Origin of the sequence: Parvibaculum sp. (genome assembly GCF_030694575.1) — a bacterium.
GTDB lineage: Bacteria > Pseudomonadota > Alphaproteobacteria > Parvibaculales > Parvibaculaceae > Parvibaculum.
Window position 1 is genome coordinate 1 of record NZ_JAUYUS010000002.1, and the last position, 53,675, is coordinate 53,675.

63 protein-coding genes (1 of these 63 running past the window's edge) are annotated in these 53,675 nt (G+C 65.7%); 36 read left to right on the forward strand and 27 right to left on the reverse strand.

Annotated features, from left to right (window positions below; genetic code table 11):
• Together Q8S60_RS00055 and Q8S60_RS00060 are read left to right on the forward strand one after the other, a co-directional pair.
• A partial coding sequence (locus Q8S60_RS00055; protein ID WP_305668256.1) for a DUF2332 domain-containing protein occupies positions 1-1,036 on the forward strand: 1,036 nt, incomplete at its 5' end.
• A 287-nt stretch (positions 1,037-1,323) separates the two neighbouring features.
• On the forward strand, positions 1,324-2,469 hold the full coding sequence (locus Q8S60_RS00060; protein WP_305277065.1) for an alpha/beta fold hydrolase: 1,146 nt from the start codon (positions 1,324-1,326) through the stop codon (positions 2,467-2,469).
• Between the two features lie 166 nt (positions 2,470-2,635).
• Here the strand turns inward: Q8S60_RS00060 and Q8S60_RS00065 are convergent, their stop codons facing one another.
• The 3 genes from Q8S60_RS00065 to Q8S60_RS00075 all read right to left on the reverse strand — a co-directional run bounded on the left by Q8S60_RS00065 (position 2,636) and on the right by Q8S60_RS00075 (position 4,791).
• Positions 2,636-3,397 (reverse strand): ABC transporter permease, encoded by a 762-nt coding sequence (locus Q8S60_RS00065; protein WP_305278263.1) that lies wholly within the window; start codon positions 3,395-3,397, stop codon positions 2,636-2,638.
• Positions 3,398-3,399: 2 nt separating this feature from the next.
• Positions 3,400-4,326 (reverse strand): ABC transporter ATP-binding protein, encoded by a 927-nt coding sequence (locus Q8S60_RS00070; protein ID WP_305277067.1) that lies wholly within the window; start codon positions 4,324-4,326, stop codon positions 3,400-3,402.
• Between the two features lie 123 nt (positions 4,327-4,449).
• On the reverse strand, positions 4,450-4,791 hold the full coding sequence (locus Q8S60_RS00075) for a Rap1a/Tai family immunity protein (protein WP_305277069.1): 342 nt from the start codon (positions 4,789-4,791) through the stop codon (positions 4,450-4,452).
• A 157-nt stretch (positions 4,792-4,948) separates the two neighbouring features.
• On the opposite strand from Q8S60_RS00075, the gene Q8S60_RS00080 reads away from it, so the two are divergent.
• Positions 4,949-6,118 (forward strand): hypothetical protein, encoded by a 1,170-nt coding sequence (locus Q8S60_RS00080; RefSeq protein WP_305277071.1) that lies wholly within the window; start codon positions 4,949-4,951, stop codon positions 6,116-6,118.
• Between the two features lie 122 nt (positions 6,119-6,240).
• Here Q8S60_RS00080 and Q8S60_RS00085 read toward each other — a convergent pair whose 3' ends face one another.
• Both Q8S60_RS00085 and Q8S60_RS00090 read right to left on the reverse strand, forming a co-directional pair.
• Positions 6,241-6,501, reverse strand: coding sequence for a hypothetical protein (locus Q8S60_RS00085; RefSeq protein WP_305277073.1), 261 nt, complete (start codon positions 6,499-6,501; stop codon positions 6,241-6,243).
• Between the two features lie 29 nt (positions 6,502-6,530).
• Positions 6,531-6,836 carry a hypothetical protein gene (locus tag Q8S60_RS00090; protein WP_305668257.1) on the reverse strand — a complete coding sequence of 102 codons (306 nt, stop codon included), beginning with the start codon at positions 6,834-6,836 and terminating at the stop codon, positions 6,531-6,533.
• A gap of 132 nt (positions 6,837-6,968) precedes the next feature.
• Between Q8S60_RS00090 and Q8S60_RS00095 the strand changes: the two genes are divergently transcribed.
• Positions 6,969-8,057 carry a DUF2336 domain-containing protein gene (locus Q8S60_RS00095; RefSeq protein WP_305277077.1) on the forward strand — a complete coding sequence of 363 codons (1,089 nt, stop codon included), beginning with the start codon at positions 6,969-6,971 and terminating at the stop codon, positions 8,055-8,057.
• A gap of 3 nt (positions 8,058-8,060) precedes the next feature.
• Here Q8S60_RS00095 and Q8S60_RS18940 read toward each other — a convergent pair whose 3' ends face one another.
• Positions 8,061-8,852, reverse strand: coding sequence for a helix-turn-helix domain-containing protein (locus Q8S60_RS18940; RefSeq protein ID WP_370867284.1), 792 nt, complete (start codon positions 8,850-8,852; stop codon positions 8,061-8,063).
• Positions 8,849-9,118 carry a hypothetical protein gene (locus Q8S60_RS00105; protein WP_305277079.1) on the reverse strand — a complete coding sequence of 90 codons (270 nt, stop codon included), beginning with the start codon at positions 9,116-9,118 and terminating at the stop codon, positions 8,849-8,851. Before Q8S60_RS00105 ends, Q8S60_RS18940 begins: the two co-directional genes overlap by 4 nt.
• Positions 9,119-9,260: 142 nt before the next feature.
• Here Q8S60_RS00105 and Q8S60_RS00110 point away from each other — a divergent pair, with 142 nt between their 5' ends.
• From Q8S60_RS00110 to Q8S60_RS00125, 4 genes are all read left to right on the forward strand, one after another.
• On the forward strand, positions 9,261-10,187 hold the full coding sequence (locus Q8S60_RS00110; RefSeq protein ID WP_305277081.1) for an alpha/beta hydrolase: 927 nt from the start codon (positions 9,261-9,263) through the stop codon (positions 10,185-10,187).
• Between the two features lie 262 nt (positions 10,188-10,449).
• Complete coding sequence (locus tag Q8S60_RS00115) at positions 10,450-10,899, forward strand: MucR family transcriptional regulator (protein ID WP_305277084.1); 450 nt, start codon at positions 10,450-10,452, stop codon at positions 10,897-10,899.
• Positions 10,900-11,075: 176 nt separating this feature from the next.
• Complete coding sequence (locus Q8S60_RS00120; RefSeq protein WP_305277085.1) at positions 11,076-11,546, forward strand: PAS domain-containing protein; 471 nt, start codon at positions 11,076-11,078, stop codon at positions 11,544-11,546.
• Positions 11,547-11,614: 68 nt separating this feature from the next.
• Positions 11,615-12,076, forward strand: a complete 462-nt coding sequence (locus Q8S60_RS00125) for a hypothetical protein (protein ID WP_305277087.1) — start codon at positions 11,615-11,617, stop codon at positions 12,074-12,076.
• On the opposite strand, the gene Q8S60_RS00130 is transcribed toward Q8S60_RS00125, so the two are convergent.
• Complete coding sequence (locus Q8S60_RS00130; RefSeq protein WP_305277089.1) at positions 12,051-12,647, reverse strand: helix-turn-helix domain-containing protein; 597 nt, start codon at positions 12,645-12,647, stop codon at positions 12,051-12,053. The two genes, Q8S60_RS00125 and Q8S60_RS00130, sit on opposite strands and share 26 nt — an antisense overlap.
• Before the next feature lie 120 nt (positions 12,648-12,767).
• Here Q8S60_RS00130 and Q8S60_RS00135 point away from each other — a divergent pair, with 120 nt between their 5' ends.
• Entirely contained in the window at positions 12,768-13,136 is a 369-nt protein-coding gene (locus Q8S60_RS00135) for a helix-turn-helix domain-containing protein (protein ID WP_305277091.1), read from the forward strand.
• On the forward strand, positions 13,133-13,945 hold the full coding sequence (locus Q8S60_RS00140; protein WP_305277093.1) for a DUF6456 domain-containing protein: 813 nt from the start codon (positions 13,133-13,135) through the stop codon (positions 13,943-13,945). The genes Q8S60_RS00135 and Q8S60_RS00140 overlap by 4 nt, the downstream gene beginning before the upstream one ends.
• Here the strand turns inward: Q8S60_RS00140 and Q8S60_RS00145 are convergent.
• The 3 genes from Q8S60_RS00145 to Q8S60_RS00155 all read right to left on the reverse strand — a co-directional run bounded on the left by Q8S60_RS00145 (position 13,909) and on the right by Q8S60_RS00155 (position 16,308).
• On the reverse strand, positions 13,909-14,334 hold the full coding sequence (locus Q8S60_RS00145) for a SufE family protein (protein WP_305277095.1): 426 nt from the start codon (positions 14,332-14,334) through the stop codon (positions 13,909-13,911). The genes Q8S60_RS00140 and Q8S60_RS00145 overlap by 37 nt on opposite strands.
• Before the next feature lie 129 nt (positions 14,335-14,463).
• Positions 14,464-14,874, reverse strand: coding sequence for a DUF5330 domain-containing protein (locus tag Q8S60_RS00150; RefSeq protein WP_305277096.1), 411 nt, complete (start codon positions 14,872-14,874; stop codon positions 14,464-14,466).
• Positions 14,875-15,204: 330 nt separating this feature from the next.
• Entirely contained in the window at positions 15,205-16,308 is a 1,104-nt protein-coding gene (locus tag Q8S60_RS00155; protein ID WP_305277097.1) for a hypothetical protein, read from the reverse strand.
• 151 nt (positions 16,309-16,459) lie between these two features.
• Here Q8S60_RS00155 and Q8S60_RS00160 point away from each other — a divergent pair, with 151 nt between their 5' ends.
• Positions 16,460-16,837 (forward strand): DUF1491 family protein, encoded by a 378-nt coding sequence (locus Q8S60_RS00160; RefSeq protein ID WP_305277099.1) that lies wholly within the window; start codon positions 16,460-16,462, stop codon positions 16,835-16,837.
• Between the two features lie 60 nt (positions 16,838-16,897).
• On the opposite strand, the gene Q8S60_RS00165 is transcribed toward Q8S60_RS00160, so the two are convergent.
• Entirely contained in the window at positions 16,898-17,116 is a 219-nt protein-coding gene (locus Q8S60_RS00165; RefSeq protein WP_305277101.1) for a hypothetical protein, read from the reverse strand.
• 159 nt (positions 17,117-17,275) lie between these two features.
• Here Q8S60_RS00165 and Q8S60_RS00170 point away from each other — a divergent pair, with 159 nt between their 5' ends.
• Positions 17,276-18,904 (forward strand): peptide chain release factor 3, encoded by a 1,629-nt coding sequence (locus tag Q8S60_RS00170; protein WP_305277102.1) that lies wholly within the window; start codon positions 17,276-17,278, stop codon positions 18,902-18,904.
• 32 nt (positions 18,905-18,936) lie between these two features.
• The gene (locus Q8S60_RS00175; RefSeq protein WP_305277105.1) at positions 18,937-20,076 is read left to right on the forward strand and encodes a mechanosensitive ion channel family protein; all 1,140 of its coding nucleotides are present in this window, start codon (positions 18,937-18,939) and stop codon (positions 20,074-20,076) included.
• A 1-nt stretch (position 20,077) separates the two neighbouring features.
• Here Q8S60_RS00175 and Q8S60_RS00180 read toward each other — a convergent pair whose 3' ends face one another.
• Both Q8S60_RS00180 and Q8S60_RS00185 read right to left on the reverse strand, forming a co-directional pair.
• Positions 20,078-21,280, reverse strand: coding sequence for a hypothetical protein (locus Q8S60_RS00180; protein ID WP_305277106.1), 1,203 nt, complete (start codon positions 21,278-21,280; stop codon positions 20,078-20,080).
• Entirely contained in the window at positions 21,277-21,939 is a 663-nt protein-coding gene (locus Q8S60_RS00185; RefSeq protein ID WP_305277109.1) for a TetR/AcrR family transcriptional regulator, read from the reverse strand. The genes Q8S60_RS00180 and Q8S60_RS00185 overlap by 4 nt, the downstream gene beginning before the upstream one ends.
• A gap of 122 nt (positions 21,940-22,061) precedes the next feature.
• On the opposite strand from Q8S60_RS00185, the gene Q8S60_RS00190 reads away from it, so the two are divergent.
• Together Q8S60_RS00190 and Q8S60_RS00195 are read left to right on the forward strand one after the other, a co-directional pair.
• Positions 22,062-23,348, forward strand: a complete 1,287-nt coding sequence (locus tag Q8S60_RS00190) for a D-amino acid dehydrogenase (RefSeq protein ID WP_305277111.1) — start codon at positions 22,062-22,064, stop codon at positions 23,346-23,348.
• A 168-nt stretch (positions 23,349-23,516) separates the two neighbouring features.
• Entirely contained in the window at positions 23,517-23,909 is a 393-nt protein-coding gene (locus Q8S60_RS00195; protein WP_305277113.1) for a phasin family protein, read from the forward strand.
• A 113-nt stretch (positions 23,910-24,022) separates the two neighbouring features.
• On the opposite strand, the gene Q8S60_RS00200 is transcribed toward Q8S60_RS00195, so the two are convergent.
• The 10 genes from Q8S60_RS00200 to Q8S60_RS00245 all read right to left on the reverse strand — a co-directional run bounded on the left by Q8S60_RS00200 (position 24,023) and on the right by Q8S60_RS00245 (position 34,683).
• Positions 24,023-24,541, reverse strand: coding sequence for a DUF934 domain-containing protein (locus Q8S60_RS00200; protein ID WP_305277115.1), 519 nt, complete (start codon positions 24,539-24,541; stop codon positions 24,023-24,025).
• Entirely contained in the window at positions 24,528-26,186 is a 1,659-nt protein-coding gene (locus Q8S60_RS00205; protein WP_305668258.1) for a nitrite/sulfite reductase, read from the reverse strand. The genes Q8S60_RS00200 and Q8S60_RS00205 overlap by 14 nt, the downstream gene beginning before the upstream one ends.
• Before the next feature lie 34 nt (positions 26,187-26,220).
• Positions 26,221-26,556 carry a DUF2849 domain-containing protein gene (locus Q8S60_RS00210; protein ID WP_305277119.1) on the reverse strand — a complete coding sequence of 112 codons (336 nt, stop codon included), beginning with the start codon at positions 26,554-26,556 and terminating at the stop codon, positions 26,221-26,223.
• Between the two features lie 206 nt (positions 26,557-26,762).
• Positions 26,763-27,569 (reverse strand): ABC transporter permease, encoded by an 807-nt coding sequence (locus Q8S60_RS00215; RefSeq protein ID WP_305277121.1) that lies wholly within the window; start codon positions 27,567-27,569, stop codon positions 26,763-26,765.
• Complete coding sequence (locus Q8S60_RS00220; protein ID WP_305277123.1) at positions 27,566-28,345, reverse strand: ABC transporter ATP-binding protein; 780 nt, start codon at positions 28,343-28,345, stop codon at positions 27,566-27,568. The genes Q8S60_RS00215 and Q8S60_RS00220 overlap by 4 nt, the downstream gene beginning before the upstream one ends.
• Positions 28,342-29,382 (reverse strand): ABC transporter substrate-binding protein, encoded by a 1,041-nt coding sequence (locus tag Q8S60_RS00225; protein WP_305277126.1) that lies wholly within the window; start codon positions 29,380-29,382, stop codon positions 28,342-28,344. Before Q8S60_RS00225 ends, Q8S60_RS00220 begins: the two co-directional genes overlap by 4 nt.
• A gap of 87 nt (positions 29,383-29,469) precedes the next feature.
• Positions 29,470-29,991, reverse strand: coding sequence for a DUF1254 domain-containing protein (locus tag Q8S60_RS00230; protein ID WP_305277128.1), 522 nt, complete (start codon positions 29,989-29,991; stop codon positions 29,470-29,472).
• A complete protein-coding gene (locus Q8S60_RS00235; RefSeq protein WP_305277129.1) occupies positions 29,988-30,575 on the reverse strand; it encodes a DUF1214 domain-containing protein in 588 nt (195 codons plus the stop codon). Before Q8S60_RS00235 ends, Q8S60_RS00230 begins: the two co-directional genes overlap by 4 nt.
• A gap of 170 nt (positions 30,576-30,745) precedes the next feature.
• On the reverse strand, positions 30,746-32,542 hold the full coding sequence (locus Q8S60_RS00240; protein ID WP_305277130.1) for an ABC-F family ATP-binding cassette domain-containing protein: 1,797 nt from the start codon (positions 32,540-32,542) through the stop codon (positions 30,746-30,748).
• Positions 32,543-32,604: 62 nt separating this feature from the next.
• Positions 32,605-34,683 (reverse strand): transglycosylase domain-containing protein, encoded by a 2,079-nt coding sequence (locus Q8S60_RS00245; protein ID WP_305277132.1) that lies wholly within the window; start codon positions 34,681-34,683, stop codon positions 32,605-32,607.
• Between the two features lie 203 nt (positions 34,684-34,886).
• Here Q8S60_RS00245 and Q8S60_RS00250 point away from each other — a divergent pair, with 203 nt between their 5' ends.
• From Q8S60_RS00250 to Q8S60_RS00260, 3 genes are all read left to right on the forward strand, one after another.
• Entirely contained in the window at positions 34,887-35,348 is a 462-nt protein-coding gene (locus tag Q8S60_RS00250; protein ID WP_305278264.1) for a YcgN family cysteine cluster protein, read from the forward strand.
• 63 nt (positions 35,349-35,411) lie between these two features.
• Positions 35,412-35,807, forward strand: a complete 396-nt coding sequence (locus tag Q8S60_RS00255) for a DUF2177 family protein (protein ID WP_305277134.1) — start codon at positions 35,412-35,414, stop codon at positions 35,805-35,807.
• A gap of 112 nt (positions 35,808-35,919) precedes the next feature.
• A complete protein-coding gene (locus tag Q8S60_RS00260; protein ID WP_305277135.1) occupies positions 35,920-37,428 on the forward strand; it encodes an inorganic phosphate transporter in 1,509 nt (502 codons plus the stop codon).
• 208 nt (positions 37,429-37,636) lie between these two features.
• Here the strand turns inward: Q8S60_RS00260 and Q8S60_RS00265 are convergent, their stop codons facing one another.
• Positions 37,637-38,098, reverse strand: coding sequence for an NUDIX hydrolase (locus Q8S60_RS00265; RefSeq protein ID WP_305277137.1), 462 nt, complete (start codon positions 38,096-38,098; stop codon positions 37,637-37,639).
• A gap of 240 nt (positions 38,099-38,338) precedes the next feature.
• Between Q8S60_RS00265 and Q8S60_RS00270 the strand changes: the two genes are divergently transcribed.
• From Q8S60_RS00270 to Q8S60_RS00280, 3 genes are all read left to right on the forward strand, one after another.
• Entirely contained in the window at positions 38,339-39,055 is a 717-nt protein-coding gene (locus tag Q8S60_RS00270; RefSeq protein WP_305277139.1) for a hypothetical protein, read from the forward strand.
• Positions 39,000-40,250 (forward strand): DNA-packaging protein, encoded by a 1,251-nt coding sequence (locus tag Q8S60_RS00275; protein ID WP_305277141.1) that lies wholly within the window; start codon positions 39,000-39,002, stop codon positions 40,248-40,250. Before Q8S60_RS00270 ends, Q8S60_RS00275 begins: the two co-directional genes overlap by 56 nt.
• A 528-nt stretch (positions 40,251-40,778) precedes the next feature.
• A complete protein-coding gene (locus tag Q8S60_RS00280; protein ID WP_305277143.1) occupies positions 40,779-41,954 on the forward strand; it encodes a phage portal protein in 1,176 nt (391 codons plus the stop codon).
• Here Q8S60_RS00280 and Q8S60_RS00285 read toward each other — a convergent pair.
• The gene (locus Q8S60_RS00285) at positions 41,935-42,231 is read right to left on the reverse strand and encodes a hypothetical protein (protein ID WP_305277145.1); all 297 of its coding nucleotides are present in this window, start codon (positions 42,229-42,231) and stop codon (positions 41,935-41,937) included. The genes Q8S60_RS00280 and Q8S60_RS00285 overlap by 20 nt on opposite strands.
• A 45-nt stretch (positions 42,232-42,276) precedes the next feature.
• Here Q8S60_RS00285 and Q8S60_RS00290 point away from each other — a divergent pair, with 45 nt between their 5' ends.
• From Q8S60_RS00290 to Q8S60_RS00325, 8 genes are all read left to right on the forward strand, one after another.
• Positions 42,277-42,531 (forward strand): hypothetical protein, encoded by a 255-nt coding sequence (locus Q8S60_RS00290; protein ID WP_305277147.1) that lies wholly within the window; start codon positions 42,277-42,279, stop codon positions 42,529-42,531.
• 255 nt (positions 42,532-42,786) lie between these two features.
• Complete coding sequence (locus Q8S60_RS00295; RefSeq protein ID WP_305278265.1) at positions 42,787-43,437, forward strand: HK97 family phage prohead protease; 651 nt, start codon at positions 42,787-42,789, stop codon at positions 43,435-43,437.
• Positions 43,438-43,467: 30 nt separating this feature from the next.
• Positions 43,468-44,775 carry a phage major capsid protein gene (locus Q8S60_RS00300; RefSeq protein ID WP_305277148.1) on the forward strand — a complete coding sequence of 436 codons (1,308 nt, stop codon included), beginning with the start codon at positions 43,468-43,470 and terminating at the stop codon, positions 44,773-44,775.
• A 4-nt stretch (positions 44,776-44,779) separates the two neighbouring features.
• Entirely contained in the window at positions 44,780-45,211 is a 432-nt protein-coding gene (locus tag Q8S60_RS00305) for a hypothetical protein (RefSeq protein WP_305277150.1), read from the forward strand.
• Between the two features lie 55 nt (positions 45,212-45,266).
• On the forward strand, positions 45,267-45,830 hold the full coding sequence (locus Q8S60_RS00310; protein ID WP_305277152.1) for a head-tail connector protein: 564 nt from the start codon (positions 45,267-45,269) through the stop codon (positions 45,828-45,830).
• Positions 45,827-46,144, forward strand: a complete 318-nt coding sequence (locus tag Q8S60_RS00315; protein ID WP_305277154.1) for a phage head closure protein — start codon at positions 45,827-45,829, stop codon at positions 46,142-46,144. Before Q8S60_RS00310 ends, Q8S60_RS00315 begins: the two co-directional genes overlap by 4 nt.
• Positions 46,141-46,542, forward strand: a complete 402-nt coding sequence (locus Q8S60_RS00320; RefSeq protein WP_305277156.1) for a DUF3168 domain-containing protein — start codon at positions 46,141-46,143, stop codon at positions 46,540-46,542. Before Q8S60_RS00315 ends, Q8S60_RS00320 begins: the two co-directional genes overlap by 4 nt.
• Before the next feature lie 212 nt (positions 46,543-46,754).
• Complete coding sequence (locus Q8S60_RS00325) at positions 46,755-47,168, forward strand: phage major tail protein, TP901-1 family (protein WP_305277158.1); 414 nt, start codon at positions 46,755-46,757, stop codon at positions 47,166-47,168.
• 29 nt (positions 47,169-47,197) lie between these two features.
• Here the strand turns inward: Q8S60_RS00325 and Q8S60_RS00330 are convergent, their stop codons facing one another.
• Positions 47,198-48,109: a hypothetical protein gene (locus Q8S60_RS00330; protein WP_305277160.1), complete on the reverse strand. Its 912-nt coding sequence runs from the start codon at positions 48,107-48,109 to the stop codon at positions 47,198-47,200.
• Positions 48,110-48,220: 111 nt separating this feature from the next.
• Between Q8S60_RS00330 and Q8S60_RS00335 the strand changes: the two genes are divergently transcribed.
• The 7 genes in view from Q8S60_RS00335 to Q8S60_RS00365 are tightly spaced (at most 7 nt apart) and all read left to right on the forward strand, a layout consistent with a single transcriptional unit that may run on beyond the window.
• A complete protein-coding gene (locus tag Q8S60_RS00335; RefSeq protein WP_305277161.1) occupies positions 48,221-48,538 on the forward strand; it encodes a gene transfer agent family protein in 318 nt (105 codons plus the stop codon).
• Positions 48,535-48,729, forward strand: a complete 195-nt coding sequence (locus Q8S60_RS00340) for a phage tail assembly chaperone (protein ID WP_305277163.1) — start codon at positions 48,535-48,537, stop codon at positions 48,727-48,729. Before Q8S60_RS00335 ends, Q8S60_RS00340 begins: the two co-directional genes overlap by 4 nt.
• A 7-nt stretch (positions 48,730-48,736) precedes the next feature.
• A complete protein-coding gene (locus Q8S60_RS00345) occupies positions 48,737-49,354 on the forward strand; it encodes a phage tail tape measure protein (RefSeq protein WP_305277165.1) in 618 nt (205 codons plus the stop codon).
• A gap of 1 nt (position 49,355) precedes the next feature.
• Positions 49,356-49,988: a DUF2460 domain-containing protein gene (locus Q8S60_RS00350; RefSeq protein ID WP_305277167.1), complete on the forward strand. Its 633-nt coding sequence runs from the start codon at positions 49,356-49,358 to the stop codon at positions 49,986-49,988.
• A gap of 4 nt (positions 49,989-49,992) precedes the next feature.
• Positions 49,993-50,868 carry a DUF2163 domain-containing protein gene (locus Q8S60_RS00355; protein WP_305277169.1) on the forward strand — a complete coding sequence of 292 codons (876 nt, stop codon included), beginning with the start codon at positions 49,993-49,995 and terminating at the stop codon, positions 50,866-50,868.
• Between the two features lies 1 nt (position 50,869).
• Entirely contained in the window at positions 50,870-51,313 is a 444-nt protein-coding gene (locus tag Q8S60_RS00360; RefSeq protein WP_305277171.1) for an NlpC/P60 family protein, read from the forward strand.
• A gap of 3 nt (positions 51,314-51,316) precedes the next feature.
• Positions 51,317-53,675, forward strand: the 5' portion of a protein-coding gene (locus tag Q8S60_RS00365) for a glycoside hydrolase/phage tail family protein (RefSeq protein WP_305277173.1). It continues 1,502 nt past the right edge of the window; 2,359 of the gene's 3,861 nt are visible here — the first part of the coding sequence; the start codon lies at positions 51,317-51,319; the stop codon falls past the right edge of the window.

Sequence of the window (53,675 nt, forward strand, 5' to 3'; positions counted from 1 at the left end):
CGATCTCATCCGCAACGACTTCCTGCGCCAGGCATTGGCCTGCGAACATCTGGGCTCGCCGTTCACGGCACGTGTCTGCCGCGTGCTGGCGGAAGGGCTCGATGCCGGGACGCGGTTCGGACAGCGCATTCTGAATTGGGAGGGGAAGCCCGAGAGCGATGCGCTGCCGCTGCGCGCGGCGGGCGCGCTGAATGCGCTCGCGCGCTCGGGCCGGGCGCCGGAACTTGCGGCGGTCTATCCGCCGCATGAAGCGGACGAGAGGGCGCTGGCGCGCGCGATCGAAAAGGCGGTGGCGGCGCATGACGATTTTCTCGCGGGCTTCCTCGACAGCGCGCCGCAGACGAACGAGGTCGCGCGCTCCAGCGCGATCCTTGGGCTCGCGCTTCACGTCGCGAAGCGGACGGGGCTGCCATTGTCGGTTCATGAGATCGGATCGAGCGCGGGATTGAATCTCGGCTTCGACGCCTATGCCTATGAGCTGGAAACGGCGTGCTGGGGAGACCCCGATGCGGCGGTGACGATTGCCGCGCGCTGGGAGGGCAAGTTGCCGCCGCTCGACGCGAAGCTGACCGTCGCGGCGCGCAAGGGCTGCGACCTCAACCCGCTCGACGCGGGAAACGTGGCCGACCGGGAAAGGCTCCTCGCCTATATCTGGCCGGACCAGACGGCCCGCCTCGCGCGGATCGAGGCGGCGCTTGGTTTCGCGGCGCGCAAGGGCGTGAAGGTCGAGAAGGCGGATGCCGCCGAATGGGTGGAATGGCATTTCGGCGCGGCGGGAAAGACCGGCGAGGCGCGCGTGCTGATGCATACGATCGTCTGGCAATATCTGCCGAAGGAAGTGCAGGCGCGGATCGAGGCGGCGATGGCGCGCGCGGGCGCGGCCGCGACGAAGGATGCGCCGGTGGCCTGGATTTCGGTCGAGGCGGACCGGAAGGACGCGGCCTCGGCTTGCATGCGCCTGCGGCTCTGGCCGGAGGGCGAGGACGTGGAACTCGGCCGCGCGGATTTTCACGGAAGGTGGGCGAAGTGGGGATGAAGGGGATGCAGGATCGTCCGTAGGCGTTCAATTCACCCTCATATGTCATCCCGGCGGAAGCCGGGATCCATCTGGCTTTCGGCATCCAGCGGCGGATGTATGTGACGCGCCGCCCATGGGCCCCGGCTTCCGCCGGGGTGACATATGAGAGTTTGGGAGGTTCGGGAAGCATTTCTTCCCACCCTCCCCCAAGGGGAGGGTGGGAAGTGGCAGGAATGGAGACCTTGCGTTCGGTATGCAAAGCTCCGATCTTCTCTGGACGGATAAACCGGCTGGGGAGGCGGAAGATGAATGTGCGGGCCTTGGTGTTCGGGCTTGTCGCCCTGTCGCTGGCAGCTTGCGGCAAGCCGCCCGAGATTGCGGCGCCGGAGGGCGTCGAGATCACGCCGCTGAAATCCTATTCGCGGATCGAGAGCTGGTTTTTGTTGAAGGTGGCGGGAGTCGAGGGGGTTTCCGCTCCTTATGCGGTCGACACCTATCGCGTGATCTATCCGACGAGGGCGCAGGATGGCGAGGTGGTGCGGGCGAGCGGGCTCATGGCGCTGCCGCGCGGGGTGGCGCCGGAGCGGATCGTGAGCTTTCAGCACGGCACGACGACGAGCCGCGACGAGGTGCCGTCGAAGCCGGACCTGACGGGCGTCGCGGCGTCGATCCTCTTTGCGGGCAATGGCTACACGCTCATCGCGCCGGATTATCTCGGGCTTGGCGAGAGCGAGGGCGTTCATGGCTATTATGTCGCTGCCGACCATGCGCGCGCGGTGACGGGTCTTCTCGCGGCCGTGCGGCAATTGCCCGATGCGCCCGCCGCGCCGGTTTTCCTCAGCGGCTTTTCGCAAGGCGGGCATGTCTCGCTCGCGGCGATGCGGCAGCTGGAGGCGGAAGGCGAGACGGTGCTGGGCGCGGCGCCGGTCGCGACCGCTCTCGATGTGCGGAACATTTCGCTCGGGGCGGCGCTTGAAGGCGGCTCGAAATCGCATGCGCTTTATCTCGCCTATATGGCCTGGGGCTATGCGCATCATTACGGCCGCCCGCTCGACAGCGTGCTGACGGCGGACTACGCGGCGAAGGTCGAGACGCTTTACGGCACGCCGCACACGCCGCAGGAAATCGTCGAGGGCCTGCCCGCCGATCCGCGCGCGATGTTCACGCCGGAATTTCTCGCGGCTTTCGATGAGGGTGGCGAGCACTGGATGCTGGAGGCGATTGCGGCGAACGGCGTCGGCGACTGGACGCCGAAAGCGCCGGTGCGGCTCTATTACGGCGAGGCGGACAAGGACGTCGTGCCGGAAGAGGCAATTGCCGGCGCCGAACGCTTCCGCGCGCGCGGCGCGGACGCGGAGGCGGTGAATGTCGGCGAGGTGGAACACGATCCGTCGCTGATCCTCGCGGCGCCGCTTATTCTGGAATGGCTGGCGGAGCTGGAGGCGCGGTGAGGAGGAGGTGAGGGTGGAAGAGGGGGCGGCCCTTTTGGGTCTCAAATTCAAAAGTTGTCATTGCGAGCGCAAGCGAAGCAATCCAGGAGCGGCGAGCACGGGAGTTCGCCGCTCCTGGATTGCTTCGTCGCTTCGCTCCTCGCAATGACGGGAGAGGGGTGGAGAGCTAGACCTTCAGCCGGTACCCCGTCTTGAAGATCCACCAGATTGCCGCCGAGCAGAGGGCGAGGAAGGCGAGGATGGCGGCGATGCTGAGTTCGATGCCGACATCGGACGAGCCGTAGAAGCTCCAGCGGAAGCCCGAGACGAGATAGACGACCGGGTTGAAGAGCGTGACCGTCTGCCAGAAGGGCGGCAGCATGGTGATCGAATAGAAGCTGCCGCCGAGGAATGTGAGCGGCATGACGATCAGCATCGGCACGACCTGCAGGCGCTCGAAGCTGTCGGCCCAGATGCCGAGGACGAAGCCGAACATGCTGAAGGAAATCGCCGTGAGGACGAGGAAGGCAGCCATCCAGAACGGGTGCTGGATCTCGTAATCGACGAAGAAGCGCGCCGTGACGAGGATGAGGATGCCGAGCATCATCGATTTCGTGGCCGCCGCGCCGACATAGCCGATCACCGTTTCGAGGCCGGAGATGGGCGCGGAGAGGATTTCGTAGATGGTGCCGGAATATTTCGGCATGTAGATGCCGAAGGAGGCGTTCATCACGCTTTCGGTGAGGAGCGAAAGCATGATGAGGCCGGGGATGATGAAGGCGCCGTAGCTGACGCCGTCGACTTCCTGGATGCGCGAGCCGATGGCCGCGCCGAAGACGACGAAATAAAGCGAGGTCGAGATGACGGGCGAGACGATGCTTTGCAGCAGCGTGCGGAATGTGCGCGCCATTTCGAAGACATAGATCGCGCGGATGGCGTGGAGGTTCAGTGTCATGGCCGCGACCTCACAAGGCTGACGAAGATTTCCTCGAGCGAACTTTCATTCGTGCGGAGGTCCTTGAAGTCGATGCCGATTTCGCCGAGCCGCTTCAGGAATTCGGGAATGCCGGTATGTTCGGCCTGCGCGTCGAACGTGTAGACGAGGGTCTGGCCCTCGTCGGCGAGTTCGAGCGGATAGGGGCTGAGCGCGTCGGGCACGGTGGAAAGCGCGTTCTGCAACTGCACCGACAACTGCTTCTTGCCGAGCTTGCGCATGAGCGTGTGCTTTTCCTCGACCAGCACGATCTCGCCCTTGCTGATGACGCCGATGCGGTCGGCCATCTCCTCGGCTTCCTCGATGTAATGCGTGGTGAGGATGATGGTGACGCCGCTGGCGCGGAGCGCGCGCACCATTTCCCACATGTCGCGGCGCAGTTCCACGTCGACGCCGGCGGTCGGCTCGTCGAGGAAGAGGATTTTCGGCTCGTGGGAAAGCGCCTTGGCGATCATCACGCGGCGCTTCATGCCGCCCGACAGTTCCATGACGCGCGCGTCGCGCTTGTCCCAGAGGGAAAGGTCGCGCAGCACTTTTTCGACATGGGCGCGGTTCGGCGCCTTGCCGAACAAGCCGCGGCTGAAGCTGACCGTGCTGATGACGCTCTCGAAGGCTTCGACGGTGAGTTCCTGCGGCACGAGGCCGATCAGCGACCGCGCGGCGCGGAAATCGCGGATGATGTCGTGGCCCGCGGCGCGGACGGTGCCCGACGTCGGATTGACGATGCCGCAGATGACGCTGATGAGCGTCGTCTTGCCGGCGCCGTTGGGGCCGAGCAGGGCAAAGATTTCGCCGGGCCGGATTTCCAGATCGACGTTTTTCAACGCCTGAAATCCGCCGGGATAAATTTTGGAAAGATTTTTGACTTCGATGGCAGGCTGCATGACGCGAAACTAAACTATCTGGTTAAGTTTTCAAGGGGGATGTGGGGACGGGGTTGGGGCTGGGATTGGGACTTGGGGCCGGGGCGGCGTTTCTGCAAGTGGGAAGAAAAAGGAAAGGGGCGGTCAACAAGGCGGGTTATCGGAGAAGGCCTTGCGGACGAGGAGGATGGCGTCGCCGTCGAGGAGTTTCGGGTTCCAGTCGCCGGTGCGGACCACCTGGCGCGCGAGCTGGTCGTAGCTGCGCGGACCGTCGACATTGAGACAGGCGTAAGGGTCGCCCTCGGCGGGGCCGTAGATGCTTTTCGATGCCTTGTCGTCGCGCAGGTAGCGCAGCGATTCGAAGTAGCCGGCGAGGTATTTGCGGCAGTAGAGCGCCGCGGCGGGCGTCGGTTTTTGCGGGTTGAGCGCGTTTTCGGCGAGGACCGCGCAGGCGGCGTGGAGATCGTGCCCCGTTTCGATCCGCATGCGGGCCTCCGCCGGCGGGACCCCGGGGATCAGGACGCAAAAAATTAACGCTATAAAGCGCCGTTTCGACCTTCGCATTGCAGAGCCTCCTCCCTCACCGTAACAATGGACCATCCGGAGGGGCTTCGGAAGCCCGGCGGGCAAATTGGGGCGGGCGATGAAATCGCGCATTCTCGTATACGGCGTCGACAGTTTCATGGGCGCGCTGACCTCGCGCTCGGCGATGCGCGCGGGGCTCTCGCATGTCGCGGCCGGACGCAATATCGCACCCGTCGCGCAGCACGCGGCGGCGCTCGCGCGCGAGGCCGCCCCGGACGGCGGCGCCCCGGTACCGCTGGCCGAGCCGCGCACCTTCTCGCTCGGCAACACGGGCCGCATCGCCTCGCAGCTCGACGATGTCGGCGTGCTCGTGAACTGCACGACGCTCAACGGCAAGGACCTGGCGACGCTCATCGACGCCTGCATGGCGACCGGCACGCATTATCTCGACCTCGGCGCCGGCCGCGACAACGTGGCGGCGCTCGTCGCGCAGGACGAGCGTGCGAAAGAGGCGAAGGTGATGCTGATGGCGGGCGCGGGCTTCGACTTCGCGGCGGCGGACGCGGTCGCCGCGCGGCTCGCCTTCATATTGCCGGCGGCTCGCGCCGTGCGGCTCGCGGTGAAACGCAGCGTGCTGACGGCGGACGAGGCCAGGCGCCTCGTCGCGGCGCTGCGCGAACCGGGCGAGACCGTGAAGAACGGGCAGATCGTGCCGGCGAAGGCAGGCGAGAAAACCATCGAGATCGATTTCGACAAGGGGCCGGAGACGGCCTGGCTCGCGCCCTGGCGCGGCGAGGCGATGGCGGCGCGGCATCGCGGCGGCTATTCGACCATCGAGACTTACGAGGTGCTGCCCGAAGCGGCCGCCCGCGCGCTGGAGCCGGGCACCTGGGCGCACAGGTTTTTCAGGCGCGGCTGGGGGCTGAAACGGCTCGAACGGAAACTCGCGCGCGGGCGGCTCTCGCCGACCTCGGAGGAACTGAAGCGCGGCCGCGCCGCCATCTGGGGCGAGGCGCGCACGCCCGACGGCGTCATTCGCCGCGCACGGCTGGAGACGCCGTCGCCGCATCTCTATTCGGCGGATGCCGCGATCCTGCTGGCGCGGCGCGCGATGGCGGCGGAAGGCGGCGCGAAGACGGGGTTCCAGCTCCCCTCCGCGATCGGCGGGGCGGCGCTGGTGGAAGACATTCCGGGCTGCGTCTGGCGCGAGATCGTCGACAGCGAGACGAATGCCGGTGCCGAAGCGGAGATGCCGGTCGCGCTCAACATGCAGGCGGGAAGCGCCTAGAGCAGATCACGATGAAACGGAATCGCTTTGCGATCCCGTTTCATCGTGAAAATCTGCTCGTCGCTTAATAGTCTGGACCGTTTTCCGAACCGGCAGGTGTTTCCACCTGCCTGGAAAACGGTCTAGGCGTCCGTCCAGCGCTGCCAGAGTTTCTCCGCGCAGCTTCGCGCCGTCATCTGGCTCGTCACCATCCGCATCGACCGTTCCATGCTTTCGGGCACCTCGTCCGGGTCGTTGCCGACGAGTTCGGCGAGCGGGCCATAGGCCTCATGCGCCATGTCCGCCGCGAGCATCCGGCACGGGTCGAGCGTGCCGTAATAGACGGCCGGCACGGCAACGGCCGCGACCAGCGCCAGAAGGATCAGTCCGAAAACAAGGCGCATGTGGGGCTTTCCTGTCTGAGGCGGTGGGATCAGCGGACGCCGGTACCGCGATTGCTCGAGTCGGGCATGCCCATGCTGCCGCTCGTATCGCTGCGGATCTGGCAGGCGTTGTAGCCGGCCTTCCAGCCCGCATTGTAGGCGGGGTCGCTCTTGAAGGCTTCCTCGTTGCGGGTGATCGTCGAGGGATCGCCCGGCACGCGCGAGGTGGCGGTCCAGCAGCCGTCGGAATAGCCCGCCTTGTAGTTCGGCTCGTCGGCATATTCGCTGCGGCCGAGCCCGCAGCCCGCCAGCAGGGAACAGGCAAGCGCGAGGACGAGGGCGATGGCGGGTTTCATGGGCGGCGGTCCGTTTGTGCGAGGCGGGGGAAGGATAGGGCGCGGGGCCGCGGACCGCAAATGCCGTCATGCTTTACGCGCCGTTAACGGCCCGGATGCTCTGATGGCGATGGAATTCTCTCGGGAACGGCAATGGCGCTCGAAAGCTACAAGATGGCGACCGACACGGGCTCGCGCGACCGCGAGGCCGCGCTGCGCCGCCTTGCCGACCTCGCACTGCTGCCCTCGACGCTGATCTCGCCGCAGGAACGCAGCATTCTCGACTCCCTTCTGGCGCTCACCGTGACACGGCTCGACGAGACGGTCCGCCTGCGCCTCGCCGAACGGCTGGCGCCGCAGGCCGACGCGCCGCGCGAGCTGGCAATGGCGCTGGCGCTCGACACCGTGGAGGTCGCCCGGCCGCTGCTTTCGGAAGGGCTGCCGCTGAAGGGCGGCGACCTCATCCATGTCGCGCGCGAGGGCGGGCCGGAACACCGCGCCCTGCTCGCCAACCGCAAGGACCTGCCGAGCGCGGTCGCCGACGTGCTGATCGAAATGGGCGATACGGCGCTCGTCTCGCGCCTGCTCGCCAACAAGACGGCGCAGCTTTCCTTCCGCGCCATCGAATCGCTGGCGCGCCGCAGCGCCGCCGAACCGGAATTCCAGCCGCTGCTGCTGGCAAGGACCGAACTCACCGTGCGCCTCGCGCATCTCATGTTCTGGTGGGGGCCCTCGGCCCTGCGGCTCGAAATCCTCAGCCGCTTCACGGTCGAACGCCGCCATATTCACAACGCGATGGAAGAACTGCTGGACCACGGGGCATCGGGCGACACCGCGCTCGACATCGCGCTGTCGGTCGTGCGGCGGCCGTTGCAGATCGACAAGCAGCGCCTCGCGCGCATTCTCGCAGGCACCTCGCCCGAGCGCATGGACGAACTGACGGAAGGGCTCGGCGCGGCGGCGAATGTACGCCCCGAAACGATATACCGCATACTGAACGATCATGGCGGCGAGCCGCTCTCGGTCTTCGCCAAGGCGACCGGCATGAACCGCAAGGAATTCGGCGAGTTGATCGTCGCCGCCGTCGATGTCCGCCGCGGCGGGCTGCCGACCAAGGCCGACCTCGAACGGATCGGCGAACTGTTCGACACGATCTCGACCGACCGTGCCGACATGGCGCTTCATTGCTGGGATACGGCTATCGCAAGCGAGGCGCAGCTTCCATCCGGCTACGGGAGCTGAGACCTATTCGGCCGCGCTCGGCGCATGCCACAAGGGCTCGACGGGTTCGGCCGGCGTTTCGATCCGCGCCGCCGCGAAGACGGGCCTGAAACTTTCCCCCGAAACGATCTCTTCAAGCTCGCGCCGTGCCTGCCGCGCGGTGCCGATGATGTCGCCTTCCGCCCGGTCCACGAGATCGAGCACGGCACGCACGCCCTCCAGCACTTCGTCGAGCCAGCGGTCGAGGCTGCTGTCCTGCGCCTTGAGGGCGACGGCGTCGGCGGCGAGCGTGGTGACCGCGCGGCGGACTGCGGCGGTGTTGAAATCGACCGGCCCGGTGACGAGCGCGACGAGCTTCCTGATCTGCGCCCGAACGCCGTCGATCAGCGCGGCGCGCTCGCGGGCGCGGCGGCCCTGCTCGTCGGCGGGCGGCGCGAGATCGTCGAGCGAGACATGCAGCACTTCGGCGATGCCGGCCATGGTGCGGAAGGTGCCGTCCTTCTTGCCGGTTTCGATTTCGGAGAGATAGGGCGCGCTCATGCCGGCGGCGCGGGCAAGCTCGATCGCCTTGAGCCCGCGATATTCGCGCCAGACGCGGACAGGGTTCTCGCCGTCGGCAATGCGGTGCGCCACGATGGCGGGGACGGGGGCCGGGCCTTCGGAGCCGAGCGCGAGCGTGGCGCCCGCCGCGCGCAAATCCTCGATGTCGTCGGCGGCGCGGCGAAGCCTGTCGTAATCGGCGGCGGGCACGAGAACGAAAAGCGCCTCGCCGTCGGCGCCGAGAATTTTCTGATGGTCCTGCTTCACGGCCGTCACGATGCCCGCCTCCCGCGTATGCTGCGTGCCGCCGCCATGTCGCCCGTAAGCGCGAGCACGGTCGTTGCCGCCGCCTCATGCCGCAGGACGACGCGAAGCCCCGGTCCTGCATCGACGCTGAACATGTCCGGCGCGATCTCGCGGCCGGAGGGCCCTTGCGCGGCGGCTTCGCCCACACGGGCGCGGGCCGCGGCATCGAGGCACAGGAAGACGTCATAGGCGGCGCGGGAATATTCGATTGGGCGGTTGGCTGTGTCGGCGCGCATCTGTCAAAACCCGAAATTCACGAATGGAAAATCCGAGGCCGGATTTTCGCGCGCCTGGCGTTCGCCGCCTGCTAGCATTGGACCCGGGCGAGGCGTCGCGCAGCGCGAATCATTAGGTGAATCCGAGCATAGGGAGAGAACAATGTCCAACAGGCGCGGAGAGATGAGCATAGAGCGGCTGAAGGAACTGGTGCGGGAGCGCTCGAAGCGAGGTGAATTGCCGCTCGACGAGCGCCGGAAGGTCATGGATGGCAATGCCGTCATGTTTCCCGTGCCGGCCGGCGTCGCCGTCGAGCGAGCCGATCTCGGCGGGCTTGGCGCGGAATGGGCGATCCCCAAGGGTGCCGAAGACGCACCCGTGGTGCTCTACTTTCACGGCGGCGGCTATCTCGTCGGCTCTTCCGTCTCGCACCGGCATCTGACGTCGCGGCTGGCGCTGGCGTCGAAATCCCGTGTGCTGAGCGTCGATTATGCGCTTGCACCGGAGCATCCCTTTCCCGCCGCCGTGAACGACGGCCTGAAAGCCTATCGCTGGCTTCTCGACAAGGGCCACGCACCGGAGCGGATCGCGATGGGTGGCGATTCGGCCGGCGGCGGCCTCACCGTCGCGACGCTGCTTGCCGCAAGGGATGCGGGGCTGCCGATGCCGGCGGGCGCGGTTCTCATCAGTCCCTGGACCGACCTCACCTGCGCGACGGAAAGTTATGTGTCCTGCGCCGATCTCGATCCGATGATCGATGCCGCCGGGATCAGGGATACCGCCGCCACTTATCTGAACGGCGCCGATGCGCGCCATCCGCTCGCCTCGCCCAATTTCGCCGAACTCGCGGGGTTGCCGCCGATGCTGATCCATGTCGGCACCGACGAAGTACTTCTCGACGATGCGCGCGACCTGGAAAAGCACGCAAGGGCGGCGCGCGTCGAGGCCGAACTTGAAGTCTGGGACGGCATGATCCACGTATGGCATGCGTTCTACCAGATGCTGCCCGAAGGCGAGCGGGCGCTCGAGCGTCTCGGCGACTATATTTCCGCCCGCTGGAAGGTGTCGGGAAAGATGGACGCGATCTAGGACGAGAAGCAGGGAGCCGCACTTCAGGTAAATAGAGAAATACGCATGATGACCGTCACTATTCTAATGACTCCGGCCATGCCATTGCAGAGTGCTTCTTAGACTTTTTATAAAATCATCTGCAAAGAGAGAACGGATATTTACTGGTCTCTCAGGTAGAGTGTGACAACTGAATACTTGCTTGTTAAATACGGGGGAGGTTATAGAGTCCTCCGTAATATTTTGTTCAATTGACGGTCCGGACAGGTGCGCAACAAATGCGATGCGCGCAGGCCCGAAATTTCAAGAGGTCCTTGTGGCGGAAAAGGCGGAATTGATCGATATGACGGCCGAAATCGTTTCGGCCTACATAGGCAATAACACCATCGCTCCCGATGAAATCGCCGGTCTTATCAACAAAGTGTTCGTCGCGCTGGCGGGGGTGAACGGGAATGAAGCGCCGCCGCTCGAAAGGCCGGAGCCGGCGGTGCCGATCCGCAAGTCGATAACGCCGGATCATCTGGTCTGCCTGGAAGACGGCAAGAAATTCAAGTCGCTGAAGCGGCATCTGCGCACGCATTACAATCTGACCCCGGAGCAATACCGGGAAAAGTGGGGGCTGCCGCGCGACTATCCGATGGTCGCGCCCAACTACGCGCAGGCCCGCTCGCGCCTGGCGAAGAAGATGGGTCTCGGCCAGAACGGACGCCGCCGCCGCCGCACCGCAAAATAACGGTTCGGCCGTTCGCCGCCCGTTCTCCTTGCAATGCGACGCACACAAGCCCAAAATTTTCAGCGACGATTCGTTGATCTGAAGGCGGTTTCCGCCGCCACGCGCGGTGGCGGCGCGCCCCTTGCGAGGATAATCCGCTGACCAGCGCCGACCAAGCCATCAGAGCGCAGCTCATCGTGCCGGAGCAGCGCGAACTCTTCGACTACTGGCGCTCGAAATCGGTGGATGGCGGCTATCCGACGCGCGCCGATATTCAGCCTGCGGAGTTGCGGCGCATGTTGCCGTCGCTCAGTCTTCTGGATGTGGTGGAAGGCGAACCGGAGCGGCTGCGTGTGCGCCTCGCGGGAACGCGGCTGCGCGATTATCTCGGCGTCGAAATCACGAACAGGTATCTCGACGAATTCGATCTCGGCGACCAGACGGATTACTGGGACGCCGCTTACCGCGAAGTCATCCGCGTCGGCCGGCCCACGCAGGGCGTGATCTCGCTGGCGCCGTGGAAGCAGCCCGGCGTCTTCCAGTTCTGGCTGCGCCTGCCGCTGGCGGACGGCGAGGGCCGCATCGCGATGGTGCTCGGCCACGACGCCTTCCTGCATTCGGAGAAGGCCCACGCGCTCGCCGGAAAAGCCAATCTCCGTATCGCCTAGCACGTCGCTTGATGAAGCGCCCGGCAGGGGCCAGACTGTCCTTCAAGAATATGAGGGAGGATTTCGTCATGACGACCGGTTCATCTTGTTCGCGCGCGGCGCTGATGCTGGCATTGGCGCTGGTGGCGGGCGGACCTGCTTCCGCCGCGGCCATCGCGACGCTGGAAGGCGGGACGGCGACGATCGCGGAAGGAGAGACGGCGTCGTTTCCCATCGGCGGCGCGAGCAATGGCCCGGCCGACCTCAGGGCGCGCTGCGAAATCTCCGATGTGAGCGGGACGGCGAGCTTGACCTTCGACGGCGAGCACTACGTGCCGCTGTCGGACCCGGCCGTCGGCGATGTGATTACGCTCTCGCGCGGCGACACGCGCGTCTATGAGCTTGTCGGCGTGGCGGACGGCAGCGACGCCTATGTCGCCTTTCATTTCACAGGCGCACCCGCCGCGATGTGCTTTCCCGGCATGAACTGCGACGGCGCGGAGGGAGCGGCCGGTTCCGTGACCGTCAGTTGCGAGAACGCAGCGCGCTGACACCCGGAAAATGACGTACCAGCGTGACGACGGGCGCGATCCAGCCGGGCCCCGCGATGTCGCGCGGCAGGGCGCCCGGCTCCGGCGGGACGAGTACGCAATGCGACGGCGATAGCGCGATGAGGCGCCCGAAGCCGTAGCCGCCCGCCGCATCCGCCGCGAAACAATCATAGCCAAGTGCCGCTGACGCCTTTTCCACCGGCAGCCGGTCCGCGATCAGGATGTCGCCGGGGCTGTAGTCCCCGATCCGTTCCACCACCTTGAAGGCCAGCGGCTCGCGCGCGGCGGAGGCGAGCGACACCGGCAATGCCGGCGGTTCGCCCAGCGGCGCGACGCCGCCGCGCCCGACTTCCCCCAGACAGGCGACGCGGCCCGGCCCCGGTGCATCCAGCAGGTCGGGCACGCCGACCTCCAGCACGCCCGCGATCCGTTCCAGCCAGTCCATCGAGATCGTCATGTCGGCGGTTTCGAGCCGCGAAACCGTGGCCGCGGTGGTGCCGAGCCGTGCCGCCAGCTCGCCCTGCGTCAGCCCACGCTGCTTCCTGAAGTGGCGAATTCGCGTGCGCATCATCCGCTGCTCCTCCGTTCCGGATGAAAATATTACACGAGTTTATCCCCGATATGTACGAAATATGCAATTCATGGTTTAGACAAAGAAGTTCTCTTTTTGTTCTCAGGTGGGAGCGGCAAAATGGATCGGCAGGATTTCGCGGAAACGGGCTGGGTGGCGGTTCAGGGCGGCCAGGAACGGGCAGCCCAGGTGGCGCTGATGCAGGAGACGGTGGCGCGGGCATGGAACGTGCCCGTGGACGAGATGCGGTCTCCGACCCGGCGCAGGGCCCCGGTGGCGCAGGCGCGGCAGGTCGCGATGTACCTGACCCATGTGCTTTACGGCTTCAGCCTCTCGGCGGTCGGACGGTATTTCGGCCGCGACCGGACGACGGCGGCCCATGCCTGCCGCCTGATCGAGGACCGGCGCGACGACGAGAATTTCGACATGCTGCTCGACCGCCTTGAACACGCGCTCCGCCGCGCCGGCACGGGACAGGTGCGGCAATGAACGCCAAGCGGACGGGACGGGCCTTCGAACGGGAACTGCGGCGCGTCTTCCGCTGCCTTGCGGAGCCGGGCGCCTATGCGCGGGCGACGGCGGACGGCCGGATCGGCCTTTACGGGCCGAGGGGCGCGAAGCCGGCGGCGACGGTCGAGCCCGCCTTCTGGGCGCTGTGCGAGGCGCGCGACCTGGTGATGGCGGAGGCAAGGAAGGGCGTGCCCGTCTGGCGCCTGAGCGAGGTGGGCCAGGCCTGTTACCGCCGGCTGACGGCGGAGGCGGAACCCTTCGGCGCGCAACACAGGCTCATGGGGCAGCGCGTTTTCCGCGAGGCCGGGGGCGGCGAGGCGCGGCTGGCGGTCAACGAGGCGGAATCGCCGCTCGGCTGGCTCCGCCGCCGCAAGGGCGCGGACGGAAAGCCGCTGATCGACGAGGCACAATACGAGGCGGGCGAGCGGCTGCGGGCCGATTTCACGATCGCGCAGCTCACGCCGCGCGTGACGGCCGACTGGTCGGCGGTGACGGTGAGCGGCAGGCGCGCGCGCGACCCCGCCGAGATCGCCGATCACGCGCTGGCGGCGCGCCAGCGCGTCGGCCGCGCGCTCGATGCGGTGGGCCCGAAGCTCTCGGACATATTGCTCGCCGTCTGCTGCCATCTCGACGGGCTGGAAACGACGGAGCGCAGCTTCGGCTGGCCGAAGCGCTCGGCGAAGCTGGTGCTGCAGATCGCGCTCGACCGGCTGGCCGCGCATTACGGCATGGGCGGGAGGAAGACGAAGGATCAGGCGGTGGCGGCGACGGCCCTGGCGTCCGACTGAATGCGGGCGACCATCGAATAGAGGCCGTTGGAACGCTGCGGCGTCAGATGCTCGTCGAGGCCGAGCTTCTGGAAGACGGCGCGGGCATCGACGGCGAGAATGTCGGCGGGCGCCTTGTCGGAATAAAGCCGCATCAGGATCGCCACCAGGCCGCGCACGATATGGGCATCGCTGTCGCCGCGGAAATGGAGGAGGGGGCGCCCGTTCGCGTCCCGGCGGAGCTCGTTCACCAGCCAGACCTGGCTGACGCAGCCCGGCACCTTGTTCTCCGCCGAATGCTCGGCCTCGCTCAAGGGCTCGAGATCCTTGCCCAGCTCGATCACGTAGCGGTACCGCTCCTCCCACTCATCGAGGAAGGCGAAATCGTCTATGAGGTCCTGAATGCTCATGCTCAGGACATAGCGACATGGGGCCGAAAGGACAAGCGCCCCACTGCGGGTGAGGCAGTGGGGCGTGGGTGCCCGCCGGTGCGCCTAGGCGCGCGCCGGCGATGTCGACAGATGCGCTGAAGGGTGAGGTCAGGCGCCTGTCATGGAGAAGGAAGGGGCGTCGGGCCGGATCGCGGCCTGATGGCCCGCGGCTTCGCCGCTGTCCTGTTGCTGTTCGCGGGCCTTGTCGGTGAGCCAGACGAGGGCCTGTCCGCCGTAATGGACAGTCTGGCGAAGGACATGGCCGATCACCGCGTGGCTCTTTTCGCAGATGTCCGGATTTCGGCCGCAGAAGCCCATGACGTCCTGGGCGGAGCGGGCGGCAAGCGTCAGCGCCTCGGTGGCGCCGATGTCGCTTTCGGCGGACGGCCGGCCTTCGACATAGGCGGCGTTGGCGAAGCCCGCCATGCCGGCGGCCTGCGGCGCGCTGTCGTAGCCCGCTGCCGGCAGCAGAAAGGCCATAACGGTGAGCCAGAACGCGGCTCTCAGAATGAACGACATGGGACTTTCCCTTTCCCCGACGATAGATGCAATCGACTGGGGGGCAGCCTATGTAACGGCTGCTGCTGGCAAGTTAATCCGATAATTAAAATGCAGAATCAATTAGGTTTTTTCTTGTCGAAAGCTTGAGATGGTTTCCTTGAATATTACATAATTACTGTATTTAGATTTGAAGTGTAATAAAAACAAAGTCGAATACATATAAAATTAGAGGCGCATTTGTCTCAAATGCACGGGGTATTCGATTCAAATTTTCAGGACGCGAGACATACGCAAACGCCGCGCGGGCGATGAACCCCGCGCGGCGTTTCGCCGGATGGCGATGCGAGCCTAGTTCGTGGAGGCGCTGACCGAAGGCAAGGCGTCGGCGAAGCAGCCACGCACTTCCTCGACCGCATGCTTGCCGGTACACCAGGCTTCCTCGGACGGGAAGCGGGCGGCGGCGATGCACTGGTCGAGATTGAGCCGCGCCCAGTTGAGGCAGCGGCCGGTCGGGTTGCGCGGCTGGCTTGCCTGCACCGTCTCCATCGAGCCGTCGATCACCTGATGGGCGGCGAGGGTGAGGATGCGGTTCATGACGCTGGGCGCATAGGCCTGCGCGGTGCCGATGGGCGACATGGCGGCGAGAACGGCGCGCGCCCGGTCGATCACGCTTTCCGAGGAGGCGGCTTTGGTTTCGGCGGCGGTACCCGGCAGGGGCGTTGTCATGCCCCATTTCTGCTTCTGGAACTGGTAGGCCGTGTCGATGAAACGGGCCGACAGCGCGGCCATGCGCTCGCTCTGGTTGCGGATCGCCACGGCGACCGAAGCGGAAGCGGAGCTCACGCCGGAAATCTGGAGGACGTAATCGTCATCGGCCTTGAGAACGGCGAGGAAGGGTCCCTTGCCGAGCTTGCGGGCCTCGTCGCGCACGCCTTTCGCGAAAACCGGGTCCTGCGCCGCGATCATGGCGTGGGAGGCGTACCAGCCATCGGCAAGCGCATCGGGCGCCTTGAAGCGGAGCGTGGCAAGCGCGCGGCGGACGTCGGACGGCGTCTTGAGACGGTTTTCGTCGACGGCGGCCAGCGCCGAACCGTAATCGAGATAGACGCCGGCAAGCTGGCGCGCGGTGGGCGCGGAGCCGATCGCGGAGATGCCGGCCGACGGATCGATCGACGCGACCTGCACGGGATTGGCCGCGCGCGGCGACGGCAGCGGGATCGGAATATTGGCGGAGGCGACGGCGATGCCGCCGGTCGCAAGCGCATCGTTGGCGGCGGCGACGGCAGCCGCGGCCGCCGCAGCTTCCGCGGGCGGCGCCTTGGGCGCTTCGCTGGTGGATGTACCGCCTTCGACGACGGTGCAGCCCGCCACCGACAGGGCGATGGAGAGCGAAAGGGCGAGTTTCCGACAGGAACCCCCGAAGATTGCAGCCACGCTGTTACCCCTCGTCATGGCATCCCCCGAGCCCGCTACATTTCAGGCGCTTACGGCATGACCGTTTTGCAGCGCCCGGCGACTTATCTTAATGAAGTGTTGCGGAGTCTAATGCCAGCGCGGCGTTACCGCAAACAAGAAACGCGTTAAGTATGAATATGATAGCCAAGTGACGGACGGCGCCGCGGATTACGGACAATACGGGACCAGGATGGAAAGCACGCCGAGACTGAAAGCCGAGATCTGGGTGAAGGGACTGATCCGGCGCTGCGAGGTCGAGGGCGTGACGGCCATGGTCGTCCGGCGAGGCGATGCCACGTCCGGCACGGTGCTCGTCAAGGTCAACACGCTGAACGGCGAGGCGCAGGTCTACAGCCCCACCCGGGACGGCGAGGGCGCTCTCATATGGATGTCGGCGGGCGGCGCGAAGCCGGAACCGGAAGCCGACGCCTATATAGAGAAGCAGCGGAAATTCGACCCGGACCTCTGGGTGGTGGAAATCGAGGACCGGGCGGGCCGCCACTTCCTTCAGGAGCCGGTGACCTGAGAGTTCACGGCCGCATGAACATCCGGCGCCACCTGAGGGCGCATGAACCTCCAGCGCCACCTAAGGGCGCATGAACATGAAGTCTTCGTCCGGGTCGAGATGATCCGCCGCCTCGACGAGTTCGGCCCGGATATCTTCCGGCGTCCGGCAGCCGCGCCAGATGCGGAGCGCCTGCTCGAACATGATCCGCGCCATGGCGTCGGTGGAGAGCTTCTTGTCGGCCCCTTCGGCGAGGGCGGCCTCGATATGCGGCATGACGATATCGCGTGCGGTGGTCATGGGATCGGCCTTCGATGGTGAATGACGAGATTATCGACCATCGCACGGCCTTCCGCACCGGCGGATTTGCCAGTTTGTCGCGGCGTGGCGCCAATTGTCGCGGGTGGCGCAATTCCCGTCTTTCGGTTAGGGTCCGCCGCAAATCCACAGGAGTTCCAAGTGAGTACGACCGAGACCGCCGCCCGCGCCGGCTCGGAGGTGGAGACGGAGGTCCGCAACCGGCGGACTTTCGCGATCATCTCCCATCCCGACGCCGGCAAGACGACGCTGACCGAAAACCTGCTGCTGAAAGGCGGTGCGATCCGCCTTGCCGGCCAGGTGAAGGCGCGCGGCGACAAGAGGCGTGCGCGCTCGGACTGGATGAAGATCGAACAGGACCGCGGCATCTCGGTGACGTCCGCCGTGATGACCTTCGAATACAAGGGCATCACCTGCAACCTGCTCGACACGCCGGGCCATGAGGACTTCAGCGAGGACACCTACCGGACGCTGACGGCGGCCGACAGCGCCATCATGGTGATCGACGCCGCGAAGGGCATCGAGGCACAGACGCTGAAGCTGTTCGAGGTCTGCCGCCTGCGCGACGTGCCGATCATCACCTTCATCAACAAGATCGACCGCGAAGGCGTGAGCCCGTTCGAGCTGATGGACGAGATCGCCACGAAGCTCGCGCTCGATACCGCGCCGATGATCTGGCCGGCGGGCATGGGCGGATTGCTGCGTGGCATTTTCGATGCCGAGAACGACCGCTTCATTCCCTATGAGAAACCCGGCACCGAAAAAGGCGGCCCCGACAGCGAACCCGAAAGCCTGAGCGGCGACCGCATTGCCGAGTATCTTGGCGCCGACGAACTCGCCACCTTCCGGGAGGAGATGGAACTCGCGCGGGAAGGCAGCCCGACTTTCGACATCGAACATTATCGCGCCGGACACATGACGCCGGTCTATTTCGGCAGCGCGCTCAGAAAGCTCGGCGTGCGCGAACTCCTCGATGCCATCGTGCGCTATGCGCCGCCGCCGCGCGCGCAACCCGCCGCCACGCGCGTCGTGGAACCGACGGAACCGAAAGTGTCGGGCTTCGTCTTCAAGGTGCAGGCGAACATGGACGCGAACCACCGCGACCGCGTGGCCTTCATGCGTATCTGCTCGGGCAAGTTCAAGCGCGGCATGCGGCTGAAACTGTCCGGCAGCGGCAAGACGATCGGCGTCCACAATCCGATCCTCTTTTTCGCGCAGGACCGCGAACTGCTGGACGAAGCTTACGCGGGCGACATCATCGGCATTCCGAACCACGGCACGATCCGCGTCGGCGATACGCTGACGGAAACGGAAGACCTGGTCTTCACCGGTATCCCGAACTTCGCGCCGGAAATCCTGCGCCGCGTTCGCCTCGACGACCCGATGAAGGCGAAGCACATGCGCCGCGCGCTGGAAAGTCTTGCCGAAGAGGGCGTGACGCAGGTCTTCAAACCGGAGATCGGCGCGAACTGGGTGGTGGGTGTGGTCGGCCAGTTGCAGCTCGAGGTGCTCGCATCCCGTATCGCCGCCGAATACGACATCAAGGTGCATTTCGAGCCCGCACCTTATGAAACCGCGCGCTGGGTGATGGCCGACGACGCAGCCGAGCTGAAACGCTTCATGGAAGCGCATCGCGGCAACATGGCGACGGACCGCGACGGCGCACCGGTATTCATGGCGAAGAGCAATTGGGAACTCGGCTACACGCTGGAGAAGTGGCCCAGGATAAAGTTCTCCGCGACCCGCGAACGCGCGCCCGCATCCGCATGACCGCCATGACCGAAGAGAACGGCTGACAATCGATGCAACGCGTGCTGGAAAATTTCGAGGATTACTGGGCCCTGATCAAGGATGTGTGGCAGACCGGCGTGTTCGGCCACGATCTCGGCAGCATCTTCGTCGCTCTGGCGATCTTCGGGATTTTCTTCGTGCTGCGCGGCCTCTTCACGCGGTTCGTGTTGCGGATTGTCGATAGTCTGGTGGAGCGGACGGAGACCAAGGCGGACGACTACGCGCGCGACGCCGTGCGCAGCCCGATCCGCTTTCTCTTTTTCGCGCTCGGCTTTTTCTTCGCGTCCGAATATCTGGCTTTCGAAGGAACGGCGGAAGCCTTCACCCAGAACGTCAACCGGTCGCTCATAATCGTTGCCATCTTCTGGGCGATCTACAATGCCGTGGAGCCGGTGAGCCATGCACTCGACCGGCTCAAGTCGCTGCTGACGCCCGAGATTCTCGAATGGCTTGTCGCGGGCGCGAAGACGGCGGTGGTGCTGGTCGGCGGCGCCACCATCCTCCAGACCTGGGGCATCCAGGTCGCGCCGATCATTGCGGGCCTCGGGCTTTTCGGCGTGGCGGTGGCGCTCGGCGCTCAGGACCTGTTCAAGAACCTGATCGGCGGCGTCTCGATCCTCGTCGAACGGCGCTTCGGCATCGGCGACTGGATCAAGGTGGACGGCATCGTCGAGGGAACGGTGGAAAAGATCGGCTTCCGTTCGACCCATGTGCGCCGCTTCGACAAGGCGCCTGTCTATGTGCCGAACCAGCACCTTGCCGATGGCGCAGTGACGAATTTCAGCGCCATGACCTATCGCCGGATTTCATGGACGATCGGGGTCGAGTATCGCACCACGCATGAACAGCTTCGCCGCATACGCGACGACATCGAAGCCTATCTCCGTTCGGTCGAGGATTTCGCGCAGCCGCCTTCCGCGCCGCTCTTCGTGCGGATCGACAGCTTCGGGCCTTCCTCCATCGATATTCTCGTTTACTGCTTCACAAAGACGACGGTGTGGGGCGAGTGGCTGGAAGTGAAGGAAGCACTCGCCTACCGGATCAAGCAGATCGTCGAGGGCGCGGGCGCGGGCTTCGCCTTTCCGAGCCAATCCATCTATGTCGAGACGATGCCGCTTGCGCCCGACGAGATCGCGGCCGAGAAGGCGTAGCTCAAGCGATTTCCGTCACCGTTTCGACGCTTCGCCGCGCGCTGATCGCCGCGTCGCGTATCGCATAGCCTCCACGAAACGCGAATGTCGGCTGCCATGCCTCATCGCCTGTGACGGCGGCGAGACGCGCCTCCGCCTTTGGCTCCGCGCCGAGCTGGCGTTCGCGGTCGATCATTTCTACCGGCTGGTTCAGCGGATGCATGGCGAGGCCCGCCGCCCCGGCCGCCAGGTGAATGCGTTGCCACAGGCGGCCAACGGCAAGGGCCTGGGCGCGATCGTAGCGGTCGCGCGCGGCGATGAGACCGAGCAGCGCCGCCGTCGGCACATGCGTATCGCGCGTCTGTTTCGCCCAGGTGCCGTGACTTTGTTCGGCGGGAAGGGCCGGCAGTATTTTCGCGACGGCGAGGAGGGCGGGCGAGAGACCCGCCGTGTCGAGCTCGAGGCCACTCCGCTCGCGCGCCATCTCTTGCGGTCCGTCGCGGAACCAGCGGTGGCTGTCCTCGATCATCGCATGGTCGGCGACGATTTCATCCGTTGCCGAGATGATGGTGGCGCCCAGCGTTTCGTAGGCCGCACCGCCGCGGAAGAGATAAAGCTTCACATCTTCATCATGCGGAGCGGCGGCGAAGTCTTGCAGCAGATCGCCGGGAAAGCCGCGCGCGAGGTCGTAGGGATTGCGGTTTGTGTGGCGCTTCGGGATGGCGTCGTAGAGAGGGTCGACCGGCGCATCCGCGCGCGAGAGATGAAGCGTCGCGGCGAGAACGGGTTCGTTGCGGCCGCCGATGTCGAGGAGCGAGCCTGCGGCGGGCGCGACGGTGACCGCGTAACCGTTCGGTGCGGCGGCGAGGACCATGTTCTCGATGGCGCAGCCGAGACCGACATGCATTTCACGCAGATAGGGGTCGAAGGTGCCGAGATTGCGCGACGTGTCGGCGAGAATGTCGATGCGGCCGTCGCCGACGCGGAAAATCCAGGGCTGCGTATTGTGCGGGTTCGATGCGAGGACGCCGGCGGCCACAAGCGCGAGCGGCGTGCCGCGATGGGCCGGATCGTTCCAGATTTCCCACGGCAGGTAGGGCTCGTTCCCGCCGTCTCCGATGACGCCGCGTTCATTCGCGCGCCAGATGACGCCTGCCGCCGCGACAAGCGTAATGCCGGTGCCGATTTCGAGGAGGTGACGGCGGGTGAAGGATGTCTTCGTCATGGCTTCCGTTTCCTTTGCGCGGGTTTGCCGGCGGTGGAGAAGGCGCCGTCGATCATCGCGTCGACGGTCGTGAAGAGGCGTTCCCAGTCCTTGTCCGTCTTGATTTCGACACCGCCATAGACACGGATCTGGCGCGCGCGGGCGGCGAGATAGTCGATGGCGGCGCCGAGAATGGCGGTGAGCGCGGGAAGATCGACATGGGCAGGCGCGCCGTAGCGCGCGAAGACGGCGTCCATGAGTTCGAGCGCGCGGCGCTCGCGGACTTCTTCCAGCGCAATGACGAGCGGCGTGCGGTTTGCGGTTTCGGCGCCGATAACGGCAAGGGTGACTGGCCGCTTGCGCATCTCGGCGGCGTGGCGGCGGAAGCCGGACTTGAGGGCGCCGGCGAGGCTCGCCGCCTTTTCCGTGCCGATAATGTCGTCGACTGACCACCAGAAGTCGCCATGCTCGGCATAGGCGCGATAGACGCCGTCGAGATCGCCGAAGTAACGGTAGATCAGAACCTTGTCGATGCCGGCTTCGCGCGCGAGCGCATTGATGCCGACGCCGGACAGCCCGTCGCGCAGGATGAGGCGCGCCACCGCGTCGAGAATGGTGCGTTCGGTCCTGGCGCGGTCGCGGCGGGGGGCGGCCGGTTTCTGTGCGGTTTTTGTCACCATGTGGTGACATATAGGACGGAAAATGCCTGCCGTCAAGAAAACTGCCGTCGCCAAAGCATCGCGGCTTTGGTAGGGCTAGGGAGGCGCCGGTCCGGCGCCGTTCGTCCAAGGTGTCGCTTCCCGTGCAGACCCCCGAAAACATCATCGTCATCGGCGCCGGTATCGTCGGCGTCTCGACCGCTTATGAACTCGCGCTGCGCGGCGCAGCCGTGACGCTGATCGAGGCGCGCGAGGGCGCGGGGCTCGGCACGAGCTATGCGAATGGCGGCCAGCTCTCGGCCTGCGAAGTGGCGCCCTGGGCGGGGCCGGAAGTGCCGGGGCTGATCCTCAAATGGCTCGGCCGCGACGACGCGCCGTTTCGCCTGCGTCCGAAGCTCGATCCGGACCAATGGCTCTGGCTGCTGCGCTTCCTCGCGCGCTGCCGCACATCGGCGCGGCGCGAACGCATCCCGCATAATCTCGAGCTGGCGCTGCTGACGCGGGCGCGGCTCGCGGCCTACCGCGAACAGTTCGCGGCGGCGGGCCAGCCGCTCGAATTCGAGCAGCGGCAAAGGGGTATCCTCCGCATTTTCCGCGACCGGCACGCCTTTGCCGATGCGGTCGAGGAGACGAAGCTGATGGCGCGCCTCGGCGTGGAACAGGAGCCGTTGACGCCCGCCCAATGCATCGGCATCGAACCGGCGCTCGGCTCCGCCATGCAGCGGGGCGACATCGCGGGCGGGCTCTATTCGAGGACGGACAGCAGCGGCGACGCACATCTCTATTCGGTGGCGCTGGCGGAAGGCGCAAAGCGGCTCGGCGTCCGCTTCGTGACGACGAGCACGGCGACCGGCATCGCGACGGAAGGCGCGCGCGCCAGGGGCGTGACGACGGCGGAAGGCACGATCGAGGCCGACGCCGTGGTGGTGGCGGCGGGGACGGGCAGCGCGGCGCTGCTGAAGCCACTCGGTATCCGGTCTTATATTTATCCGCTGAAAGGCTATTCGGTGACGCTGCCGGCGCCCGATGCGAACGCGCCGGAGGTGAGCATCACCGACGAGGAACGCAAGATCGTAATCAGCCGGCTCGGCGACCGGCTGCGCGCGGCGGGGCAGGCGGAAGTCGGCGGCTACGACCTGACGCTGGAGAAGCCGCGCGCCGAAGCCGTGCTCCGGGCGATCGAGGCGCTGTTTCCGCAAGTGGGGCCGCGCACGGACGAGGCGCTCTTCTGGTGCGGCCTGCGTCCCATGACCCCGGACGGCAGCCCGGTGATCGGCGCGGCGGCACCGTTTTCGAATCTTTTCATCAACAGCGGGCACGGAACGCTGGGTTGGACGCTCGGAGCGGGAAGCGGCGCGGCGCTGGCCGACCTGATCTGCGGCAGTGCGCCGCAATCGGACCTAAGTCCTTTTTCCATAAGCAGATTCTAGCAATTTCCGGGCCCTTGGGGCCCGGAAATGGTGCAATGCACAAAAAATACTTGACGTTACGGTAGGGGGTATTTATCTCATTGTGCAGCGCACAAATCCGGCGCGCCGGTATGTGCGGGGAAATGCCCGCAATCGATGCGAGCGGCCACGCGATACAGGAGATAAAACATGACTGAAGCGACCCAGAAGCCGAAGACCACCAAAGCCAAGCCGCGCGCCAAGAAGGCGACGGCCTCGGTGAAAGCGACCGCGAAGACCACGGCCGCGAAAGCCGCCGCCAAGATCGACGCGAAGAACCCGCTCGAAACCGCGTCCGGGATCATCGTGGGCCTCGCGCGCACGAATTTCGAAGAGTCGGTGGAGACCGCCCGTGCCGTGATGAAGTCCGGCAGCCTCAAGACGGCGGTTGAACTCCAGAACGAATATGTCCGCTCCGCGCTGAAGCGCAACATCGACGCCGCCCGCGAGCTCAACGAGCTCACCGTGTCGACCGTTCGCGAAGCCGTGAGCCCCTATGCCACCAAGTTCACCGAAGCGTTCGAGAAGCTCCGCGCCGCGTAATTCGCGAGAGCCGCGTTTCCTGCCTGTTGCGTCCTGTAGCATTGCGTAAACAAAAGCCCGGCCCTCGAAAGAGAGCCGGGCTTTTTACTGCTTCGTATCAGGAAGAAGGGGCCTCAGACCGCTTCGCGGGCGGCGGCGCGCTGCGCTAGGCGCTGACGGAGCGAGAGCACGGGCTCGCGGCCGTCCGTCGCCGGCTGGTATGAATAGGAAAAAACCCCGACATTCTCCGCCCATATCTCCGGCGTGATGTTGTCGGCGACTTCAAGCGCGTCGAAGCCGCAGCGGATCATGAAATGAAACTGGTCGCGCAGCACGTTGCCGACGGCGCGCACTTCGCCCTTGTAGCCGTAACGCTCGCGCAGCAGCCGCGCATAGGAATAGGCGCGTCCGTTGCGGAAGATCGGCAGTTCGAGCGCGACCACCGCGAGCATGTCGAGATCGTCCGCGATGACGCTCGGCTCCTGGCCGCTTTTCAGACGGACGCCGATGGGCGTATTGCGGGCGCGGAGCGCCTCGCGCTCGGCCTGCCAGCGTTCGAGGCTGACGATAGCCGGACCTTCCGGCAGCGCCTCATCGTCGGCGACGCTCGGGAAATCCGGCTCGACAAAGGCTCCGTTCCTAATGAGTTGCATAGAGGCTCTCCTTGAACGGGTCGATGCCGACGCGGCGATAGGTGTCGATGAACCGCTCGCCCTGCTTGCGCGTGCCGAGATAGGTGGTGACGATCGTCTCGATGGCATCGACGATCTGCTCTTCGGTGAAGGCCGGACCGACGATGTCGCCAACGGCCGTTTTTTCGTCGGCCGCGCCGCCAAGCGTCACCTGGTAATATTCGACGCCCTTCTTGTCGACGCCGAGAATGCCGATATGGCCGACATGGTGATGGCCGCAGGCATTGATGCAGCCCGACGTGTTGATCTTCAGCTCGCCGATGTCGTGCTGACGTTCGATATCCGCGAAGCGCTCGGAAATGCGCTGAGCGATCGGGATCGACCGCGCATTGGCGAGCGCGCAGTAATCGAGCCCGGGGCAGGCGATCTGGTCGGTGATGAGGCCGACATTTGCGGTCGCGAGATCGTGAGCCTTCAGCGCTTCGTAGACGGTATGGAGATCCTTCTTGCGGACATGCGCGAGCGTCAGGTTCTGCTCATGCGTGACGCGCAGCTCGTCGAAGCTGAATTTTTCGGCAATGTCCGCAACGGCGTCCATCTGGTCCGACGAGCAGTCGCCCGGCGTGCCGCCGATGGGCTTCAGCGAGATGTTGACGATGGCATAGCCCGGCATCTTGTGCGCCGCGACGTTGGACTTCACCCAGTTGGCGAAGCCCGGATCCGCGAGCACGGCCTTGTTGAGCTCGGTGCTTTCGTCCGGCAGCGTCTCGTAGGCAGGGGCGCGGAAATAGGCTTCGATGCGCGAGATTTCTTCCTGCGGCAGATGCAGCGCGCCGGTCTTGCGGATTTCGGCAAACTCCGCCTCGACCTGACGCCTCATCTCATCGGCGCCGATCTCGTGCACGAGAATCTTGATGCGTGCCTTGTAGATATTGTCGCGGCGTCCGTACATGTTGTAGACGCGCAGGATCGCTTCGAGATAGGCGAGCAGGTCTTCCTTCGGCACGAAATCCGAAATCTTCTTGCCGACCATCGGCGTGCGGCCAAGCCCGCCGCCGACGAAAATCTCGTAGCCGATTTCCTTCCGGTCGTTCTCGACGATCTGGATTCCGATGTCGTGGACGCGGATCGCGGCACGATCGTCCGGCGTGCCCGAAACGGCAATCTTGAACTTGCGCGGCAGAAACGAGAATTCCGGATGGAAGGTGGACCACTGACGGATGATTTCCGAAACGATGCGCGGGTCTTCCAGCTCGTCCCGGGCGGCACCCGCATACTGGTCCGTCGTCACGTTGCGGATGCAGTTGCCCGACGTCTGGATGCAGTGCATCTCGACGGAAGCGAGATCGCGCAGGATGTCCGGCACATCCTTCAGCGCCGGCCAGTTGAACTGGAGGTTCTGGCGTGTGGTGAAGTGGCCGTAGCCGCGATCGTATTTGCGGCCGATATGCGCGAGCATGCGGAGCTGCTTCGACGACAACGTGCCGTAGGGCACCGCGATGCGCAGCATGTAGGCATGGAGCTGGAGATAGACGCCGTTCATCAGCCGGAGCTGCTTGAACTCGTCCTCGGTGAGCTCGCCGGACAGGCGGCGCGCAACCTGGCCGCTGAACTGCTTGACGCGCTCGTTCACGAGCTGCTGGTCGAATTCATCGTAACGATACATAATTTGGCCTTTAACTCTTCGCGTGCATGCACGCTCAGCGATGAACGTCCGGCAATTCCGCCTGCTTGCCGAGATCGAGCCGGACGGTCGGTCCGGCCTGGCGGATGACCTCGCGCACGCTCGCCGCGCGGATGCCGCCCTCGTCCCTTGCCACCTCGAAAAGGTAGGGCTCGACGATGCTGTTGTCGGCCACGGCCGGCTCGGCGCGGGCGAGAAGCGCTTCCGCAGCTTCCTTGCCTTCGGCCACCGCGGCCTCCTGAAGGGATTCGGACCAGCGTCCGCCGGCCGTCAGGTAAACGACGATACCATCGTTCAGCCGGTTGGCGGTGACGGCCTGAAACTGGGCTCCCTTGCGGGTATGCTGGGCCATGGGGAACTGTCCTCGAATATCGTGATGCGACGCCCGCCCGTATAGCCGGGAGCGGGCATCGGCGCGAGTGTCCGGCTGTAAAAATCGGCCTATTTGACCGTTAACATGGGTTTTTTCTCAAAGATCGTCAATGCTTGTGTAAAACAATATAATTCACTCTTTAAACTCGTTTAATATGGAATAATCGGCGGAATTCAGCGAAAAATCTATCTTTCCTGCTTCACCGCACTCTCATGCCAGCGGCTCAGGATGCGCCGTTCGAGAAGCGTCAGCCCGAAGAAAATGCAGATACCGAGTGTGGAAAGAAGGAAGAGCGCGGCGAACATCCGCGGAATGTCGAGCCGGTTGCCCGCTTCCACGATGCGCCATGCGAGCCCCGTGGCGGCACCTGAGCCCGCGACGAACTCCGCGACGACGGCGCCGATGAGGGCAAGGCCGCCCGATATCTTCATGCCGGCCAGCATGTAGGGCAGCGCGGAGGGAAGCTGGAGTTCGGTCAGCACCTGCCAACGGCTGGCGCCGTAGAGACGGAAGAGATCGCGCAGATTGTGGTCGGCCGAGCGAAGCCCGAGCGTCGTGTTCGACAGGATCGGAAAGAAGGCGACGATCCAGGCAAGGATAAGGAGCGCGAACTCCACATTGTCGTAGCCGACCCAGATGAGAATGAGCGGTGCGATGGAAACGACGGGCGTCACCTGCAGCACGACCGCATAGGGAAAGAGCGCCATCTCGATGTGACGGCTTTGCGAGAAGAGAACCGCGAGCCCGATGCCGCCGACCGTCGCGAGCAGGAAGGCGGCGATGGTGACGCGGAGCGTGACCCAGAGCGATGCCATCAGCGAACCGAAATTCGCGACGAGACTTTCCCATATGCGCGACGGAGCGGGGAGCACGAAAGGCTGTATTTCGTTCACCCGCACCAGCACTTCCCAGGCCCCGAGAAAGGCGATGCCGACCGCGATCGGAACGAGGATGCGCAGGATGCGCGCGAACAATGTGTCATCGCCCTTCATATCGCCGTTCCCTCGCGCAACGCCGCCCCGACGGCGGCGCAGCTTTCGACATAGGAGTGGGACTCGCGGAAGGCCCGTCCGCGCGGATAGGGCGCGTCGATGGCAATGTCGGAAAGGATGCGTCCCGGCCGCGCGCCCATGACAAGAACGCGCTCGGACAGATAGACCGATTCATAGATGCTGTGCGTGACGAAGACCACCGTGAACCTCTGGCTCGACCACAAGTCGAGGAGATCGTCGTCGAGCTTCTCGCGCGTGAATTCGTCGAGCGCGGCGAAGGGCTCGTCCATCAGCAACAACGGCGGTTCGGTGACGAGGGCGCGGGCGATCGAAACGCGCATTCGCATGCCGCCCGAAAGTTCGCGCGGAAACGCGCGCGCAAAATCGACGAGGCCGACGCGCTCCAGCGCGTTCATGATGCGGGGCAGTGCGTCCACCTTCGCGATGCCGCGAAGTTTCAGCGGCAGCCAGACATTGTCGACGACGCGCGCCCAGGGCATCAGCGTCGGGTCCTGAAAGACAAAGCCGATATCCGCGGGCCTCGCGCCGCCGGCGGCCGGCCAGAGAAGGTCGCCCGTATCCGGCGTGATAAGACCGGCGACGATGCGGAGCAGCGTGCTCTTGCCGCAGCCGGACGGCCCGACAAGTGACACGAAGCCGCCCCGGCGGATATGCGCGTCGACGCCCGCAAGCGCGACTGTGCCGCTGCCATAGGTCTTGCCGATCCCCCTGAGCGAGATAAGGGGCGGCGCCGGAGGCGCGCTGTCCGCCGTCATTCGCCCGTGAGTTCTTTCTTCAGATCGAGGCCGACGCCCTGATTGACGAATTCAAGCGTATAGGCGCTGTGAACGCTGAGGTCGTCCGGATAGACGCCGGCTTCCACCATGGCATCGTAGAACATCCGCCAGCGTTCCTCCGTCATCGCGCCGACGCCGAGCGTTTCCGTTTCGCCCGAATCCACGATGCCGTATTCCTTCATTAGCCGGATCGCATTGGCGATGATCTCGTCGGTCATTTCCGGATTGTCGCGCTTGATGAGTTCGTTGGCGGCCGAAGGGTCGCCATGGATGTAGCTGACCCAGCCCTTGATGCTCGCGTCGACGAATGCCTGCACGACTTCCGGCCGCTCCGCGATGATGCGGTCGCTTGCGAGGATGAAGGCGGCATATCCCGGATAGCCGTAGTCCGACAGGAGGAAGACCTGCGGCTCGACGCCCTGCTGCCGGATCATATAGGGCTCGGAGGACAGATAGCCCTGCTGGATCGCCGTCTCGTCGGTGAGAAAGGGGGCGAGGTTGAAGGTGTATTTGCGGATCTGGGAATCCTCGAAACCGTATTTGGATTTCAGCCACTGCCAGAAGGCGCTCACCGTCGCGTCCGACACCATGATGGGTTTGCCCTTCATGTCGGCGAGCGATTTCACGTCCGGCCGTGGATGCGTGATGAAGACCTGCGGATCCTTCTGGAAGGAAGCCATGACGGCCTTCGCGCCCGCACCTGCCTGCGCCATGTTGAGCGGAATGAAGCTGTTGGAGCCGAGGCCGAATTCGACCGTATGCGCGGCGAGAAGCTGCGGCACGTTCACGCCCGGCCCGCCCTGCAGGATCGTGACGTCGAGACCGGCTTCTTCGTAATAGCCCTTGGCGATTGCCTGATAGAAGCCGCCATGCTCGGCCTGCGCCTTCCAGTCCGTCGCGAAGGTGATGCGCGTGAGGTCGCCGCTCTGCTCGCGGCCCGGCTGAAGCACGAGCACGATGGCAATCGCCACGGCGATGGCGGCGCCCACACAGGCGAGGATGAGATTGCGGTTCATGAAAACGTCCCCCGAAAGGCGCGGCCTCGCGCAAAACCGGGGGAATGGTATCAGCGCGCGCCCGGGAGGGCTACAGGAGGCCGGGGCTCAGAGCGGGTCGCAATTCGACTGGCGGCGCATGGCGTCGATCTCGGCACGTGCCTCCTCCGAGGTGACGAGCGAGCGGAAGAGGACGATGCCCTTGGTGCTCGGCGTGATGACGACGGGGATGCCTTTCTCGATCTTCGTGTTGCCGTCGGCCGCGAGGATGATTTCGATCCGGCCGGACTTCACCTGCCGGTCATTGACGACGAAGAAATTGTCGGTGTTGGACGCGAAGGTCGAAAGCGACCAATAGGTGTCGGGCACGGGTGAGGTAAGCTTCACCGGCTGCTTGCTCACGTCGTAGACGCAGGCCGTGTAGAGGAGGTCGGGGCTCGGTCGCACGACCCCGCGCGACGCGGCGGTGGCACGGTCGGGATAGACGGCTTTGTTGACGCCGCCGGCCTGGGTGGCGATCCCGGCCATCGCCCGGTCCATGATGCCGTAGGGCAATCCGAAGATCGCGAGGATATGGAATACGGCCGCGAGCGCTACGGTGCCTGCGGCCCACATGGGCCAGGTTTTCATGACGGGCATGCCTCCTTGGCAATTTGCGGGAGTACGACCCCGGACGGGTCGCGCGCGGCAGCTTCCTCCGGATTGTAGAGCCGGAGAGTAAGCGTAAATGTGTCATCGGTTTGGCCGTCGCCGGTCGGAATCCAGTTTCCATCGGCTTTTTCCGGCCCCACCGCGATGACGAAGCTGCCGTCGTCTTCGCGGGCGACCGTATTGCCGCCATAGGAGTAGCGGTCTTCCGGATTGGGCATGAGATAGTGGTCCGACGCATAAAGCGTGATGCTCCACCAGCGCGCGGGCGGATCGGTTCCGGCGACCTTGTAGGTGCAGTTTGTACGCAGACGCTCGCCCGTCCCGTCGCGCGCGGCGGTGAAATAAATCGTTTCGCTGCGATTGAGCGCGAGCAGGCCGGCGACGGCGACCATCGCGCGCGTATAGGGATCGGCTTCGGCGCTGCCGATGATCGTGCTGGTGCGCCAGGGGCCCACCGCCACGTCGCCGCCGAGCCCACCGCTGCGGACGAGAAGAAGCGCCGATCCTGCACCCAGGATGAGCGCCACCACCGTGGCCGCCAACAGTTTCAGGGCGAGCTTCAAATGATCCCCCCTAGAGACCTTTTTTAGGTCCAGGTTTTCTTGTCTGGCCCGCGACACCCCCGCGTCCGAATCAGCACGGCTACCATCCAACCGTCTCGATACGAAACAGTCAAAGGGATTATGTGGGTGTAGTTAATGGGGAGATTGGCTAAAACGCCGCACTCGCACAGCTAACCGCCCGAGAGTTCCTCGCGCTTCATCTCAAGCTCGAGCCAGCGCTCCTCGGCTTCCGCAAGTTCCGCCTTAAGCGCATCGTGGCGCGTCATCGTCTTGTGAAAAAGGTCCGGATCGCGGGCATAGAGATCCGGATCGGCGAGCTTCTTCTCGATCGCCGCAATGTCGCGCGCGAGTTCCGGCATACGCGCCTGAAGTTCCTCCAGCGCGCGTGTGTCCTTGTAGCTGAGCTTGGTCGGCGTCCGGGCGCGCTCCGTCTTCGGCGCGGGGGAGGCGGCGCTTCGTGTCGCGGCGGCCGCCTGTTTCCTCTGCCTCAGATAGTCGGAATAACCGCCGGGATATTCAACCGCGGTCCCTTCGCCATCGAGCGCGACGACGGAGGTGACGACCCGGTCGAGGAAATCGCGGTCGTGGCTGACGAGAAGAACGGTGCCGTCGTAATCCGCCAGCACTTCCTGCAGGAGATCGAGCGTATCCATGTCGAGGTCGTTGGTCGGCTCGTCGAGGATCAGGAGGTTGGAGGGCTTGGCGAGCGCGCGGGCGAGGAGCAGCCGGCATTGCTCGCCACCGGACAGCGCCTTCACCGGCTGGCGCGCCTGCGACTCGCGGAACAGGAAATCCTTCAGATAGGAAACGACATGGCGCGGCTGACCGCGCACCAGAACCTGATCGCCGCCGCCCTCGCACAAGGTCTGCCAGAGCGTCGCCTCGGGATCGAGCGAGGAGCGCGATTGGTCGACATAGACGGGCGTGAGATTTGTGCCGAGCCGCACGCTGCCGCTGTCGGGCGCAAGCGTGCCGGTGAGGATTCTGAGAAGCGTCGTCTTGCCGGCGCCGTTTGGACCGATCAGGCCGACCTTGTCGCCGCGCATGATCCGTGTCGAAAAATCGCGCACGGCAACGCGCTCGCTTCCGTCGGGCTGCGGCCAGATTTTCGTGATGTTTTTCGCCTCGACCACGAGCGAGCCCGACGCCTGCCCGCTTTCCGCGACAAGGTCGATGCGGCCCGCCTGACCGATCTGGCCGGCACGTTCCGCGCGCAGCGAATGCAGGCGGCGCAGGCGGCCCTGGTTGCGCGTGCGTCGAGCGGATATGCCCTCGCGCGACCACTGTGTTTCCTGTTCGATCAGGCGTTCGAGCTTGCGCGCGGTGACTTCCTCCTCGGCGACGATCTGCTCCGACCATGCGTCGAATTCGGCAAAGCCCTTGTCGAGACGGCGAATGGCGCCGCGATCGAGCCAGAGGCAACCGGCGGCGAGCCGGCGGAGGAAGGCGCGGTCATGGCTGATGAGAACGAAGGCGCCGCGAAACTGCGACAGCCTTTCCTCGAGCCACTCGATGGAAGGAAGATCGAGATGGTTGGTCGGTTCGTCGAGAAGAAGGATGTCCGGTTCTTCCGCCAGCACGCGGGCGAGCGCCGCCTTGCGGCCTTCGCCTCCCGACAGCGTGGCGGGGCCGGCGCTCGGCGACAGCTTCAGTTCGTCCAGCGCTGCAGCGGCCTTATGCGCCTCGGCGCCCCCGGCCGTCGCATAGTCGATGACGGTCCTGGCCCCGCCGAAATCCGGCATCTGTTCGAGATAGGCGATACGCGTGCCGGGCTGGCGGAAGATTTCGCCGCCATCCGGATCGACGAGACCGGCCGCGATGCGGAGCAGCGTCGACTTGCCGCTGCCGTTCCGCCCGACGAGGCAAAGCCGGTCGCCCGGTGCCAGCGCGAAGCTCGCCCCCGCGATCAGCACCTGATCGGCGAAAACGACGCGGATGTCCCGGAGAGCGAGAAGCGGTGCGGCCAATTTGCGAAAGTCCGTTGAGATTTGCCGCCGCCTGTATGGCGCATCGCGCGAGACGATGCAAATCAGCGTTTGCCGCGCTCAAGGGTTTGTCCGCCGCGCCGGAATCCTCCGCCCCACCGGTCCGTTTCGCGGCTTTCGAGCTTCGGCGCGGCATCGAAGAGGTCCGAAAGCTCCGCGAAGAAGCCGCCGCGTGTGCCGCTCGTGGCAATGACGGGGGCCTCGCGGTTACGCACCGCGCCGGGCAGCGGCGCGGGCGGAAGGCTCGCTTCAGCGGCAGTCATGTAATTGCGCCATGCGGCAGCGGCGAAATTGCCGCCGGACGCGCCGCTGGTGGGCGAATTGTCGTCGTTGCCGAACCAGACGCCCGCCACTTCATGGCCCGTATAGCCCACGAACCATGCGTCGCGGTAGTCCTGGCTGGTGCCGGTCTTGCCGGCGGCGAGGCGGCCACTCAACGCGGCGCCGCGGCCCGTGCCTTCGGTCATGACCTGATGCAGCATGTAGGTCATGTCGTGCGCCTGAGTGCGGGTGATCGCCTGCGTCTCCGCCGCTTCGCGGCGATAGACGACGTCGCCGTTTTCGGCCTCGATGGCGGCGATGCCGTATGGCGCAGCGCGGCGGCCTTCATTGCCGAAAGCGGAATAGGCGGAGGTGAGCTCGAGCAGGCTTACCTCGGCGCTGCCGAGCACGATCGACAAGTTGCGCGGCAGCGGACTCTCGATGCCCAGCCGCTTGGCCGATGCAGTGATGCGGTCGATACCGACCTTGTCGCCGACCTGGACCGAGATGGTGTTGATCGAGTTCGAAAGCGCCGTCGCAAGACTGACTGTGCCCCAGTCGCGTGTGGACGCATTGCGCGGCGTCCAGCCACCCATCGAAACAGGTTCGTCGGTGACCGGACTGTCCGGGGTGTAGCCAGCTTCCAGCGCGGCGAGATAGACGATGGGCTTGAACGCGGAGCCGGGTTGACGCTTTGCCTGCGCCGCCCTGTTGAACTGGCTCTCGACGTAGGAGCGGCCGCCGACCATGGCAAGGACGGCGCCGTCCGGTGCCAGAGCGACGAGTGCACCCTGCGAGACATTGCGTTCCTTGCCCGTCCCGGCGAGTGCGCGCTCGACGGCGTCCTCCGCCGCCGCCTGGCGGCGCGGATCGAGCGTGGTGCGAACGACGAAGCGGCCGCTGGCTTCCGGAAAGAGCGTGCGCACCTGCTCGGCAATCCAGTCGACGAAATATTCGCGCCCTTCGCCGTCACCGCGCGCAAGCACTTCGGCCGGATGCTGCCGTGCGCCGGAGACTTCTTCGGCGGTGAGGCTGCCGGCGGAAACGAGGCGGTCCAGCACCTGATTGGCACGGGCGCGCGCCTGCTGAAGGTCGTTGGTCGGCGCGTAGCGGGTGGGTGCCTTTGGCAGGCCCGCAAGCACGGCCGCTTCGGCGAGCGAAACGTCGCGCACCGACTTGCCGAAGTAGTAGCGCGCGGCGGCGTCCATGCCGTAGTTGCCGGCACCCATATAGATGCGATTGAGATAGAGCGTAAGGATCTCGTCCTTCGAGAGATTGTTTTCGAGCCACAGCGTGATGAGCGCTTCCTGCGCCTTTCGCCAGAGCGTGCGGCTGTTGTCGAGATAGAGGTTCTTCGCCACCTGCTGCGTGATGGTGGACCCCCCCTCGACGAAGCCGAACGAGAGCAGGTTGCGCCACATGGCGCGTGCGATGCCGCGTGCATCGAAGCCGCCATGTTCGTAGAAGCGGCGGTCTTCCGTGGCGAGGACGGCCTTCACCAGATAGGGCGGCATTTCGCCGAGGGGGACGGTAGGGGCCGTGCGGCGGCCGCGGCTGCCGATCTCCTCGCCCTGCATGTCGAGTACCGAGATCGACACCATGTCGGTCCGGTCCCGCTCAAGCGCGCGTTGCAGATCCGGTAGTGTCACGAAGACGAGCGCGATGAAACCTGCGACGAGCGCGGTGATCGAAAAGGAGACAATCCCGAGAGAGCGGGTGCCCAAGATACCTTTGGATTTACGTGCAGGACGCGGCGCGTCTTCCTCCGGGCCATCCGACGGAAGCGGGTCGCGATCCAGCCGCGCGCGGCGGAACTGCTCGCGCATCGGGTAGTGCGGATCGATGTCGTCGGCGTCGGACAAGGTTAACCGCCTCGCTGGGCCCAATGCGGGCATGCACCGGGTTGGACTTTTCATGCGAGCGGCATGCCAGCCCGGGATGCGTCATTGCGAGACTGGCGGAGATTTGTGCGCTGATTGGGGCGGGATCGCGGCAAAGCGGCGGCAAATGAAGACCTGCGTGAATGCCCTTTGACAAAATCGGCGGCGCGCGCTCATGTCCCGCCATGATGGATGCCGCCCAACCCTTCTGGCGCGTGAAGCGCCTCGACGAGATGACCCGCGAAGAGTGGGAGAGCCTCTGCGACGGCTGCGCGAAGTGCTGCCTGGTAAAGCTCGAGGACGAGGATACCGGCGAGCTCGAATATACGGACATCGCCTGCCGGCTGCTCGACGCGGAGACGTGCCGCTGCTCGGACTACGCGAATCGCTCCGTCAGGGTGCCCGATTGCGTGACGCTGACGCCGAAGAACCTCGAAGACATCGACTGGATGCCGCCCTCCTGCGCCTATCGGCTGCTGAAGGAGGGGAAGGACCTGCCGTGGTGGCATCCGCTTATTTCCGGAGAATACGAGGCTGTGCGGCTCGCGGGCATGTCCGTCCACGGACGGTTCCTCTTCGAGGATGAGGCCGACATGGAGGACCTCGAAGGCCGCATCGTCGACTGGCCGCTGATGCCGCCGGAGTAGGCTGATCCGGATCGCGGGATCCTGCGTAGGAAGCAGAGAACCGCATGATGGATGGGGCCTCCGATGATCTACGCGATCGCTTACGCCGCAACGGCACTTGTTTTCTTCAGCCTCGACTATTTGTGGTTGGGCACGCTGGCGAAGGAGTTCTATGCGCGGGAGCTGGGACCGCTGATGCGGGAGAAGCCGGATTTCGCGGCGGCCGGCATCTTCTATCTCTTCTATATCGGCGGCGTGGTGCTCTTCGCGGTGGTGCCCGCTCTGCAGGCGCAGGGGTGGAAGACGGCATTGGTTTATGGCGGGTTGCTTGGCCTTTTTGCCTATGGAACCTACGACATGACCAACCTCGCGACGCTGAAGGGGTGGTCTGTGAAAATGGTTGTGGTGGACATGGCCTGGGGTGCGGCGCTCACGGCCACGGCCGCGCTGGCAGGTTATCTGGCCGCCCGGACTCTCTGACTGTCATCGAACTGTCAAAAATATGTCACAGAGGGTAGGCGCGCCCCGCCCGAGATGATAAAGGCACTCCCCGGACAGCCAGCCGAAGAGGCGGCACGATTCGGAGGGCCATGTGCCGAAGAGCGCGCTCGACAAGGATCTGAAAAAAGTCGGAAGCCTCGAAGAGGCGACTCACGCACTTTCGAGATCGATCGCGGCACCGGGACTGGCGATCCTTTTCCTCGTCGCGATTTTCCTTTTCATGAGCGGACTGGTCCCCGTCGGGCCGTTGAGCATCTTCGTGATCGCGGGCGGCGTCATCGCCGGCTACATGGCGCTGAACATCGGCGCGAACGATGTCGCCAACAATATGGGACCGGCGGTCGGCAGCCGCGCGCTGCCGCTCGGTGCGGCGCTCGTCATCGCGGCGGTATGCGAGGCGGCGGGTGCCATCCTCGCGGGCGGTGACGTGGTCTCGACCATTTCGAAAAGCATCATCGTGCCGCCGCCGGATTTCGACGTGCGCGATTTCGTGATGCTGATGATGGCGTCGTTTCTCGCCGCCGGCATGTGGCTTCACCTCGCGACGATCCTGAACGCGCCCGTCTCGACCACGCATTCGATCGTCGGCGGCGTGCTCGGCGCCGGTATCGCGGCGGCGGGCTTCGGTGTGGTGTCGTGGCCGACCATGGGTGCGATCGCCGCGAGCTGGGTGATCTCGCCGATCATGGGCGGCGTGGTCGCGGCGGCGCTGCTCGGCTTCATCAAATGGCAGGTGCTCTTCAAGCCCGACCGCGTCGCGGCGGCGAAGCGCTGGGTGCCGGTGATGATCGGCCTGATGGCCGGCGTCTTCGCGATGTATCTCGCGCTGAAGGGCCTGTCGCATGTCTGGAAGCCGTCCGCCGGAACGGTATGGGCGCTCGGCATCGCTTTCTTCGCCACCGGGACGCTGGCGACGCGGCCATGGGTGGCGCGGCGCGCCGAGACGCTCGAGAACCGCCGCAAGCATGTGGCGGGGCTCTTCACGCTGCCGCTCATCTTCGCGGCCGGGCTTCTCTCCTTCGCGCACGGCGCCAACGACGTCGCGAATGCGGTCGGCCCGCTTGCCGCCATCGTCGCGGCAGCGGAAACGGGGCGCGCCGTGCCCGGCGACGTGACGCTGCCGCTCTGGGTACTGATGATCGGCGCGGTCGGCATTTCGCTCGGCCTCGCGCTGTTCGGTCCGCGCCTGATCCGCACCGTCGGCACCAAGATCACCAAGATGGACGCGCCGCGCGCCTATTGCGTGGCGCTGGCCGCCGCAATCACGGTTTTGATCGCCTCGGCGCTGGGCCTGCCGGTTTCCTCGACGCATATCGCCATCGGCGGCGTCTTCGGCGTCGGCTTCCTGCGCGAGCAACTCGCCAATCTCGGATTGAAGGCGGACGGGCCGAAGCGGCCGAAGCCGAAGGCGAGCGAACCTTCCTCGCTGAGCAGGACGCCGGAAGACGCAATCAAGAAGCAGTTGAAGCGAGAGAAACGCCGGCTGGTGCGCCGCCGCCATGTGCTCGGCATCGCGGCTGCCTGGGTCATCACCGTGCCCGCCGCGGGCGGCCTCGCCGCGCTGCTCTACTGGATACTGAAGCTGGTCGTGGATTTGTAATTCTTCCACCCTCCCCCTGTGGGAGGGTCAAACGGCTGCAAGCCGTTTGGGGAGGGGTTACAGAAGAAGCGTCATATTCAAGCGGCAGAAAATTCATTGCGTAGGCGCTGCAACCCCTCCCCGAAATTCGCTTCGCAAATTTCGACCCTCCCACAGGGGGAGGGTGGGAAGAATGAATGGTTTTGTCCTCGCCGCTGCTTATTTGCAGCTACACCCGGTCGCGCAGCATCATTGCGAGGTCGGCGAGATAGGGATCGTAGAGAAGCTGACGGGCTTCGCGCAGGCCTGCCCAGTGGCGGCGGCGCTCATGCTGTTCTTCCCAGGTCTCATGCTGCAGCGTGACGAGCAGCGGATACATGTCGACCTCGATGGGCTTCACAATGACGCCGCGCCGCTTGATCGTGCGCCAGACGCCGAGCGGCCGGTCGGCGACGACGCCCTGGACGCCTGCCTCCTCGAGCGCTTCCTGCGCGGCAGCCTCGTGCGGATCGAGGCCCTCCATCAACCCACCCTTCGGAAAGACCCAGCGCCCCGTCCGCCGCGAGGTGACGAGCAGCACCGCGACCTGGCCGTCGACCAGCGAATAGGGAATGGCTCCCGCCTGCCGCTCGATGGCGGACTGGCGCGCGACGAAACGGAAGCGGAGCTTGGTGGCGAGACGTTCGAGCATGGAGGTTCCCTGGGAGCAGTGGGGGAAGTATGCACGACGGCTGCCAAAACAGAAGTGCGAAGGGGGGCGGCGCGTGCCGCGCCTTCTGGATTGCCGGGTCAAGCCCGGCAAAGACGAGTAATGGGAAAGGGGAGGGTGGGAAGCACCGGCAGCGGCTTCAATTCAAAAGATATCCCCAATTGTCAGCGCGGCGCTCCATCCCTACCTTCCATCCATCTCCAGAATTGTGCGGTGAGGAACATGGCAGCGAAGAAGGCGGCGCCTGCGAAGGTGCGCGCGGTGAAGAAGGCCGTGCCGAAGAAAGCGCCGGCAAAGAAGCGGGCGGTTGGAAAAGACGAGGCGCCGCTACCCCTCCCCGAAATTTGCCCCGCCGACGCGGCTCAAATTTCGACCCTCCCGCAGGGGGAGGGTGGAGAGATACTGCGCGCGGCGAAAGATGAAGACATCGATTGGGAAACGATCCGCGCGGATTACGAGATCGGGACGCGATCTCTCTCGGAGATTGCGCTCGAACACCGGATCACGACGCAGAAAATCACATCGAGAGCGTGGCGGGAGAGCTGGCCGAAGCGCGGCGAGGTCGTGCAGGAGGCGGCGCTTGCAACCGAACTGCCCGACGACGCGGAGGCGCTGGCGGCGCGGCTGACGAAGCTGATCGCCCGCGAAATCGCGGATATCGAGCGCCAGAGCAAGGTGACGCGCGACGACGCGGAAGGCGAGCGGCAGGCGCGGCGGCTGTCGTCGCTGGTACGCTCCATCGACAAGCTCCACGAAATCGAACAGGCGGCGAGGCTGGCGAAAAAACATGACCCTGCATCCGACAAGGCAAAACGCGCCGCGGAGGACAAGCGGCTGCGCGCCGAACTTGAACAGCGGCTTGCTCGCCTCTTTGCCACCGCCGATGCGGACGGACTTCGTGAAAGGGCTGACGCGGCGGGAAGTGCGGCTGCTTGCTGACGACTGGCGCTTCTGGGCGCGGGAAGACCAGCTTGCGCCGGAGGGCGGCTGGACGACATGGCTGGTGCTGGGCGGGCGCGGCGCGGGCAAGACGCGCGCCGGCGCCGAATGGGTGGCGGCGGAAGTGGCCGCAGGCCGGGCGAGCCGCATCGCGCTGATCGGCGAGACGCTGGCGGATGCGCGCGAGGTGATGATCGACGGGCCCTCGGGGCTCCGCACGATTGCGCGGGCGGACGAGAAACCACGATATGAGGTGACGCGGAAGCGTCTCCTTTGGCCGAACGGCGCTGTGGCCCATGTGTTTTCCGCGGGCGAGCCGGAAAGCCTGCGCGGGCCCCAGTTCGACGCGGCCTGGGGCGACGAGCTGGCGAAGTGGCGCTATGCGGAAGCGGCCTGGGACATGCTGCAATTCGGATTGCGCCTCGGCGAGAACCCCCGCCAGGTGATGACGACGACGCCGCGCCCCGTGCCGGTGCTGAAGCGGCTGATCGCGGACAAGACGACCGTGACGACAAGGGCCGCGACGGCGGCGAACCGCGCGAACCTCGCCGACGGATTTTTCCGCGCCGTGATCGCGCGCTACGAGGGCACGCGGCTCGGGCGGCAGGAACTCGACGCCGAACTGATCGACGACAACCCGGACGCGCTGTGGAAGCGCGAAACGATCGAGCGCGGCCGCGTGGAGCGGGCCGTGGAGTTCGTGCGCGTGGTGGTGGGCGTCGATCCGCCGGCGACGAGCGGCGCGAAGTCGGACGAATGCGGCATCGTCTGCGCCGCGCTGGGCGCGGACGGGCATGGCTATGTGCTGGACGACCGCTCGATGGGCGGCTTGTCGCCGCTCGCCTGGGCGAAGCGCGTGGCCGGCTGCTACCGCGCGCATGAGGCGGACCGGATCGTCGCGGAAAGCAATCAAGGCGGCGAGATGGTCGGCTCGGTGATGCGGCAGGAAATGCCCGACGCGCCGATCCGTCTTGTGCGGGCGACGCGGGGGAAGGCGGTGCGCGCCGAACCCATCGCGGCTTTATATGAGCGCGGGCTGGTGCATCACGTGGGTGCATTCGCGAAGCTCGAGGATCAGTTATGCGATTGGGTGCCGGGCGGGAAAAGCCCGGACAGGCTGGATGCGCTGGTCTGGGCACTGACGGAGTTGATGCTGCTTGGCGAGGCGGGGGTGCCGAGGATGCGGAGGTTGTAGAAGGTGGGAAGAGTGTTGGCAGTAGCCAAAACAAATTGTCATCCCGGCGGAAGCCGGGATCCATCTGACTCTCGTATCTGTGTTGTCCGCTCATGGGCCCCGGCTTTCGCCGGGGTGACACTGAGTTTTTGGTTTGGTCCGGTGGCTAAAAGGGCCGGTTTCTTCCACCCTCCCCTTGGGGGAGGGTCAGACCGCTGCAAGCGGTTTGGGGCGGGGTCGCCGTGGTGCGATGGGTGCAGGCGCGAGCGTGTTCGTTGTATTTAGCGCCGCGACCCCGCCCCGAAAAATTCTTCGCGTTCCGCTCGAATTTTGTCGACCCTCCCCCAAGGGGAGGGTGGGGAGAATGGTTTGATTGGCGGGACATAAAACAAAACTGTCATCCCGGCGGAAGCCGGGATCCATCTGACTCTCGTATTTGTGTTGTCCGCTCATGGGCCCCGGCTTTCGCCGGGGTGACACCGAGTTTTTTGTTTTTGCCGGCGTTCAACCTTGTCCGTCGCCGCTGCAATTCACATACAGGAAATCAACATGCCCAATCCGTTGACGGCGCTTGCGCGGCTGGTGCGGCCGCGTGAGGCGAAGCAGAGCCGGGTGGCGCCGGTGATTGCGCTGCATATGCAGGGGCGGGCCGTGTGGACGCCGCGGGATTATGCGCCGCTGGCGGAGGAGGGCTATCAGCGCAATGCGGTGGCCTATCGCTGCGTGCGGATGATCGCGGAGGCGGCGGCGAGCGTGCCCTGGCTGCTTTACGACGGCGCGCGGGAACTGACCGAGCATCCGCTGCTGCGGCTGATCGAAAGCCCGAACAAGGGGCAGGCGGGCGCCGAGCTTTTCGAGACCTGGTACAGTTATCTGCAGGTGGCGGGGAATGCCTATCTCGAACTTGTGGAGGTGGACGGGGCCCCGCGCGAGCTTTATGCGCTCAGGCCCGACCGCATGAAGGCGGTGCCGGGGCGGGCGGGCTGGCCGGAGGCTTACGAATATTCCGTGAACGGACGGAGCGTGACCATTCCCTGCGGCGAGCGGAGCCCGATCCTGCATATGCGGCTCTTCCACCCCTCCGACGATCATTATGGACTGAGCCCGCTCGAAGCGGCGGCCTATGCCATCGACATCCACAACGCAGCCGGCGCCTGGAACAAGTCGCTGCTCGACAATGCGGCGCGGCCCTCCGGCGCGCTCGTCTACAAGGGCGGCGAGGCGGGCGCGAACCTGACCGAAGACCAGTTCGAGCGGCTGAAACGGGAGCTGGCGGAAAACTATCAGGGCGCGGCGAATGCCGGGCGTCCGCTGCTGCTGGAAGGCGGGCTCGACTGGCAGAGCATGGGACTTTCGCCCAAGGACATGGACTTCATCGAGGCGAAGCGGACGGCGGCGCGCGAAATCGCGCTCGCCTTCGGCGTGCCGCCGATGCTGCTCGGCATTCCGGGCGACAACACCTATTCCAATTACCGCGAGGCGAACCGGGCCTTCTGGCGCGGCACGGTGCTGCCGCTGGTCGGCCGCTCGGCCCGCGCGCTGACGCATTGGTTGGGGCCCCGCTACGAGGGCAAGCTGCGGCTCTGGTACGACGCCGACCAGGTGGAAGCGCTCGCCGCCGACCGGGACGCGCTGTGGGCGCGGGTCTCGAAGGCCGACTTCCTCAGCGACGAGGAGAAGCGCGAGGCGGTGGGCTATGGGAAGGTCAGAGCGTCTTCGACTTGAGGATGTTGCGTATCACCACGACGAACGAGACGAAGCCGAAGATCATGAAGACGAGGCCGAGGCCGATGCCGCGCATCTGGTACGACAGGAAGATGAGCATCAGCCCGATGATGAGACCGAAGACGCTGTGCGGCGAGAGCCTGTAGCCCTTGACGGTGAGCAGGGCGGGGATGGCGGCGCCCCGGGCGCGCGTCTTGTCTTCCATCCAGATCAGCAGGACGGGGCCGCAGGCCAGCGCCATGCCCATGATGAGGATCATCCATTCGTCGCTCGTCATCTTGTCTCGTCTTTCGCCGTGGAGAAGGGATCGGGTGAAGTGGAAATGACAGCATACACAAAAGACGAGGAAAGGGCCTGGCATCTCGACCGCCGGGTGCCCATCGCCGTGATCGTGACGCTGCTGCTGCAATCGGCGGCGGCGCTGGTCTGGGCGGGCTCGGCGAACGAGCGGCTCTCGGCGCTGGAGGTTCGGGCGGTGCGGATCGACGAGATGGTGGAGCGGACCGCGCGGCTGGAGGAGCGGGCAAAGGCCGCATCGGCGGCGCTGGAGCGGATCGAGGCGAGGCTGGAGCGGTAGCCATCCTTTCACTGATGGCGAGAAACGACCGGCCGATCACAAATAAAAGCTGTCATCCCGGCGAAAGCCGGGACCCACTCGCGAGGCAGCTTGCCGCAGCGACGGACAGATTGTGCCCGTTTCCCGCGAGCGACGCCCCGCCGGACAACCCTTGCTGAGAGAACCAATGGGTCCCGGCTTTCGCCGGGATGACAATTGTGGTTTGGGCGGCCCTGCGTCGCAACCATCCTTGAACGGAGGAAGACCTTGAGTGGAATGAGAGGCGGCGAGCGCAAGGCGGCGCGGTTTCTGGCGAAGGCGGTGAAGCCGGATGGGACGTTTGAGGGCTATGCGTCGCTGTTCGGGGCGGAGGATCTCGGCCGCGACGTGGTGATGCCGGGCGCGTTCCGCAAATCGCTTCTGAAGCGCGGGCCGAAGGGCGTGAAGCTTCTCTATCAGCATGAGCCGAACGAGGTGATCGGCATCTGGACCGGGATCGCGGAGGACCATGAAGGGCTCTTCGTGCGCGGGCAGTTGCTGCAGGACGTCTCCCGCGCGCGCGAGGTGCTGGCGCTGATGCGCGCCGGCGCGGTCGACGGATTGTCGATCGGCTATCGCGTCGTGAAGGCGGAGGCCGACCGCGCGACCGGCGCGCGACGTCTGATCGAGGTCGATCTCTGGGAAATTTCCGTCGTGACCTTTCCGATGCTGCCGGAAGCGCGCGTGCGCGCGGTGAAGGGGGCGAGGCCGACGACACGCGAATTCGAACGCTGGCTCATGCGGGACGCTGGGCTGAGCCGGACGGAAGCCCGGACGGTGATCCACAAGGGCTTCAAGGCGCTGAACTCCCCGCGGGAAGCGGGCGGGCCCGGCGATGCGGCGCTGGCACGGGCGCTTCGCCTGGCCGCGCGGCTTTTCAACAACTGACCATCATCACATCTCTAACGGAGTGGACCCATGTCCCATTGGAATGACGGCGTGCCGCGCATCGGCGCGTCGCTGAAGAAGGAACCGCGCGCGCCCGAGACGAAAAGCGCGGAGACGCGGAGCGCGAGCGCGCATGAAGTGCGGGACGCGATGGACGAATTTCTCTCGTCCTTCGAGGATTTCAAGTCGGCGAACGACGAGCGGCTCGGCGAACTCGAGCGCAAGCTCTCAGCCGACGTGCTGACGGAAGAGAAGGTCGACCGCATCAACCGCGCGCTCGACATGCAGAAGAAGAAGATGGACGAGCTGACGCTCGCCGCCGCCCGCCCCGAGATCGGCGGCACACGCGGGGGCGAGGGTTATGCCGGCCGCGAACACAAACGCGCCTTCGACCGCTATGTCCGCAAGGGCGAGGCGCATGAGTTGCGCGGGCTGGAGGCGAAGGCGCTTTCGGTCGGCTCCGATCCCGACGGCGGCTACCTGGTGCCGGCCGAGACGGAGAAGATGATCGACCGCATCATCTCCGAAGTCTCGCCGATCCGCGCCATCGCGGGCATCCGCCAGATCGGCTCGGCAAGCTACAAGAAGCCCTTCGCCGCCGGCGGCATGCAGACCGGCTGGGTCGGCGAAACGGAAGCGCGGCCGCAGACCGCGACGCCCTCGCTCGCCGAGATCGAATTCCCGGCGATGGAGCTCTATGCGATGCCGGCGGCGACGCCGACGCTGCTCGACGACGCGGCGGTGAACATCGACCAGTGGCTGGCGGAGGAAGTGCAGACGGCCTTCGCCGAACAGGAAGGCGCCGCCTTCGTCATCGGCGACGGCGTGAAGAAGCCGCGCGGCTTCCTCGACTACGACATGGTGGCGGAGAATGCCTGGGAATGGGGCAAGCTCGGCTTCATCGCGACGGGGAACGAAGGCGGCTTCCCGACCTCGAACCCGGCCGACAAGCTGATCGACCTCGTCTATGCGGTGAAGGCGGGCTACCGCGCCAATGGCCGCTTCGTCATGAACCGCGCGACGCAATCCTCGATCCGCAAGTTCAAGGATACGGACGGCAACTATCTCTGGCAGCCGGCCGTCGCGGCAGGACAGCCGCCGACGCTGCTCAATTATGCGGTGACGGAGGCGGAGGACATGCCGTCCATGGAAGCGGGCGCACCGGCGGTCGCCTTCGGCGATTTCCGGCGCGGCTACCTGATCGTCGACCGGCTCGGCGTGCGCGTGCTGCGCGATCCCTACAGCGCCAAGCCCTATGTGCTCTTCTACACGACGAAGCGCGTGGGCGGCGGCGTGCAGAACTTCGAGGCGATCAAGTTCCTCAAGTTCCAGGCCTGATGCGATGCGCGATATTCATCACGGACTGAAGGTGGTGCAGACGCTCGACCCCGCGCAGACCACCGCCACGCGCTACGGCGCGCCGGTGGACCGCAAGGGCTTCGAGGCAGTGGAGCACATCGTCTGCATCGGCACGGCGGGCGACGAACTGTCGGAGGAGGCCGCGATCGCCTGCGCGATCGAGGACTCCGAGGACGGCTCCACCTGGGCGGCGGTGACGGAGCCGCGCGAGGTGCTGGGCGGCCCGGTGGACGAGGACGGTGTCTTCGCCACGGTGGACGACGTGGCGCACGACCAGCGCGACTACCGCATCGGCTATGTCGGCCCCGCCCGCTACACACGGGTCGCCGTCATCCTCACGGGCGAGCACGAGGAAGGCACGCCCGTCGCGGCGCTCGCCCTGCTCGGCAACGCGAACCTGAAGCCGGTGAACTGATACTTCTCCTCCCACCCTCCCTTCGGGGAGGGTGGATTTTATTGGCAGGATTTTCATGACGCTCATGCTCATTACGGGGCCGGCGGAGGAGCCGGTGACGCTGGCGGAGGCGCGGGCGCATCTGCGCCTCGACGCGGGCGGCGAAGACGCGCTGCTCGGCGCGCTCGTCACCGCGGCGCGGACCGCGCTCGAAGCGGAAACGCGCCGTGCCTTCGTCACGCAATCCTGGCGGCTCCTGCTCGACGACTGGCCGGCGAAACCGATCCGGCTGCCGCTCGCACCCGTGCAGAGCGTGACGGCGGTGACGGTGGCGACGATGAGCGGAGCGATGGTGCCGCTCGACCCGGCCTTTTACGAGGTGGACGCCAAGGGCGAACCGCCGCGCGTCGCGGCCAAACGCGGACAGGCCTGGCCGATGCCGGCAACGCGGCTGGCAGGCATCGCGGTCGACTTCACGGCGGGCTATGGCGCGCCTTCCGCCGTGCCCGCGCCGCTGAAACAGGCGGTGCTGCTGCTCGCGGCGCACTGGTTCGAGAACCGCGAGCCGCTTGGCAATGGCGTGGAACTGCCGTTGACAGTTTCCGCGCTCGTCGCGCGTTACCGGAGACTGCATCTGTGATCGGCGCCATGAGCGAGCGCGTGACGCTGCAATCTCCGGTCCGCACGGCCGACGGCGCGGGCGGCGCGGCGGTCACGTGGAATGAAGGCGCGAGCGTCTGGGCGAAGGTCGAAATGCTGGGCGGCGGCGAAACGCCCATGGCGGAGCGGCTGGAAGCGCGGGCGCGGGTCCGCGTGACCATCCGGCATCACCCGGGCGTGACGGCGGAAATGCGCGCCGTCTGGCAAGGCCGCGCGCTCGACATTCGCAATGTGCGGGACCTGGACGGGCGGAAGCGTTTTCTCGTGCTCGATTGCGAGGAGGTGCGGCCATGAACGCGGACCTTGCGCTGCAGAAGGCGATATACGCGCGGCTGGCGGCGGACGAGGCCCTGGCGGCGCTGGTGGGCGGACGCATCCACGACAATGTGCCGGGCGACGTGGACCTGCCTTACCTGACGCTCGGCGACAACGATACGCGCGACTGGCCCGGCGGCACCGAGCACCGGCTCTCATTGCATGTGTTTTCGCGCGGCGGCGGGCGGGCGGAGGCGAAGGCGATCATCGGCGCGGTGAATGCGGCGCTGCATGACGCGGCGCTGACGCTCGAGGGACATGCTCTCGTCAACCTGCGTTTTCTCGATGCGATGACGCGGCGCGAGCGCGACGGCGAAACATGGCGCGGCACGATCCGCTTTCGCGCGGTGACGGAGGAGATTTCCGATGCGCTGTAAATCGCCAGATATAGAAGTGTCATCCCGGCGAAAGCCGGGACCCACTCGCAAATCAGATTGTTCAGCCGTCGAATGGTTTTGGCGTTCACGGCCATTGAGCCCCGTGCTCCTCGACATCTGCTGAGGGAACCAATGGGTCCCGGCTTTCGCCGGGATGACACTGGGTTTTTGATCTCGTCAACACTCAAGACCGACAGTCAGGAAAAAGAATCATGACGGCCCAGAAAGGCAAGGACCTTCTCATCAAGCTCGACGCGGCCGGAGAGGGGAGCTTCACCACCGTGGCAGGGTTGCGCACGCGGGCGCTCGCCTTCAACGCGCGCGCGGTCGATGTGACACATGCGGAATCCGCCGGGCGCTGGCGCGAGCTGCTGGAAGGCGCGGGCGTGCGCTCGGCGGGGATCACCGGACGCGGCATCTTCAAAGATGCGGCGTCGGACGCCGCGGTGCGGCAGATATTCTTCGACGGCGCGATCCGCAACTGGCAGGTCGTGATCCCCGATTTCGGCACGGTGCAGGGCCCATTCCAGATCACGGCGCTGGAATTCTCCGGCGAGCATGACGGCGAAGTGAGTTTCGACCTGGCGCTCGAAAGCGCGGGCGAGATTGCGTTCGCGGCGGTCTGAGGCGCAACACGTTCAGTCGCCAGAGGTCGTTAGAGAACCGGATAGTAGGCGGTGGGAATATCTGTTTTCGGCAGTGCTATCGAGCCGTCGGATTCATTCTCGATCCAGACCGTAGCGGTGAAGATGCGCACGCTGCCGTGCCGTTTCAGCCCACGTTCATACTTGATGACATAGGAAACATTGGGCTTCGCATCGAAAAGGATCGGCAGATATGAGGTTCCCGTGCCACCGCGAACGGCAATAGCCAGTGCGTGCAAACCGGGAGTCAGGGCGATGGGTGTAGCGGGTTCGTAACTTTCGACCGTCATCAGGGTTGCTTCCTTTTTTGCTCTGACGATCTCACCGTCTACTGCAATCAGGAGGGCGTAGAAGCTGTCGAGAAGTCCGTCGTCCCCTGTACCACGCATGGTGGCGAGGTCTGGCCCGGTGGGAGGTGCGTACCGGCCTTCGATAGAACGCAGGACGTCCGGTGTTTTGGGTACGACGATCTCGCCGGTTTTCTCGTCTTCGATGTAGACGTATGTCCTGATGCGATCGTAACGCAGTCCGTCCATCATGTCGGTGCCGCGCTCCCGCTTCACCACGTACCGGGCACCCGGTTCGGCGACGAGCTTCACGGGTACGGCGTCGCCGATGCCACCTGTGAGATAGCCGATCGTGAGCGAGTGGAGTCCTGGCGTCAGCGGCAGGGGGGCAGCGAGTTCTCTTGTCTCGAAGGCCGTATTTCCGTCAATGGCGAAGACTCCGGTTGCTCTCGCGGGGGTTCCGAGCAGGCCTGTACTTTCTTCGAAGGTACCGCGGATCGTCGCCGCCGCGGCAGGGTCCGACATATCCGGTTTGTAGAGTTTGAGCGAGGCGGTAGGAAGCGACTCGAGATTCGGTGCGCAAGCGGCGAGACCGGCGAGCAGGATTCCGAACGATAGCTTGAGAAGGTTCCGCATAAGTCCCCCATTTTCGCGAACGTACAGTTCTGCAAGTTGCCCCGCTTCAACAATAGCTGTCTTGCGCCGCGGAAATCCAGCGGCATGTCGCCGACGAAATCGAGGAGTCATATGGCGAACCGTCACAGAGGCGAAATCGAAGCGGTGCTCGACGGCGAGCGGATGACGCTGGTGCTGACGCTCGGTGCGCTGGCGGAGCTGGAACAGGCGTTCGGCGGCGAGGACATGCTGGCGCTGGCGAGCCGTTTCGAGACCGGACGCATTTCGGCGAGCGATGCCATTCGCATTATCGGCGCGGGACTGCGCGGCGCGGGTTATGAGCGGAGCGATGCGGATGTCGCGCGCATGACGGCCGAGAACGGCGCGGGCGGCTTCGTCGCCATCGTCGCGGACCTGCTGTCGGCGACGTTCGGCGGAAGCGCGGCGTGAGCGAGGCGCGCTTCCCCTGGGAAGAGGCCATGACACTCGGCCTCGGCACGCTGCGGCTTGCACCGGAAATTTTCTGGCGCATGACGCTGCCGGAGCTGGCAGCGGCCGCGCGGGCGGTGAGGCCGGACCGGACGGACGGCACGATGAAGCGCGGCGAGCTTGGCGCGCTGATGACGAGATTTCCCGATTGAGGATCCCATGACCGAAGACAACGATCCCGAAGCCCTCACGCTTGCCATGGAAGCGGCCGCGGAGGCGACGCGCGCTTTTGGGCTGGAGACGCAGCGGACGATGAAGGCGGTGACCGACGATTTCCGGCGCGCGGGCGCGGGCGGGCGCGACTTCGGCAGCGCGGTGGCCGGCGCCTTCGACGGCATTGCGCTGAAGGGGCGGTCGCTTTCGGACGTGTTGCGGAAGCTGGCGCTCGATCTGTCGCGCATGGCGCTTGAAAGCGCGGGCAATGCGATGGGGAGCGCGATTTCCGGCGCGATGGGGAACCTGTTCGCCAGCGCGAAGGGCAATGCTTTCTCCGACGGGCGTGTGATGCCGTTCGCCAAGGGTGGCGTGGTGTCGAGCCCGATGCTCTTTCCGCTGCGTGGGGGCACGGGGCTCGCGGGCGAAGCGGGCGCGGAGGCGATATTGCCGCTGCGGCGCGGCGCGGATGGGCGGCTCGGCGTGGCAGCGGAAGGCGGCGCGGCGCCGATGCAGATTACTTTCAATGTGACGGCGGCGGACGCCGAGAGTTTCCGCCGCTCGGAATCGCAGATCGCCGCGATGCTCGCGCGTGTGGCGGGGCGCGGCGCAAGGAATCTTTGAAATGGCCTTTCACGAAATTCGCTTTCCGCTGGAGATTGCGCTGGGTGCGTCGGGCGGGCCGGAGCGGCGGACGGAGATCGTTACGCTGGGTTCCGGACATGAGGAACGCAACTCGCCCTGGGCGGCGTCGCGGCGGCGCTACAATGCGGGCTACGGCATTCGCGCGCTCGACGACATCCATGCGCTGGTCGCCTTCTTCGAGGCGCGGCACGGACGGCTGCATGGCTTTCGCTGGCGCGACCGCGCCGATTGCAGGAGCTGCGCGCCCGGCGCCGCTGTGAGCGCTGCGGACCAGATGCTCGGCACGGGCGACGGAGAGCGGACGGCGTTTCAGCTCGTGAAGACCTATGCCTCGGGCGAGGCGAGCTATACGCGCGTTATAGAGAAGCCCGTTGCGGGAAGCCTGCGCGTTGCCGTTGGCGGCGCGGCGATGGAAGAGGGAGCGGATTTCGGAGTCGATCTTTCGACGGGCATCGTGAGTTTCGCGGTGGCGCCGGGCGAGGGCGTGAGCGTGACGGCGGGCTTCGAGTTCGACGTGCCGGTCCGCTTCGACACGGATTTTCTCGACATCAATCTCGCCGCCTTCGAGGCAGGCAGCGTTCCCAATATTCCGATCGTCGAAATCAGGGTCTAGCTAAATGAAAACGCTTCCTCCGGCCCTCGCGGAACATCTCGCGAGCGGTGCGACGACGCTTGCCTGGTGCTGGAAGCTGACGCGCGCGGACGGCACGGTGCTCGGCTTTACCGATCACGACGGCGATCTCGAATTCGACGGCACGACGTATGAAGCGGCGGGCGGCTTCACCGCGTCGGCGCTGGAAAGCTCGGGCGGGCTCAATGTGGACAATCTCGATATCGCGGGCGCGCTGAGCTCCGCGCGGATCGACGAGGGCGATCTCGCGGCGGGGCTCTATGACGACGCGGAGATCGAAATCTGGCGCGTGAACTGGCAGGACGCGGAACAGCGCGTGCCGATGCGGAAGGGCAATCTCGGCGAGGTGACGCGCTCCGGCGCAAGCTTCTCGGCGGAGCTGCGCGGCCTTGCGCACCGGTTGAACCAGCCCACGGGACGGCTCTTCCAGTATGGCTGCGATGCGGATTTCTGCGATGCGCGCTGCGGCCTCGACATCGCCGCCTGGGAGGCAACGGGCGCGGTGGCGAGCGCGAGCGGCAACCGGGAGATCGTCCCGGACGGGCTGGACGGCCACGAGGACGGACATTTCACGCGCGGAAGGCTGACTTTCACGAGCGGCGCGAACGCGGGCGCCTCGATGGAAGTGAAGGCGCATCGCGCCGGCACGGGCGGCGTCCGGATCGAACTCTGGCGGGCGATGGCGCGGGACGTGGCGGCGGGCGACAGCTTCACCGTGACGGCCGGATGCGACAAGCAGTTCGGCACCTGCCGCGCAAAATTCGACAATGGCGGGAATTTTCGCGGCTTCCCGCATATGCCCGGCAACGACTACGTGCTGGCGGGCGCGAGCGGCACGACCGACGGCGGAAGGCGCGGCTGAGATGACGACAAGAGATGAGATCGTTGCGGCGGCGCGCGGCTGGGTCGGCACGCCCTACCGCCACCAGGCGAGCGTGAAAGGAGCGGGCGCCGACTGCCTCGGCCTCGTGCGGGGCGTCTGGCGGGAGACGATGGGCGCGGAGCCGGAGACGCCGCCGCCCTATACGCCGGACTGGGCGGAGACGCCCGGCGGCGCGGGCGATGAGACCATGGCCGACGCGGCGCGGCGGCACATGAGCGAGATTGCCTGTGGCGAGGCCGGCGCGGGCGACATCATGCTGTTCCGCATGCGCGCGAACGGGCCGGCGAAGCATGTCGCGATCGTGAGCGGCGAGGACCGGATGATCCATGCCTGGTCGGGGCGCGCCGTCGTCGAGACCTCGCTCGGCCGCTGGTGGCGCGCGCGGGCGGCCTGCGCTTTTCGTTTCCCCGGCCTGGAGGGCTGACGCATGGCGACGATCGTTCTATCGAGCGCCGGCTCCGCGCTCGGCAGCGCGCTGCTGCCTTCGGGCCTGAGCTTTTTCGGCGCGACGATTTCGGGAGCCGCCATCGGCAGCGCGATCGGCACGATGGCCGGCTCCTATGTGGACGCGCAACTCTTCGGCAGCGCGGCATCGGCGGAAGGCCCGCGCCTCAACGACCTTCACGTGATGTCGTCGACGGAAGGCGCGCCGATCGCGCGCGCCTATGGCCGCGTGCGGCTGGCCGGGCAGGTGATCTGGGCGACGAATTACCGCGAGCACGCGAGCACGCGCTCGTCCGGCGGCGGCAAGGGCGGCGGCTCTTCCGCGAGCGTGACGGAATACAGCTACAGCGTTTCCTTCGCGGTCGCGCTCTGCGAAGGCGAGGTGGCGCGCATCGGCCGCGTCTGGGCGGACGGCAAGCCGCTGTCGCTGGCGAATGTCGCATGGCGGCTCCACCCGGGCGGCGAGATGCAGGAATGCGATCCGCTGATCGAGGCGGTGGAAGGCGCGGCACCGGCCTATCGCGGTACGGCCTATATCGTGTTCGAGGAGATGGACGTAACGGCGTTCGGCAACCGCATCCCGCAACTGAGCTTCGAGGTTTTCCGCAACCTCGACGACGTGGAAGGACTGGTGCGCGCGGTGACGGTCATCCCCGGCGCGGGCGAGTTCGTCTATGACACCCAAAGTCCGCGCGAAATATTGAGCGAGACCTCGAGCCGCGCGATCAATGTGCATACGTCGGACGGGCGCGCCGATTTTCTCGTCGCGATGGATCAGCTCGAGGCGACGTTGCCGAATGCGCGCTGCGTGTCGCTCGTCGTGTCGTGGTTCGGCGACGATCTTCGCTGCGGCCATTGCAGCGTGCGGCCGAAGGTCGAGACGGGCCACAAGATAAGCTGGCCGGGAAGCTGGAACGTCGCCGGGCTCGCGCGCGGCGGCGCCGGCGTCGTCAGCACGGTGAACGGACATCCGGCCTATGGCGGCACGCCGTCCGACGCATCCGTCACGCGCGCGCTGCAGAACCTGCGCGCGCGGGGGCTCGAGGTCGTCTTCTATCCGTTCGTCATGATGGACGTGGCGGCGGACAATACGCTCACCGATCCGTGGACCGGCGCGGCGGGGCAACCCGCCTATCCCTGGCGCGGACGCATCACCTGCGACCGCGACCTCGACGGGACGGACGCGGCGGCGGCGGAGGTGGCGGCGTTCTTCGACGGCGGCGCGTGGTCATACCGGCGCATGGTGCTGCATTATGCAGGGCTTTGCGCGGCGGCGGGCGGCGTCGATGCTTTCCTCATCGGTTCGGAAATGCGCAGCCTGACGCAGATCCGCGATGGAGCGGGAAACTATCCGGCCGTTGCGGCACTGAAGACCCTGGCGGCGGATGTGCGCGCGATCCTCGGCCCCGGGACGAAGATTTCCTATGCCGCCGACTGGAGCGAATATCGCGGGCACGATGCGGGCGGCGGCGAATTCATCTTTCACCTCGACCCGCTCTGGGCCGACCCCGGCATCGACTTCATCGGCATCGACAATTATGCGCCGCTGACCGATTGGCGCGACGGCCAGGCGCATCTCGATGCGGCGGAAGGCTGGCGTTCGATCTACGACCTCGACTATCTCCGCAGCCGCATCGCGGGCGGGGAGGGTTTCGACTGGTATTATGCGAATGATGAAGACCGCGCGGCGCAGATCCGCACGCCGATTACCGACGGTGCTTACGAAAAGCCCTGGGTGTGGCGCGCGAAGGACATCGCGTCGTGGTGGGCGAACGCGCATTACGACCGGCCGGGCGGCATAGAAGAGGCGGCGCCGACGGCATGGGTGCCGCAATCGAAGCCCATATGGCTGACGGAGACCGGCTGTCCGGCGGTCGACAAGGGCACCAACGAGCCGAATGTCTTCAGCGATCCGAAATCGTCGGAGAGCGGGCTGCCGCATTTCTCCGACGGGCTGCGGGACGATTTCATACAGCGCCGCTTCATCGAGGCGCAGATGTCCTGGTGGGATCCGTCGCATCAAGACCATGTGGAGGGCTCGAACCCGGTCTCCGGCCTTTATGGCGGGCGGATGGTCGATCCGTCGCGCGTCTTCTTCTGGACTTGGGACGCGCGGCCCTTCCCCGCCTTTCCCGAACGGCGCGACATCTGGGCGGATGCGGACAACTGGCAATGCGGCCACTGGCTCAACGGGCGGATGGGCGCGGCTTCGCTGCCGGCGCTCGCGGCCGCGATCATGCGCGATGTCGGCTTCGAGGCTTTCGATGCAGGCGCGCTCACGGGCGTCGTCGATGGTTTCGTCATCGACCGCATCATGTCGCCGCGCGCGGCACTGGAGCCGC

Excerpts from the sequence above, each read along its gene's own strand:
- Q8S60_RS00295 (WP_305278265.1), top strand. The coding sequence starts at position 42,787 with ATGAGAGGCGGCGAGCGCAAGGCGGCGCGGTTTCTGGCGAAGGCGGTG.
- Q8S60_RS00290 (WP_305277147.1), top strand. The coding sequence starts at position 42,277 with ATGACAGCATACACAAAAGACGAGGAAAGGGCCTGGCATCTCGACCGC.
- Q8S60_RS00095 (WP_305277077.1), top strand. The coding sequence starts at position 6,969 with ATGGCGCTCGAAAGCTACAAGATGGCGACCGACACGGGCTCGCGCGAC.
- Q8S60_RS00205 (WP_305668258.1), bottom strand. The coding sequence starts at position 26,186 with ATGTATCGTTACGATGAATTCGACCAGCAGCTCGTGAACGAGCGCGTC.
- Q8S60_RS00335 (WP_305277161.1), top strand. The coding sequence starts at position 48,221 with ATGGCGAACCGTCACAGAGGCGAAATCGAAGCGGTGCTCGACGGCGAG.
- Q8S60_RS00195 (WP_305277113.1), top strand. The coding sequence starts at position 23,517 with ATGACTGAAGCGACCCAGAAGCCGAAGACCACCAAAGCCAAGCCGCGC.
- Q8S60_RS00220 (WP_305277123.1), bottom strand. The coding sequence starts at position 28,345 with ATGACGGCGGACAGCGCGCCTCCGGCGCCGCCCCTTATCTCGCTCAGG.
- Q8S60_RS00070 (WP_305277067.1), bottom strand. The coding sequence starts at position 4,326 with ATGCAGCCTGCCATCGAAGTCAAAAATCTTTCCAAAATTTATCCCGGC.
- Q8S60_RS00330 (WP_305277160.1), bottom strand. The coding sequence starts at position 48,109 with ATGCGGAACCTTCTCAAGCTATCGTTCGGAATCCTGCTCGCCGGTCTC.
- Q8S60_RS00145 (WP_305277095.1), bottom strand. The coding sequence starts at position 14,334 with ATGAGCATTCAGGACCTCATAGACGATTTCGCCTTCCTCGATGAGTGG.
- Q8S60_RS00280 (WP_305277143.1), top strand. The coding sequence starts at position 40,779 with ATGCCCAATCCGTTGACGGCGCTTGCGCGGCTGGTGCGGCCGCGTGAG.
- Q8S60_RS00265 (WP_305277137.1), bottom strand. The coding sequence starts at position 38,098 with ATGCTCGAACGTCTCGCCACCAAGCTCCGCTTCCGTTTCGTCGCGCGC.
- Q8S60_RS00185 (WP_305277109.1), bottom strand. The coding sequence starts at position 21,939 with ATGGTGACAAAAACCGCACAGAAACCGGCCGCCCCCCGCCGCGACCGC.
- Q8S60_RS00300 (WP_305277148.1), top strand. The coding sequence starts at position 43,468 with ATGTCCCATTGGAATGACGGCGTGCCGCGCATCGGCGCGTCGCTGAAG.
- Q8S60_RS00305 (WP_305277150.1), top strand. The coding sequence starts at position 44,780 with ATGCGCGATATTCATCACGGACTGAAGGTGGTGCAGACGCTCGACCCC.
- Q8S60_RS00350 (WP_305277167.1), top strand. The coding sequence starts at position 49,356 with ATGGCCTTTCACGAAATTCGCTTTCCGCTGGAGATTGCGCTGGGTGCG.
- Q8S60_RS00150 (WP_305277096.1), bottom strand. The coding sequence starts at position 14,874 with ATGTCGTTCATTCTGAGAGCCGCGTTCTGGCTCACCGTTATGGCCTTT.
- Q8S60_RS00125 (WP_305277087.1), top strand. The coding sequence starts at position 11,615 with ATGACGACCGGTTCATCTTGTTCGCGCGCGGCGCTGATGCTGGCATTG.
- Q8S60_RS00270 (WP_305277139.1), top strand. The coding sequence starts at position 38,339 with ATGGCAGCGAAGAAGGCGGCGCCTGCGAAGGTGCGCGCGGTGAAGAAG.
- Q8S60_RS00310 (WP_305277152.1), top strand. The coding sequence starts at position 45,267 with ATGACGCTCATGCTCATTACGGGGCCGGCGGAGGAGCCGGTGACGCTG.
- Q8S60_RS00230 (WP_305277128.1), bottom strand. The coding sequence starts at position 29,991 with ATGAAAACCTGGCCCATGTGGGCCGCAGGCACCGTAGCGCTCGCGGCC.
- Q8S60_RS00200 (WP_305277115.1), bottom strand. The coding sequence starts at position 24,541 with ATGCAACTCATTAGGAACGGAGCCTTTGTCGAGCCGGATTTCCCGAGC.
- Q8S60_RS00345 (WP_305277165.1), top strand. The coding sequence starts at position 48,737 with ATGACCGAAGACAACGATCCCGAAGCCCTCACGCTTGCCATGGAAGCG.
- Q8S60_RS00355 (WP_305277169.1), top strand. The coding sequence starts at position 49,993 with ATGAAAACGCTTCCTCCGGCCCTCGCGGAACATCTCGCGAGCGGTGCG.
- Q8S60_RS00110 (WP_305277081.1), top strand. The coding sequence starts at position 9,261 with ATGTCCAACAGGCGCGGAGAGATGAGCATAGAGCGGCTGAAGGAACTG.
- Q8S60_RS00080 (WP_305277071.1), top strand. The coding sequence starts at position 4,949 with ATGAAATCGCGCATTCTCGTATACGGCGTCGACAGTTTCATGGGCGCG.
- Q8S60_RS00105 (WP_305277079.1), bottom strand. The coding sequence starts at position 9,118 with ATGCGCGCCGACACAGCCAACCGCCCAATCGAATATTCCCGCGCCGCC.
- Q8S60_RS00285 (WP_305277145.1), bottom strand. The coding sequence starts at position 42,231 with ATGACGAGCGACGAATGGATGATCCTCATCATGGGCATGGCGCTGGCC.
- Q8S60_RS00060 (WP_305277065.1), top strand. The coding sequence starts at position 1,324 with ATGAATGTGCGGGCCTTGGTGTTCGGGCTTGTCGCCCTGTCGCTGGCA.
- Q8S60_RS00250 (WP_305278264.1), top strand. The coding sequence starts at position 34,887 with ATGATGGATGCCGCCCAACCCTTCTGGCGCGTGAAGCGCCTCGACGAG.
- Q8S60_RS00320 (WP_305277156.1), top strand. The coding sequence starts at position 46,141 with ATGAACGCGGACCTTGCGCTGCAGAAGGCGATATACGCGCGGCTGGCG.
- Q8S60_RS00275 (WP_305277141.1), top strand. The coding sequence starts at position 39,000 with ATGCGGACGGACTTCGTGAAAGGGCTGACGCGGCGGGAAGTGCGGCTG.
- Q8S60_RS00325 (WP_305277158.1), top strand. The coding sequence starts at position 46,755 with ATGACGGCCCAGAAAGGCAAGGACCTTCTCATCAAGCTCGACGCGGCC.
- Q8S60_RS00140 (WP_305277093.1), top strand. The coding sequence starts at position 13,133 with ATGAACGCCAAGCGGACGGGACGGGCCTTCGAACGGGAACTGCGGCGC.
- Q8S60_RS00225 (WP_305277126.1), bottom strand. The coding sequence starts at position 29,382 with ATGAACCGCAATCTCATCCTCGCCTGTGTGGGCGCCGCCATCGCCGTG.
- Q8S60_RS00215 (WP_305277121.1), bottom strand. The coding sequence starts at position 27,569 with ATGAAGGGCGATGACACATTGTTCGCGCGCATCCTGCGCATCCTCGTT.
- Q8S60_RS00255 (WP_305277134.1), top strand. The coding sequence starts at position 35,412 with ATGATCTACGCGATCGCTTACGCCGCAACGGCACTTGTTTTCTTCAGC.
- Q8S60_RS00175 (WP_305277105.1), top strand. The coding sequence starts at position 18,937 with ATGCAACGCGTGCTGGAAAATTTCGAGGATTACTGGGCCCTGATCAAG.
- Q8S60_RS00155 (WP_305277097.1), bottom strand. The coding sequence starts at position 16,308 with ATGACGAGGGGTAACAGCGTGGCTGCAATCTTCGGGGGTTCCTGTCGG.
- Q8S60_RS00130 (WP_305277089.1), bottom strand. The coding sequence starts at position 12,647 with ATGATGCGCACGCGAATTCGCCACTTCAGGAAGCAGCGTGGGCTGACG.
- Q8S60_RS00115 (WP_305277084.1), top strand. The coding sequence starts at position 10,450 with ATGCGCGCAGGCCCGAAATTTCAAGAGGTCCTTGTGGCGGAAAAGGCG.
- Q8S60_RS00180 (WP_305277106.1), bottom strand. The coding sequence starts at position 21,280 with ATGACGAAGACATCCTTCACCCGCCGTCACCTCCTCGAAATCGGCACC.
- Q8S60_RS00165 (WP_305277101.1), bottom strand. The coding sequence starts at position 17,116 with ATGACCACCGCACGCGATATCGTCATGCCGCATATCGAGGCCGCCCTC.
- Q8S60_RS00075 (WP_305277069.1), bottom strand. The coding sequence starts at position 4,791 with ATGCGGATCGAAACGGGGCACGATCTCCACGCCGCCTGCGCGGTCCTC.
- Q8S60_RS00210 (WP_305277119.1), bottom strand. The coding sequence starts at position 26,556 with ATGGCCCAGCATACCCGCAAGGGAGCCCAGTTTCAGGCCGTCACCGCC.
- Q8S60_RS00135 (WP_305277091.1), top strand. The coding sequence starts at position 12,768 with ATGGATCGGCAGGATTTCGCGGAAACGGGCTGGGTGGCGGTTCAGGGC.
- Q8S60_RS00360 (WP_305277171.1), top strand. The coding sequence starts at position 50,870 with ATGACGACAAGAGATGAGATCGTTGCGGCGGCGCGCGGCTGGGTCGGC.
- Q8S60_RS00090 (WP_305668257.1), bottom strand. The coding sequence starts at position 6,836 with ATGAAACCCGCCATCGCCCTCGTCCTCGCGCTTGCCTGTTCCCTGCTG.
- Q8S60_RS00085 (WP_305277073.1), bottom strand. The coding sequence starts at position 6,501 with ATGCGCCTTGTTTTCGGACTGATCCTTCTGGCGCTGGTCGCGGCCGTT.